The sequence below is a fragment of the Nocardia jiangsuensis genome (genome assembly GCF_042650385.1).
Classification (GTDB): Bacteria; Actinomycetota; Actinomycetes; order Mycobacteriales; family Mycobacteriaceae; genus Nocardia; species Nocardia jiangsuensis.
This window is the reverse complement of the sequence record NZ_JBHSAX010000019.1, coordinates 403,750-457,848: the sequence shown is the minus strand read 5'-3', so window position 1 is coordinate 457,848 and position 54,099 is coordinate 403,750. Positions and strand designations below refer to the sequence as shown.

Sequence of the window (54,099 nt, the reverse complement as noted above, 5' to 3'; positions counted from 1 at the left end):
GCGTCGAACGTCGCTCGCGCCGCGGTTGCCCCGACAACAATGTGCTGGGTCTACACGGTGGTGTCAATCATGCTCGTGCGGAACATTTTTGATCATCTGCGCTTCCCCTTCGCGCCGTCCGAGCGGGGTCGCGCGCAGGATGCCGCCCTGCGCGGGGACGAGCACGAGCGCCTTGCGCCGGATGCGCTCCCCGCCGCCGGCCGCGACCCCGGACAGATCCGCGATCCGCAGGATGGACTGCACCACCGAGCGGGTCTGGAAAACGCCCATGTGATCACCGAGGCAGCGGTGCGGACCGCCGCCGAAGGGGATGTGCCCGAACGGGGTCCGGCGACTCTCCAGGAATCGTTCCGGTCGGAACACTTCGGGGTCGGGGTAGAGCTCGGCGCTGCGGTGCACGGCGCGGATGACCGGCAGGATCAGCGTGTTCGGCGGGAACACGTGCTCGCCGAGGGCGAAGTTGCGGCGGGTGATGCGGCCGACGAAGGCCAGCGGGGGCCGCAGCCGCAGAGTCTCCTGCACGATCGCGTCCATGTACTCGTGCCCGGTGCCGTCGCGAGCCTCCGCGATCGCCCTGGCGTAGATATCGGGGTGGTACACCAGCCGCTCGAGCACCCAGCTGGCGAGCGTGGCCGAAGTCTCGTGCCCGCCGATGAGGATCGTGAACAGCTGATCCCGCAGTTCCCGATCGGTCAGCGGCTCCCCCTCGGCGCGCAGGAGCAGATCGAGCAGATCGCTGTGCTCGATCTCGGGGTGCGCGCGCCTGCGGGCGATCTCGCCGAACACCAGTTCGTCGCAGCGGGCGCGGACCCGCCGGAAGCCGCGCCACAGCCGCAGCCCGCCGAGCTGACGCAGCCCGTACCGGAACGTCGCCTGCGGCGAGGTGGCCGTGGCGAGCAGTTCCCGCATGGGTGGCATCCACCGCGACATCTCGGCATCGGGTATGGACAGCGACATCTTCAGGATCAGTTCCAGCGACAGGTCCAGCATGGACGGGTGCACGAGTACCCGGTCCCGGCCGAACCAGGTGCGCGTCTCCCGCTCGGCGCTGTCGGCGATGAACGTGGCCCACGTGGCCAGCGCATCACCACGCAGCCCGGGCAGCAGCACTCTGCGCAACCGGCGATGATCGGGACCGTTGAGCAGAAACAGCGACCGATCGCCGTAGAGCAGTTCCAGCGCGCGGTTGGCGCCGGCGGAATCCACCAGCTCGTCGGGGGCGGTGAAGAGCGGCTTGATGAGCGCCGGATCGCGCAGCAGCACCAGTTGCGCGCCGCCGGGGAGGAAGTGCGGGAATCGCGGCAGCGGGAGCCACACCACATCGCCGTAGCGGTCGAACTGTTCGTCGATGAGGTCGTCGCCGCGGCGCATCATGCCCCAGAGCAGCGCGGGCCACACCCATATTCGCGGCCCGCGCGGAGCGGTCGGGACGGGTTCGGCCCGCCTCGGGTCGATCGCGGTCATGTTTCCTCCTGGAGCGCGCCGCGGACGAGCGGTACGGAAAGCGGCAGGGTTTCGTGCCTGCGCAGCGAATCGTGCCGATTCGAGATGTGCCCGGGCACCGTCGGCTTCCTGGTGAAGAAGACGAGCATGTCCCGCGTGGCGACGCGCGCGGCGTCGGCCGCCCGGACCGGCGAGAGGCTGTGCTTGAACTCGTGGTCGACGACGAGCAACGTGTCCAGGAAGCTCCGGTGCTGGTACCGGCCGACGCGCAGCTTCGGGTCCACTTCGTCCCATGCGACGGCGTTGGTCTCGCCCATGTCGTGGATGAAGGTGCACGCGCTGCCATCGGTCATGTTCTCCGCGCCGAGCATGGTGGTCATGGTGTGGTCGACGCCGTCGCTGTGCACCCCCTCGAGCGCGGGCTCGCCGAGGAGTTCGGGAGTGGTCACGGTGCGCAGGTGGAACAGCGTGCAGATCCAGTTCGCGCTGTCGTAGTCGAGTTTCGGGCGCCGGGCGATGTCGAGGCCGTCGACCACGAATGCCTTGAAGCGCAGCAGGCCCCGCAGGGCGGGATTCGCCTGCAGGTCGCGGATCTCGGCGAATTTCCGGATCCGGCCGGAATCGTAGCGAACGAAATCCTCGTCGGCCGAGAGCACGAAGGGCTGGAACTCCAACCGGTCGATCCGGCCGGCGTCGTTGTCGAAGACGAACCGGCCGTTCCGAGATTTCCGGAAGGGCAGCGTCGGATCGTCGGGCAGGTCGGTACTGGCGCGTTGCAGCGCCTCCAGGTCGGCGTCGCAGGCTCCGAGCCCACGCAGCAGCCGCGCCATCCGCTCACCTTCGACGAAAATCGAGCGATTCCGGGCGTATTCGGCCCTGATCTCGGCCATCTCGGTGATCGCTCCCCGGACCGCGCGGGCCGCGGGTCCGTCCATCACATCGTGTCGACGCATTGTCATGTCGGAGTCTCCATGGCGGATTCCTGGTGATCGACGAACCACTCCACATAGCGGGACATCTCGTCCGCGCTCAGCGGACAGGACAGGGCGCCCACCCCGAGCACGGCCTCGGAGTTCGAGACGTCGAAGTGTTTCTCGTCGTTCAGATAGGGGCGGTAGAAGCCGAGCTGCTCGTCCAGCTTCTGGTCGACGAGGGTGAAATCACCGGTGTCGTCGACGAACACGGGGCGCACCATCCCGAGCGTGGTGGTCGCGCTGTCCCAGCAGTCGGCGAGCCGGGGCGGGGTGGTGTTGGCGAGATGGTAGATGCCACTGCCCGCGCCGTGGTTCGCGATCCGAACCGCGGCACTCGCCACCAGGTCGATCGGGATGAAGTTGACCGGCGTCTCCCCCGCGGCGAGCAGCCGCAGCGGCCGGAAGTTCAGGAGATCGCCGAGTGATCGCCGGACCGTGGCGCGCGTGCGCTGCAAGCCGTGGATGAAGCCGTACAGCCCGCTGAAGGTCGTTGCCACCCGGGTCCTGCTGTGCCCGATGACGATACTCGGGCGGAAGATGCGGGCGGTGTCGAATCCGGCGCCGGTGACGATGCGCTCGGCGGCGATCTTCGTCCGCTCGTAGTGGTTGTTCGGGGTGGTCGACTCCGGGACCGGAGTCTCCCCGACCCGGCCGCGTCGCTGCCCTGCCACGTAGGCGGTGCTGACGTAGTTGAAGACGGCACAGTCGATCTTGCGGGCCAGATCCACGATGTTCGCGGTGCCCTGCTCGTTGTGCAGCGTGATCTCCTCGGCGCGGACCTCCTCGAACGCGAGCGAGGCCGCGGCGTGCCAGATCTCGGTGACACCGCGCAGATCGCCCGGCTCCACGCCGCCGGTCGGCGCGGTGATGTCGCCGGTCACGGCGCGACAGCGGGACAGTTGCTCGCCGGTGAGCTCGATGTCGTACATGTCCGCACTCGCGCGCAGCGCCGCCCGCAGCCGCGCGGCGCTGGATTCGGCACCGCGTGGGCGGATCAGGCAGACCAGTTCGGCATCGCTGCGGCGCAGCAGTTCCACCGCCAGTGCGCCGCCGACGAAGCCGGTCACGCCGGTGAGCAGCACGGTGTCGCTGGATGTGAGCATGTCGGCTCCTCGGTTGCGGGGGTCGGACGCCGGTCAGATCGGTGCCGGGATGCCGACGTAGAGCGATCGGTAGGCAGTGCGCAGGGTCAGGTCGCCGAGTTCGGGGAACTCGAGCAATTCGTCGCCGCGCAGGGTCTCGATGAAACGCAGCAGCGCGACCAGCTGTAGCGATTCCAGACCGGAGTCCGTGACCAGGTTCTCGTCGGCGTTCACCGGGCCGTGTTCGGGTCCGCGCAGTGCGGCGAGGTACTCCGCCGTGGCGTCGATGAACTCGGCTTCGTCCAGGATGGTCATGACAGCTCTCGGTTCTCTCGGGTCAGCGCACGCCGACGGTGGTCTCGGTTGTCCAGCGCTGCTCACAGGCCCGCCGGTCCAATTTCTCGGGGCCGGTCCGCGGCAGCGGCTCGGTGACACGCACGACGCGGCTCGGCGCGCGCTGCACGCCGAGGCTCGCGCGCAGGGCGGCGTGCACATCGGTCGTGGTCGCCGCGGAGTCCGCGTGCAACCGCACCAGCAACCCGAGGTCCTCGAGATCGTGGGTGAGCAGCGGCACCGCGGCCGCCTCCAGCACGCCGGGCACCGCGAGCGCGGCCTCCTCCACCTCGTTCAGGTAGATGGAGAAGCCGCCCTTCATCACGACGTGCTTGCGCCTGCCCGCGATCCGGTAGACGCCGTCGGCGTTGCGCCGGACGATGTCGCCGGTGCGGAACCAGCGCCCGTCGTAGGCGGCCGCGGTGGCCGCCTCGTTGTTGTAGTAATGATCGAGCAGCGTCGGCCCCGACAGCTGCAGCTCGCCCTCCCCCGCGCCGCTGACGACCGCGCCGTCCTCGTCGACGAGCCGGGCCTGCAACAGCCACGGCACCCCGATGTCCGTGGTGGCACTACCGCTCGCATCGAGGTGGCCGAAGAAAATGGTGCACATGGCCTCGGAGATGCCGAAGCAGTTCACCAGCGGGAGACCGAAGCGTTCCTCGAACCGGGCCTGCAGCCGCGCCGAGACCGGCGCGCTTCCGGTCAGGCACAGCGGTGCCGTCCCCCCGGGCGAACGCGGCAGGGCCACCTGATTCACCATCTCGACCTGAGCGGGGAACAGGTACGCCTGTTCGACACCGAACTCCTCCACCGCCCGCCAGTAGCTCCTCGCCGTGCTCAGGGTCAGCTCGGGCAGTACGACGGTCGCCGCGTCACCGAAGGGCGCCCAGGTGTAGTTGAGATTCAGCACTCCGGAACCCGACAGCCGGGCGTTGCAGCCGATCCGCCGCGGCCGCGCGCCGTGGCGGTAGGTACACGCGGCGGCCGAATAGTGCATGGTGAGTGCGAGTTTGCTGTGGGTGAAGGGGATGCCCTTGGGATCGCCGGTGCTTCCCGAGGTGTAGCCGAGCATCGCCGTGCCCTCCGGCAGCGGCGCGGCGAACCGGCCCGATCCCCGCAGGCGCACCGCTTCCGCCGGGCCCGTCATGTCCAGCGCGAAATCCGCGCCGGAGTGCTCGACAACGTTGGTCCGCAACCGATCACCCCAAGCGGGGTCGATCAGCACGGCGGTCGCGTCGAGCCGCCACAGCGCCAGCAGTGCCGGGATCATGTCCAGGTGGTCGGCGAGGGTCAGTGCACAGCGCGACCCCGCCGCCATCCCGGTCGCGCGGTAGTCGCGCATCAGCCGCTCACTGCGCTCGGCGACATCGGCCCAGCTGAGGCTGCGACCCTCGAACGGGGAACGGGCGTAGACGATGGCATCGGCCTCGGGGGCCTCCTCGGCACGCAACAGATAGCGGGCGGCGAGTTCACGAACTGCGGGGGCCGATGGCATGGCATTCCCTTTCTCGGCACAGGTGCTCGATGGACGAATCGGCGAGATGTCGCTCAGACGGTGACACCGGCGAAAACAGCCTTGGCCTCGACGTGTCTGATCTTTCCCGACGGGGTCTTCGGGATCGCGCCACGCGGCCTGGTCAGCACTTTCGGGCTCACGCCGATCCGGTCGAAGACCCGTCGCGCCACCGCGCGCTGGATCTCCCTGTGGTCGAGATCCCCACCGCCGACCTCGACCACCACCCGGAGCTCCTCGGGCCGGCCGGCCGCGCTGGTGCCGAACGCGACGACGCCGCCGCGGCGCACCCCGTCCACCAGTTCGGCGACCCGCTCCACATCGGCCGGGTAGATATTGCGCCCGGAGACGATGATGACGTTCTTCGACCTGCCGCAGATCGCGACCTGACCGTCCTCGGTCAGGTATCCGACGTCGCCGGTGTGCAGCCACCCGTCGCCGTCGACGGCGTCGAGCCTGCCCTCGGTGGTGAGGTAGTGCGAGGTGACGGCGGCGCCGCGGATCAACAGCTCACCGACGACCCTTGGACCGGGATCGGCCTGTGCTCCGGTCGCGACGCGAACCTCCATTCCGGACAGCGGTCGGCCGAGCAGCACCACCTCGCGGCCGGCCGGTGCGTCGTCCGCCGCGGTGACGGGGACGGCACGGCCTCCGCCGGCCAACTGCTCGCTGTCGACCACCTCGACGGTCATTCCGCCGCCGAGTCCGGCGAAGGACACCGCGAGGGTCGCCTCGGCCATCCCGTAGGCGGCCACGACGGCGTTCGGCGAGAATCCGAAGCGGCCTGCGGCAGCGCAGAACCCGCGCATGGCGGCCGGGTCGATCGGCTCCGCGCCGCAGAGCGCGAAGCGCAGTGTCGAGAGATCGTAGTGCGCGTTCTGCTCGACCCGAGCGAGCCTGCGCTGAATGATCGAGTACGCGAAGTTCGGTGCCGCGGTGATGGTGCCGCGGTGATCGGTGATGATCCGCAGCCAGTTCAACGGCGAGCGCAGGAATTCGAGCGGCGACACGCACACGGCCTTGAAGCCGAACGCCATGGGGGTCACCAGGAAGCCGATCATGCCCATGTCGTGCGAGAGCGGCAACCAGCTCACCATCACGTCGACCTCCGGGGTGCCGAGCGAGCCCCCGCGCATGGCGATGCCGTTGGCGTGCAGGTTGCCGTGCGAGATCGCGACCGCCTTCGGCGACCCGGTCGAGCCCGAGGTCAGCTGGTAGACCGCGATGTCCTCCTCGGCGCAGTCGACGAGGTCGCCCGGCGTCGTACCCCAGTCGTCGTCGAGCCGCACGATCGTCGGCCCGTGCTCCGCGAAGCCGTCCGCCACCGCGAGGAACGGTTCCCCGAGCACCAGGTGCTCGATGCCGAGCATTGCGACGACGCTCCGGCACCCGGCCTGCCATTCGCCGAGGTCGGCCTGCGGTGTCGGCTGTTGCAGCATGGTCAGCGCCGCTCCGCGCATCCAGACGGCCTGGGCCAGCGGGGCGACGTCGGCGGGATCGAGCGCGAGCATCGCCACGCGGGACCCGTGGCCGACGCCGAGGCTCTGCAACCGGCCGGCCATGATCGCCGCGCGAGCGCTGATCTCCGTCCAGCTGGTCTCGGTCAGGTCGGTGCTCGGGCCGCTCCAGAGTCCACGGCCGGTCTCCAGCGCGGGGCCGAGCAGCTGGGACATGAACTCGCTCATCGTCGTTCTCCCTTCGTCGCGGCGGGCACCGCGGCGCCGCCGATGGCCGCACGCACCAGGCGAACCACGTCGCCGAAGGTGATACAGCGCATGAATTCCTCACGATCGAGGGTCACGCCGAACACGTCCTCGCACGCGACGATGCCCATGGCGAATCGCGTCGAATCGAGTCCGAGATCGGCGACCAGCTCGTCGCCGTCGTCGTACTCCCGATCGACCGCGAACAGGTCGTCGGTGAACAGGTCCCGGTTGAACAGCTCGGTCACTCCGGCCCGGATCGGATCGTTCACAGCACCACTCCCGCCTCGACGAGGTCCGTGATCCGCCGCGCCGCGAGCGCGCCGATCTCGGTGCCGCAGGCCTCCGGATCCCAGACGATGCCGATGTGAACGGTCCGGCCGATGACCAGGCAGGTGAACGACAGCGCGTTGCCGAGCAGCGGTGACAGGGTGTGGATGGCGGTGAACTCGTTCCCCAGGATCGATGTCAGGTTCACGTAGGCCGGGCTCACCCCGACGTGCAGATCCGGTGCCAGCGCCGACAGCGCGGCCCGGGCAGCGGCCCGCCGAGCGCGCCACGGCAGCCGTCGCCCGAGCCGGGCGAGCACCGGGAGCGCCACCTCGGCCCGCGCGTCGAGCACCGCGCCGAGCTGGACGCGGGTCATCGCGACTCGCTCGTCCAGCGCGACCTCACCCGCCGGGGCGTTGACCAGCACCATCGACACCGCGTTGCCCGAGTGACGCAGATCCTTGTCGAAGGTGGCGGGCAGAAAGGCGCGCAGTGTCTCCGGAAGCTCGGACGTGGGCAGTACCGCTCGGGCGCTCTCCGCCACGGCGGCACCGACGGCCGCGATCAGGAATTCGGCGGTGCCTGCGCCGTGCCGAACGGCCGCCCGGCGCACCAGCGCCGTCGGCAACTCCACCGCCGCCATCATGCGTCGCGAGCTCGCGGTCAACCGCGGCAGCCGCCGCGATCGCGCGGCACCGCGCCACGACCGCCCGAAGGCCCGCAGCGAAGCGAAGAATTCGCGCGGCGTCACGCTCGGTCCCTGGTAGCGCGGGGCATCGAGATAGCGGTCGAGCTGACGCAGCCGATCCTCGTCGCCGTCGGCGAACAGCGCCGCGAAGGCCGCGGCCGCGATGCCGTCGGAGACGGCGTGGCTGCCGAGGATCACCAACCGCTGCCGCGCGGGCCCGGCCTGGTCGACCAGCACCGCCCGCCACGCCGGACGGTTGCGCGGCAGCGGCCGTGCCAGCAGCGAGCTCATCAGTTCGCGCCAGCCCGCGTCGTCCTCGACCGCGGCCGAGTCGAGGCAGGTCGTCGCGGTCGGCACGTCGAATTCACGGAGCACGGCACCACCTCGACCGGTCTCGTCCGCGCCGAGCCGGAACAGCGGATAGCGCCGGATGCGCTCCTGCATGCGCGCCCGCAGCGGCTCGATGCCGATCGGCTCGACATCGGCAGCGCGCTCGGCAGCGGGTGTCAGCTCGATCACCACCGTCCAGTGGGTGGGGCGATGCTCGGTCTCGATCTGCAGGAAGAATTCGTCGAGGGCACTGAAGCGAAGGTTCACGACCGCACCCACCGCTCGTGGGCCTCGAGGTCGGGCCGCATTCCCGAGGCGACGGTCTCCCAGAGCACCTCGTCGCCACCGGCCGCCACTCGCGCCAATTTCATGTCCCGCCACCATTTCTCGATCGGCGCCGGACCGGTCAGATAGCCTTCGCCGCCGAATATGTGCAGACACTCCGACATCACCTCCTCGCCGAGTCGCGCGGCAGTCACCTTCATGCCCGCGGCGGCTCGGAAGGGCACCGGTCCCGCGACGGTGAGCCCCTTCAGGGCGTAACGCACGGTGTCGACGCGAGCCTGGAGGTCGGCGAAGCGCAGACGCAGCGCCTGGTGCTCGAACAGGGTCTGCCCGAACTGACTGCGCCGCATCATCTGGGCGACCGCAACCCCGATCGCGAGATCGCAGGCACCGACCACGAGCCCGGCCACCGACATCCGCTCCACGACGAGGCCGGCGCTCGCCGCGGCCAGGCCGGTGCCCGGTCGCGCGATCATCGCCTCCTCCGGCACTTCGACGTCGAATTCGACGGGCGCGGTGTCGAGGTAGCCGTTGCCGAGCTTGGCGTAGGGCCGTCCGACGTGGATCTGGTCGGAGCGCAGCGCGAACAGGGTGACGCCGCCGTCGCGGTGGCTGCCCGCGGCGCGCGCGACCACGACGATCGCGTCCGCCACTGTGCTCAGCGAGACGAACTTCTTGGACCCGCGAACCCGAAATCCGGCCGCTGTGGGCTCGGCGGTCGTGGCCAGCATGGCGAAATCCGATCCGCCACCTGCCTCCGTGGCCCCGAGGCCGACCACCGCGTCGCCGCGGGTGGCTCGGTCGGCGAGCTCGCGCAGGTAGTCGGAGCGGCCGAATCGCCGGAGGATCGCCAGCGCGGTGTTGTGCGCACTGACCCCCGCGGCCGCGCTCGCGGAGCCGAGTCCGCCCAGGCGCTCGGACAAGCGCACGACGCTTGCCATGTCGGCGTGTGCGCCCACCGGCCAGATGCCGGCGAAAACGCCCGCGCTACCGAGATTTTCGATCAGCTCACGCGGGAAGAGCCCGCTCGGCCCACCGTGCTCGGCCCGCTCGATGACCTCGAGCAGCGCCTCGTCGAACGCCGCATCGAGTACCCGGTCGAAGGTGCTCGGCTCGGCGGCCCTGATAGTTGTCATCGAATCTCCGCTTCTCGGTCGAGAACACTGCCTGGATCGGGCTTCTCAGCTCGCCGGCCGGTCGTCCGACACGGATGGCCCGCGGTGGCGGCACACCATCCGCTCGACGTCGCCCACCGTCTCGCACTCGATCAACTCGCGCTCCGAGACCCGCACGGCGAGCCGCTCCTCGATCGCGACCAGCGCGACCGCGAAAGCCACCGAATCGAGGCCGAGATCGGCGATCAGGCGTGCCGAGCGGTCGATCGCAGGAATATCCACCGCGAGATCGTTCCGGACGATATCGAGAAGAACTGTTTCGATATCGGTCGCGTGTGTAGACATATGAGGCAACCTTCCTGGCGCGCCCGGAATTCGGCAGTATTCAACCACTGCGAACTCGGGGTTGAATACACGGAAAACACGCACCGCACGGGCAATGTAGAACCGAAGTTCCGCTTTCGCGGATGGCTCGATCCGTTCTGTTCGAACCCTAACCCTCCCGGGGCCGCACCTCAATCGCCGTGAAATCGGTTTGCGCACTCTGCGTTTCCAATCGGCGTGCCAGATCGGTCCAGGTCTGGGCATTCGCTCGCGCCAGCTTCGCCAGCGATCCGTGGCAATGGCTCGACGAATCCAGAAATGCCTGCTTCCGGAGCGCGATCTCACTGATGGACGCGGCGACCGCGCGCAGTAGCGACCGCCCCTTCTCGTTGAATCGGAGCGCCGGGTCGTTCTGCAGGCTGCGCAGGATCGCCTGCTGGATCGGCGTCGCCGCCCGATGGCCCACCGGATCGCCGACGGGGGCCGGCGTGTCAGGAACGACCGCGTGCACGCTCGCGGACCGTCGCGCTGCCCGCTCGGCGGAACTCGACGACGGCGGCTCGCGTGGCGGCGGCACCGGATCCTCGCCACGCTCGATCCGCGCCCGCACATCCCGGACCGTGCCGGGGGAGACGTCGGTGAGTCTCGAGATCTGCCGCAGGGATGCGTTCGGATTCTCCCGGATGATCCGCGCAGCGGCCTCGCGCCCCTCGGCGGTACCCGCGGACCGCTGCCTGCCGTCGATCCCGATTCGTCTGTGCAACTGGGCACCTTGCCCGGTTGCACGCTTCCGCTGCTTGGCAACGGTGTGGTGGGACAGCCCGGTCGTCTTCGCGATGAGGCGGTCCGACCAATTCGGATGTGACACCATCAGGCGCGCGGACGCGGCCTTTCGCTCGGCCAGCGTCAGCGGCAGGCCATGGGCGACGTTCGCCTGCACGGCCAGCGCGAATGCGTCCGCCGCACTGCCGTCGAAGTATCGGACCGCCACCCGATCGCACCGACGCAACCGCGCGGCCTCGAGGCGATGCGCGCCATCGATCAGTCGCATCGTCGGCCGATGCACGATGATCGGAGGCAATTGCATCGAGCACTCCGCCAGCACGCGAACATGTTCGGCACTGCGACTGGCACCCTCCCGCACCGCGAGGCCGCCGTGAATGGAGTCGATCAGGACATTCTCCACCGGAATCGAATCCCACTCCGACAGCCAGCGGAGAACCGACGATCGGTCGCCGTCGTCCGAATTATGCGAGTTTCTCTCTCCATCGGAAATCATGCACACCCACATCTCACAGATAGACCGCTGCCGCGCTTCCCGAATTCGTTCGCAACAGCGCAGTTCACCCCCGGTGCAATCCGGAATACGCGCACGACGGGGCATTCATACTCGATCAGTTCTCACCGCGAAGCGACCGCGCATCGTTCTCCTCCCGGACCGATCCCACCGGACCACTCCGATCGCCGCCACAGCGCCGGGGCGAGGCAGATTCGTCGTGCTTTCCCTCGGCTCCGGCCGATTATGCCAAAGCATAATGGACGATGCTTCCGCATGCCCACGTCACCGCGATCTGTGATGTGCGTCCCATGTCGAAGCGACTCGACCTCATCGATGCGCGCCCAGCGCAGTCCGACTCCACTCGACCGCACTCGGCGAATCAGGTTGTCCGAATGGAACTTCCGAGGTTACGACAGGTCGGTTACGGGCATCGACCCTGCGTCTGACGCCGGGCGCCGAGGAGGCTACTCTCCGGCTACCGCCCGCTATGCTGTAGCATGATTGAAACATCTCAGAAAGTGGGCGCGCCGGCATGGCGAACGAAAAGGGTACTAACGCCTTCTCCGATCGGCTCGAGTACTTGTTCGGCACGGTGCCGAACACCCAGGGCCGCCGCTACACCGCGGAGGAGATCGCCCGCCGCTCCGCCGACGCCGGCTACCCGATCTCCGCGGTCTACGTCGCGCAGCTGCGCTCGGGGCTGAAGAAGAACCCGTCGCTCAAGCACGCCACCGGCCTCGCCGCCGCCTTCGGGGTCGACATCAGGTTCTTCACCGACGACGACGCCTGGCATCGCGGTCGCCAGGAGATCGAGTACCTGCGCCTGCGTACCGCGCCCGGCCTCGAGGCCGTGGCCTTCCGCGCCGTCGATCTGTCCCAGCAATCGATCGCCTCGCTCATCGACTATCTGAAATTCCTGCGCGTACAGGAAGGGCTGCCCCCCGATCCCCCGGATCTGCCCGAAGCGGGGTCGTAACGCCCCGCGCCGCCTCCGAGATCCAGCGCATGCCGCTGGAATGCCCTTACACTTGGACACACCATCACGCCGAATACTATCGATGAAACTCGTTATCGGACAGTGCAACTCATATCTGTGGCATCGGGGATCGCGTAGCCTGTTCCCTGGTGCGGGACCATCGTCGGTGACATCCTCTTGTTCAGCGCCCGCCGGCCATGTGGTCGATGCGGGTCAGGGCGAGGGCAAGGACGGGGAGGTACGCCGGTGCCCACAGCGGAGCGGACATCCAGGCTTCGCAGCCGTCGGTGGACGGTTCCACTCCGTGCGAGGTGGCGGGGACTCCCGCGACCGCCCAGGACCAGCGGCGTCCCGGGTCGACGTCGGTGATGACGAAGGGCAGCGGCACCCCGACCGACGTGGTCACGGTGCCGCGGGCGCCTTCGACCACCTGCCCGCCGTCGATGGCCGCGCCGCGCACGGTCGGGCCCCAGCGCGGCCAGGCGGTGAGATCGGTGAGCAGCGCCCACACCACCCCCGGTGCTGCGGGGATGTGGCGGTGCACGGTCCAGCGCCCGTTACGCAGTGTCGGTCTCATACGCTCATCCTGGCGCGAAAACCGGAGCGTGCTCACACGCCGCGCCTCGAAGGCCGCTCGTCACTCCCGGGGGCCGGTTCGACCTTCCGTAGTGGACCCGTTCGGCGTGGGCCCGGTAGACCATCGGGAGTGAGCGCCGTGGCGCTAGACGGCGGTGCGGCCGCCGTCCGCGGGCAGGATCGCGCCGTGTACGAACCCGGCCTGATCACCGACGAGGAACCCGATGGTCTCAGCGATCTCCCGCGCCTCGGCGACCCGCCGGGCCGGCGCCTGCGCGCCCAGCGCGGCCAACCGCTCCGCGCCGTACTGCCCGGTGGTGCCCTCGGTGCGCGTCGGGCCCGGCGCCACCGCGTTCACCCGAACCTTGTGCGGGCCGAACTCCGCCGCCCAGGATTTGGTGAGCAGCTCCAGCGCCGCCTTGCTGGAGGCGTAGACCGCCGATCCGGCGGTGCCGAAGGAGGCGACCATGGTCGAGACGTTCACGATCACCCCGCCCCCGCGGGCGGCCATTCCCGGCGCGACGGCGCCGACCAGGAAGAACGGCACCTTCACGTTGATGGCGTAGCAGGCGTCGAAGTCGTCCTCGGCGATCGAGGCCGTCGCGCCGAATACCGCGATCGCGGCATTGTTGACCAGGATGTCGACCGGGCCGAGGAGCTCCTCGGCGGCGCGAACCAGCGCTCGCGCGTCGGCGGCCCCCGAGAGCTCCGCACCCGCGAAGTCCGCCACGCCCCCGGCGTCGCGGATCTGCCGCACGGCCTCGGCGCCGCGCTCGGCGTCGCGCCCGGACACCACCACGTGCGCACCGCGCTCGGCGAGCAATTCCGCTGTCGCCCGTCCGATTCCGCTGGTCGCCCCGGTGACCAACGCGACTTTTCCGCTCAACGACACGGGCCCATCCTACGATGCCGGCATCCGGACAGAACGCTCAGGCCCGGACCGCGGCGGCTCCTGGAGCCGGCCGAGCCGCTGACGGCGCGACCCGCCTCCGGACCGGTTCACCCATAGGCGGTACAGGTCGGTGTCGAACCGGTGCCGGGATCGAGAGCCGCGAGGATGATCGAGAGCGTGCGCGGGGAGTACACCATCTCGAAATGGTCCGACCGGTCCTGCTCGCAGCCGTCCTGCAGGGTGATGTTGGCGACCGGCGCGCCGGGGCCCGCTTCGAGGAAGGTGGCCTCGTACGGGGTACTGACGGTGTCGTAGCGGGTCCCGATCACGGTGTACTCCACGCCCGGCACGGTGTCGCCCCCCGCGTTCAGCGCGGTGAGGAACTCCGAGCCGGCGATCTGCTGGCTGGTGGCGCGGCCGACGACCAGCCCGAGGGCGGGGCCGCCGAGGTCGGCCACCGCCCGCCCGAGGGCGCCGATCCCGGCCATGGTGGTGCCGTGATTCGTCGCGCCGATGGTGATCTCGCGGCGGACCACCGCGGCGCCGCCCTCGTACCGGAGGTACCAGCGCGACATCGGCCCGCCCTGGCTGTGCCCCACGATGTCCACCGCACTCGCCCCGGTCGCGGCGAGCACGCGCTCGACGAATCGCGCGAGCTGCCGCGCGGACTCCGCGATGTCGCCGGCGCCGTACACGGCGGGGCGCATCATGGGCATCACTCCCCCGCCCCCGGCCAGGTCGGCGGCACCGTAGTTGAACGTGAAGAGGCAGTATCCGGCCTCCGCCAGCGGCCGGCTCAGCCCGGCGAATCCGTAGGCGTTGGACCATGTTCCGTGGACGAGCAGCACCGGGCGCGGGTGCGCCGCGCTCGGCAGGCAGGACCAGTCGTTGGTACCTGGCGGTGCGACATCGGGCCTGGTGCGTGCGTAGCTCGTCGCCGCGGCCCAGGAGGTCTGGACCGGACCGAAGCCGACGGTGTCCACCGAACCGCCGGTCGATCCCGCCGCGGCGCTGCCGGAGGGCCGGCCGGCATCGGGGCCGGCGACCGCGGGGCCGATCCCCACCGCGGCGATCACGAGGAGCGTCGCTCCGGTGATGATCGCCGGCCCGAGGCAGTGGCGACGGTGTCCTCGGTGCACGTGCGACCCCTCCCGGAGCGGTATCGGCGATCTCGTCGGACGATCGGGAACAGTAGGTCGCGCAGCCGCACCCGGGTACCGATGGCTCACCGTTGCGGGGGGTTACCGTCCCGGCGCCGGGTTCGACATCGCGTAACGTCCGGACACCCGCGCGACCCCGCCCTCCGGTGCACCGCCGGGCGGCAGCAAACCCGATGCCGTTCGGCATCGAGGTGCCCGGCGAACCCGGCGCACGATGTCGAGAGCATGACCGGAAGCCGTGCGCGGGCTTCCGGGACCACGCACGGTCGAGGGCTCGTGACGAAACAGTGACGGCCGGACTGTCGCGGCTGTTCCGGACCCGCCACCGGACGACAATCGACCCATGACGCTCCGCATTCTGCTGACCGGCGCGGCCGGGTTCATCGGCGCGCGGGTGCACCGCGCGCTGACCGCGGCCGGGCACGAGGTGATCGCCACCGACCTCATGCTGCCCGCGGCGCACGGCCCGGACGCCCCCGCGCCGGACGGGGTCCACCGGGTCGACGTCCGTGACCGGGACGCCCTCGCCCCGCTGCTGCCCGGGGTCGATGTGGTGTGCCACCAGGCCGCCGTGGTCGGAGCCGGGGTGAGCGTGGCCGATGCGCCCGCCTACGCCGCGCACAACGACCTCGGCACCGCGGTGCTGCTCGCCGCCATGGCCGGGGCGGGCTGCTCGCGGCTGGTGCTGGCATCGTCGATGGTGGTCTACGGCGAGGGCCGCTACCGCACGCCGGGTGGCGACATCGTCGAGGTCGGGCAGCGGGACCGCGCCGACCTCGCGGCCGGGCACTTCGATCAGCGCAGCGCGGGCGCGGACCTGGACTGGGCGCTCGTCCCCGAGGAGGCGCCGCTGCGCCCGCGCAGCCTGTACGCGGCGAGCAAGGTCGCGCAGGAGCACTACGCGGCCGCGTGGGTCGCGGCCACCGGTGGCTCGGTGACCGCGCTGCGCTACCACAACGTCTACGGCCCGGACATGCCCCGCGACACCCCCTACTCCGGGGTCGCGGCCATCTTCCGCTCGGCGCTGGAGGCGGGGCAACCGCCCCTGGTGTTCGAAGACGGCGCGCAGGCACGGGATTTCGTGCACGTCACCGATGTCGCCGCGGCGAATCTGGCCGCCGTCGAGCGGCCGCTGCCGGGGTTCACCGCGCTCAATGTGTGCTCCGGGCATCCGATCACGATCGGCGCGGTGGCCGCGGTGCTGGCCGAGGCGCGCGGCGGCCCGACGCCGGTGGTCACCGGCGAGTTCCGGCCCGGCGATGTGCGGCACATCGTGGCGAGTCCGGAGGCGGCGCGGCGGCTGCTCGGTTTCACGGCACGGGTGCGGCCGGAGCAGGGGCTGGCCGAGTTCGCCTTCGCGCCGCTGCGGCTCGCCGCCGGGGCGGGGGCGCCGACGCTGTGATCAGTACCGGGGCAGCGGCAGCCGGACCTCGAAGCGGCAGCCGTGCGCGCGGTTCTCGGCGGTGATGTCGCCGTCGTGCGCGCGCACCAGCCCGGCGGCGATGGCCAGCCCCATGCCGCTGCCCGCGGGCAGCCCGTCGGCGGCGACCGGGGAGCGGGCGGCGGTGCCGCGGTAGGCGATGTCGAAGATGCGCGGCAGGTCGAGTTCGGCGATGCCGGGGCCGGTGTCGTCCACCCGCGCCCACGCGTGCCCGGCGCCCGCCCCCGCGGAGATCGCGACCCGGCCGCCGGGCGGGGTGTGCGCGATGGCATTGCACACCAGGTTGGTGAGCACCCGGACCAGCGCGCGGTCGTCGGCGGCGACGGTCAGCCGGGTGCCCGGATGCTCGGCGTGCAGCGCGACGGCGGCGCGTTCGGCGGTGGTGCGGTTGGCGGCGAGCACCTCGTCGACGAGTTCGCGCAGATCCACCGGTTCCAGCTCGAGCCGCAGCGCGCCCGCGCTGATCTTGGACATCTCGAACAGGTCGTCGACCATGCCGGAGAGCCGGTGCACCTCCCGGCCGATCTGGCCGGCGTAGCGGGTGACGTCGGCGTCGCCGGCGACCACCCCGTCGGCGAGCGCCTCGGACATGGCCCTGATCCCGGCCAGCGGGGTGCGCAGGTCGTGGCTGACCCAGGCAACCAGTTCCCGGCGCGACTGCTCGGCGGCCCGCTCCTGCTCGCGGATCTGTCTCTCCCACACGGTCTTCCTGGCCTGCTGCCGACCGAGCACGACGGCGGCGGGCACGGTGACCGCGGCCACCACCGCCAGCACCACCAGCGTGCGGTGCAGCTCCGCGGTGAACATCAGCCCGCTGACGGCGACCATCCCGGCCAGCGCCGAGAGGATGGGGATCAGCACCAGCGCCACCATGCTGGTGGTCAGGGAGCGATTCCCGGTGTAGCGCAGCACGACCGCCCCGGCCAGCACCACCGGCAGCGAGCCGGCGGCGGTGTAGCCGATCAGCTGGGCGGTCGACTCATCCATCGGCGGGTTCCCGGCGCCAGGCATACCCCTTGCCCCAGACGGTGTCGATGCGGTGCCGGTCGCCGAGCTTGGCGCGCAGCCGCTTCACGTGCACGGTCACCGTGGAGAGGTCGCCGAAGTCCCAGCCCCACACCCGAGCGAGCAGCTCCTCGCGGGCGAACACCGCCCCCGGATGGCGCAGCAGGAACTCCAGCAGGTCGAACTCGCGCGGGGTCAGCTCCACCGCGCTGCCGTGCACCGCGACGAACCGGGCCGCCGGGCGCAGCTCGATCGGGCCGTCGCGCAGCACCCCGCGATCGGGCGCGGGCGCGGGGCGGGCCCGGCGCAGCACCGAGGCGACCCGCAGCGCCAGCTCGCGCGGGCTGAACGGCTTGGTCACGTAGTCGTCGGCGCCCGCCTCCAGCCCGATCACCCGGTCCTCCTCCTCGCCGAGCGCGGTGAGGAGGATGACCGGTAGGTCGGGGCGCGGGCCCGCGCGCACGGCACGGCAGATGTCGATGCCGTCGGGGGCGGGCATCATGACGTCGAGCACGGCGAGTTCGACCGCCGCGTCGCGCAGCGCGGCGGTGGTCGCGGCGCCGTCGGCGGTCTCCAGCACGGTCAGCCCGTCGCGCTCGAGGTAGCGCCGCACCACCTCACGGACCACGGGGTCGTCATCGGCGACGAGAATGCACACGGTGTTTCACCAATTCGTCAGAACGAGGTGGACGAGCAGCAGGGTGCCCACCGCCTGCACGGTGAGCCAGATGCGGTCCGCGGCGCGCGGCAGGAACGCGGGAGCGGCCAGCAGCCACACGTCGAATGGTAGCCAGATCCGTTCGGTCTCGGCCTTGCTGAGCCCGCTGACGTCGGCGGCGAGCACCGCGCAGAGCCCGGCCACGACCAGGATCGCGGCCGGGTCGGCGGCCCGCAGCCGCGCCGCCACCCGGGGCAGTGCGGCCACGGTGGCCAATCCGACCGCGCATACCGTCGCGGCCAGATTGCCCCACCACCAGTAGCCGAACGGCCGCGTGGCGGCGATGCCCTGGTAGTAGCGCTCGACCACCAGGTGATAGCCGTCCAGCCACCAGAATCCGGCCAGCGCGAAGGCCGCGACCACGGCGAGCGCGCCGGCCAGTGCGGGCAGCAGCGGGCGGGCGGTGCGCCCCGCGATCAGCACCGCGACGGCCGGGATCGCCATCAGGATCAGCCCGTAGTTGAGGAAGATCGCCAGCCCGAACAGCAGCCCGGCGCCCAGCGCGACCGGAGCGCGGCCGGGCCGGGTGGCGATCGCCAGCAGCGCGACCGCCCACGCCGCGACGGCGGCGAACATCGCGTCGGCCGAGACCGCGATCCACAGCGCGGCCGGGGCGAGCACCAGGAACGGCAGTGCCGCGCGCGCCCGCTCCCCCGCCCCGAGCGCGGCCAGCGCCACCGCCACGGCGGGCACCGCGGTGCAGCCGATCAGCACGCACGCCCACGCCGCCCAGACGGGCCCGCCCAGCCCGGCCCGGTCGAGCAGCACGAAGAACAGCAGCGCGCCCGGCGGATGCCCGGAGACGTGCGTGGTCCAGGAGTCGGGCTGGAAGTCGAGGATGCGCCCGGAGAACCCGCGCAGCATGGCGCCGATATCGGTGACGCCGGGCACCTCGTGCGGATACTCGTGCACGTCGGCGAAGCGTCCGGCGAAGCCGCGCTCCCAGCCGTCGACCAGCGCGAGGGCCAGGGTCCAGCCCAGCGCGGTGAGGTAGCTCAGGGTCCACAGCCGGGGCGGGGAGAGCCGGGCGGCCAGCGCAGGCCCGGTGGTGATCACCGCGGCGGCGAGCGCGATCGCGGGGACCGTGCCCCACCCGATGTGCGGGACGAAACTGCCGAAGATCGGCGCCGCTGCGGCGTAGAGCGAGAGCCGCCACTGTTCGCTGGCTATTCGCGGGACCGCGAATGCCAGGGCGACCAGGGTCAGCCCCGCCCCGGCGGCGAGCAGGTCGGCACAGGCGAGGCGCGGCGCACGCGCGGTCTCGGTGAGGTCGGGCACGCCACTGACCCTAGGGCCGGGCTGCCCGGCGTCTCCGGTGTTCGGAGCGGACGTCAGACTTTCGTCACGGTTTCCGAGGACTATTTCGACGGTCCGGGGAATAGCGTCGGCATGGTGACCGAACGCATGGACGGCGTGACCGTCGTCATCCCGTGCCGCGACGAAGCTGACGCGTTGCCGAAAGTACTCGCCGCCGTTCCCGGCGGCTACCGCGTCCTCGTGGTCGACAACGGCTCGACCGACGGGACCGCCGCCGTCGCCCGCGCCGCCGGGGCGCGGGTGATCTCCGAACCGACCCCGGGCTACGGCGCCGCCGTGCAGGCCGGGATCGCCGCTGCGGCGACCCCGGTCGTCGCTGTGCTCGACGGCGACGGCTCCATGGACCCCGGCGCGCTCCCCGAACTGGTCGGCGCGGTGACCGGGGGCGCCGACCTCGCGGTCGGGCGGCGCAGGCCGGTGCAGCGCGGCTGCTGGCCCTGGCACGCCCGGCTCGGCAACCGGCTGATCGCCGCCCGGCTGCGCCGCCGCGGCGTGCCGGTGCACGATATCGGCGCCATGCGGGTGGCGCGCCGCGACGCGCTGCTGGCGCTCGGCCCGCTGCACCCGCGCTTCGGCTACCCGCTCGAGCTGCTGGTGCGGGCCGCCGCGGCGGGCTGGCGGATCGTCGAGTTCGACATCGGCTACCGCCCCCGCGCCGGTGGCGTCTCCAAGGTCTCCGGCTCCCTGCGCGGCTCGGCGCGCGCCACCCGTGACTTCCTGGCGGTGCTGTCATGAGCTGTCCGGCAACACTTCTCGTCATCGCCAAGGCGCCGGTCGCCGGGTTCGCCAAGACCAGGCTGACCCCGCCGCTCACTCCGCGCGAGGCCGCCGACCTGGCCGCCGCCGCGCTGCTCGACACCCTGGAGGCGGTGCTCGACGCCGAGGTCGAGCACCGCCTCGTCGCGTTCACCGGCGATCTCGCCGCCGCCGAGCGCGGCGCCGAGGTGCGCGCGCTGCTCAGCCGCTTCGAGGTACTGCCCCAGCGCGGCCGGACCTTCGGCGAACGGCTGGCCAACGCGCACGCCGACGCCGCCCGCGCCGGGCTTCCGGTGCTGCAGATCGGCATGGACACCCCGCAGCTCTCCCCCGCCGAGTTGACCGCGGCCGCGACCGAACTCGCCGATACCGGCGCGGCGGTGCTCGGCCCGGCCACCGACGGCGGCTGGTGGGCGCTCGGGCTGCCGACCCCGCAACCCGCCCGCGCCCTGGCCACGGTGCCGATGTCCACCGCGCGGACCGGGCTGCTCACCCGGGACGCGGTGCGCCGCTGCGGGATTCCCGTGCGCCCGCTGGCCACGCACTCCGACGTCGACCACTTCGACGACGCGCTGCGGGTCGCCGCCGTTGCCGGTGGCCGCTTCGCCGCGGCCGTGCACCGGCTCACCCCGGTGACCCGATGACCGAGACCTTCGACCGGGCTCTCGCCGGTCACGACTGCTGGGTCCGCGCCGCGGACGGGACCAGGCGCGACGTTCCGGCGCGGCGCTGGCTCGGCGCCGCCGAACCCGCCGACACCGCCTTCACCGCGGGCTGCGACGGACCGACCATCGACCTGGGCTGCGGGCCGGGGCGGCTGGTGGCCGCGCTGCTGCGCCGCGGCGTCGTCGCGCTCGGCGTCGACGTCTCCCCGCTGGCCGTCGCGCTGACCAGGGCCCGCGGCGCGCCCGCGCTGCGCCGCGACGTGTTCGGCCCGCTGCCCGGCGCCGGCCGCTGGTCCTACGCGCTGCTGGCCGACGGCAATATCGGTATCGGCGCCGACCCGCACCGGCTGCTCGTCCGCACCCGCGCCCTGCTCACCGGCGACGGGGTGGCCGTGGTCGAGTTCGACCCGCCGGGCACCGGGATGGTGCGGCTGCTGCAGCGGGTCGAGACCGACGCCGTCGCGGGGCCGTGGTTCCCGTGGAGCCGGGTCGGCATCGAGCACGCCGGGCGGCTCGCCGCCGCCACCGGCTTCCGGGTGCGCGCCACCGCCGAGGTGCACGGGCGCCACATCGCCTGGCTCGACCGCGCCCGCCGTGCGGTGCCGGCATGAGCGCGCAGGACCACGGCGAGCCCGCACACCGGCCCGACGGTCCCGGCGGACACGGCCCCGCGGGCGCACCGGCGACCCCTGCGCGGGGGCCGGAGATCGCCGCTCGCGTCGGCATGCCGCTCGGCGTCGCGATCCTGGTGTGCTTCGTGACCGGGCTGCTCAGCCACTGGATCCAGCATCCGCCGGACTGGTTCCACTGGCCCGCGCACCCCGTGTGGCTGTACCGGGTGACCCAGGGCCTGCACGTGATCGCCGGGGTCGCGGCGATCCCGCTGCTGCTGGTGAAGCTGTGGGCGGTCTACCCCCGGCTGTTCCAGCGGCCCCGGCTCTCGCCGCTGGTGCTCGCCGAGCGCGGCTCGATCGCGCTGCTCGTGGGGTCGGTGATCTTCCAGCTGGCCACGGGGCTGGTGAACATCGCCCAGTTCTACCCGTGGAAGTTCTTCTTCCCGCAGGCGCACTACGCCATGGCCTATGTCGCGCTCGGCGCGCTGGCCGTACACCTGGCGGTGAAGCTCCCGGTGATCCGCACCGCCCTCGACCGACCGGTGAACACCCCGCCCAGCTCCGGGATCTCCCGACGCGCGGTGCTGAACGCGGGCTGGATCGCCGCCGCCGTGGCCGGGCTGGCGGTGGCGGGCCAGTCGGTCCCGTTCCTCCGGTGGCTCGCGGTGCTGGCGCCGCGCAGCGGCGAAGGACCGCAGGGAGTTCCGGTCAACCGCACCGCCGTCGCCGCCGGGGTCGTCGACCGGGCCCGCGACCCCGGCTACCGCCTGATCGTGGCCGCGGGCGATCGCACGCGCGAATTCGGCCGTGCCGAGCTGGCCGCGCTGCCGCAGACCTCCGCGCGGCTGCCGATCGCCTGTGTGGAGGGCTGGTCGGCCTCGGCGCAGTGGTCCGGGGTCCGGCTGCGCGACCTGCTCGGCAGCGTCGGCTACCGCGGTGGCGCGGTGCGCTTCGAATCGCTGGAGGAGTCGGGGATCTACCGCACCTCGATCCTGCCCGCCGTCCACGTCGCCGCCGCCGACACCCTCGTCGCGCTCATGATCAACGGGCAGCCGCTCGATCTCGACCACGGCTACCCGTGCCGGCTCATCGCCCCGAACCGCCCCGGCGTGCTCCAGACCAAATGGCTGGCCCGGATCGAGGTGCTCGCATGATGCTCGCCCTCCGCGTCGCGCTGCTCGCCGCCGGGATCGCTCTCGGCTGGTACGGCATCGCCGCGCTGCTCGACCTGGCCCGGCCGGAGCTGATCTCGGTCGCCTGGTGGTTCGGCGCCGGAATCCTGCTGCACGACGCCGTTTTCGCGCCGCTCTGCGCCGCCGCCGGGCTCGGTGCGCGCCGGGTACTGCCCGCCCGCTGGTGGGCGCCTGCCGCGTGCGGCGCGCTGTGCACCGTCACCCTGGCCCTGCTCGCGCTGCCGGTGCTCGGGCGCGGCGGCGCCATGCCGGACAACCCCTCGGTGCTCGACCGGGCCTACCCGCTCGGGCTCGGGGTCGCACTGGCGGTGGTGTGGGCGCTGGTCGCCGCGGTGCTGGTCCTGCGCCGAAGCAGGTAGTGCCTCTGTACGAAGAAGTAGAAGGGCCTGGAACGCACGAAACCCGCGCCGTTGGCGCGGGTTTCGAGTCAGCCGATTGTCAGACGGCGCGGACGCTCGCGGCCTGCGGGCCCTTCTGGCCCTGCTCGACATCGAACTCGACACGCTGGCCCTCATCGAGGGACTTGAATCCGGATCCGGAGATCGCGGAGTAGTGGACGAACACGTCAGGGCCGCCACCATCTTGCGCGATGAAGCCGAAGCCCTTTTCGCCGTTGAACCACTTCACACTGCCTTGCGTCATTACTTTGTATTGCTTTCTGTAGCAAGCCGAATCGTCACTGCGATAACTCGTACTCGCTGTCCAGCATGGCACACTCGCGCCACTGTTTCCGAGAACGTGATCCACCCCACTTCTCCGGCGGCAATCCCCCGACAACATCGGGCAAGACGTGAACCGCAGGACGACCTGATCGGCAACCCTGCGCTCAGCGGCCGGCTCCGCCCCCGACTCCCGTGGCCCGCCGGCGGTCGGCGCCGACGCGCTGATGCAGGGTCAGCAGCAGCTCGTCGACCCGCGACCGGGTCGCCGCCGGCGCCGCGGCGCCCTCCCCCGCGACCGCGGCGCACAAGCGCGCGGCGAACTCCCCCACCGGCAGACCCGTCACCTCCGCGCGCCAGGCCAGAAGCTCCCTGCCCTTCTCCGCGGTGACACCGTAGACGAGCTGCAGCATCCCGACGGCCTGCTCCACCTGCGCGCCCGTCTCCACCATGCGCGGCAGCGCGTCGTCGAGCAGTGCCTTGCGCTGGACGGCGAGTTCGTCGGTGAGATCGACGTAGAACCCCTCGATCTCCGAGCCCGGCTCGCCTTCGTCGCGGTCCGCGAGCAGGATCAGGGTGCGCTCGGCCCCGGCCCCGTCGGGCAGCCGCACCCGCAGGCAGAATCGCTGTGCACCGGCCAGCGCCTGGGCCAGTGCTGCCCGGTCCTGCGGGTGGACCTGCGCCAGCAGCAGCTGCACGTTCATCTGCCCGTCGCCGGCATCGGCCGCCGCTCCGGAGCGTGCCGCGGTCTGCCTGGCCCACCGGATCGTCCGCTCGTCCGGGCGGTAGCCGAACCGGCCGACACACACCGGTGCCACCGCGCCCACGGTCCCGATTCCGTCCCGCGACTGCGTCTGCCGCCTGCCGCCCATGTCCTCTCGCTCTCGGTTCGCACGAGCAGGACCCGCCGCCCGCGGCAGCTGCCGCCACTGCGGACCGGACCCTGGCAGCGACCCTCGCCGCCGCATATGAGCCATACCCGTTTCGGCCCGCCGATCGACCGCGCTGGACTCAGGAGTTCAGGGGCTGGGCCGGGGTGCGGCCGTAGCGCCGCCGCTAGTAGCCGGAGAAACGTCCGGAGCCGGGGAAGCCCCGGCGGGCGGCGATCGCGGTGACGGTGTCGCCCGCGGCGGGTCGGCGGTGAGCAGGTCGCGGTGGGCGGCGTCGAGCCGGACCTGGCGGTGGTAGCCGAGCGGGGTGGTGCCGTGGTGGGTGCGGAAGGCGTACCGCAGGGCCCGCGGGGTGACGCCGGCGACCTGGGCCAGTTCGGTCACGGCGACCGGGGTCTGCGGGTGGGCATGCAGGTGCTCGACCGCGCGGGCGAGCGCGGCGGGCGAGGTGGCGCCCGGGCCGGGCCGGTAGGGCTGGGTCATGCCGGTGTGCGGGAAGACCGCGAACACCGCGGTGGCGGGCGACGTGATCGTGCATCGGAGGGGCCGAGAACGGGCCGGCGCAGCAGTTCGCTTCCGCACGGGGGTTCGCTCGGCGTATACCACCGGATGGTGCCCGCCGAACACCGTCCTCGTCGACCATCGGCCGCGCGGTGGCCGGTCAGCCGCCGGATTCCGCCTCCGGTGCGCGGTCGGACAGCTCGGCATTGCGCTCGTGGGCGCGGGCGAGCTGGTCCTCGAGGGAGATGATCCGACTGGCCGCCTCGAGCGCGGTGCCCCGGTCGACGAGTTCACGGGCACGGGCGGCGATCTGCAACTGGGCGCGGGAGTAGCGGCGGTGCCCGCCGTCGGAGCGCTGTGGCTCGACGAGGCCGGTGGCGCCGAGGGCGCGCAGGAAGGCGGGCGTGACGCCGAGGATCTCCGCGGCGCGGCCCATGCTGTAGGCGGGGTAGTTGTCGTCGTCGAGACGCCCGGCAGCGGTGTCGGAGCCGGATTCTTCGAAGAGGGGTTCGGGCACAGTGCCTTTCGGGTCGGTGGTCACGCCAGGGGGCCCCGGCGCCATTGGCGCCGGGGCCCGGAAGAGTTACGAGGGGAATTCCGACATCATCACGCGGCCGGTACGGCCGGTGCCCGGAATCTGGCGGGCATGTGAAGTCGGGTCGAGTTGTTCAGTAGGCCACCTCCCGAGATCGGTTGACGTTCCTTCGGTACTGCGTCCCCGCCCCCGGCGGTCCGGCCGACTGCACCGGATTCTCTTCTCCGCCGGAGGGGGCGAGGGCCCTGCTCTCCGGGCAGTTCACCTGCCCGGCTACCAGTCCTTCTGTTCTCGACGAGAGAGACATTAGTAGCTTCTCGGCAGAATGTCTACACCCGAGGAAGTAGGTTTTGGACGAGACATCGGTGGCATACCGAGTGGGTCTCATTACCCTGGGTTTCGGGGGCCGTATCGGCGTCGGAGCTGCAGCAGAACGGGGGTGGTCGTGGAGAGCGACGATCTGGAAGCCGAACTCGCCGACGCGATCACGCGACTGGGCGGGCTCGGGCCCGATCCCACCCGCGCCGAGGTACAGGTGCTGCGCGAGCGGGTCGGGGTGCTCTACAGCACGCTGTCGCGCACCGTGCCCGACGGGCCCCGCCACGACCGGCTGCGCGCCGCGCTGCGCGAAGCCGAACAGCTGCTGGTCCACGCGGGTGAGCGGGCCGACCGCGCGGTCACCGTCGCTCACATCACCGCCGCCCGCCGCCGGGCCGCGCCGCGCTGAACCTCCCGGCCGCCGCGCTCGACCGCCGTCCACTCCCGCACCGGATCACGGAGTGTCGTTTTCCGCGGAAAGAGAGGAGAGTGAACCGTGCTGATCACAACGCCCGTTGCTGCCCCCGCAGGGCAGCGAGGTCACGGGAATCGACTGCGGCTCGGAGGGAGCCCGCACGTATGCCGTTCACCAGCACCGATCTCGGCGTGATCGCCGATTTCATGACAAGGGCCTACGCGACCGCGCGGTTCGGCACCGCCGCGGGCGCGCGGGAGAGCCCGACCTCGGTCGGGCGGATCCAGCTCGGCCCAGCGGTGCGCCTGGACCGGCTCGGCTTCGGCACGACCATGTCGTGGACGGTCGACCCGCTCGGCACCTGGTGGGTGTGCGCGGTCCGGCGCGGCGCGGTCGAGCGCACCGATGCCGCCGGGCGCACGACGGCGGTCGCCCCCGGGCAGCTCGCCGGGCTCGGCGAAGTCGGAAACGGTGGCCTGCGCGCCACCGGCTACGACATCCTCTCGGTCGATCCGCGGTTTCTGCCTCGCGACACCGGCCCACACGGTGACGACGCGCCGTGGCGGATCGGCACCCGCCATCTCGACCCGGCCGGCGGGGTCCGCCTGGCCGCGGTGCTCGACCACGTGCGCGCCGCGGCCGAAGCCGGCGTCCTCGAGTCCCCCGGGGTGACCGCCAGCCTCGCCCAGTACGTGGCGGCCTCGGTCACCGAGGCCTTTCCCGCCGACGACAACCACGAATGGGACGGCGACGGCGGTGCCACGGACTCGGAGACCGTGCAGCGCGCCATCGCCTTCCTGGAGACCCACGCGCACGAGAACATCACCATCGGCCGGGTCGCCGCGGCGGCGTTCGTGACCCCGCGCGCGGTGCAGCTGGCCTTCCGCGCGCACCTCGACACCACCCCGCTGGGCTATCTGAAGCGGATCCGCCTCGCCGGCGCCCACGATCAGCTGCAGCGCGCCGGCTCCGGCGACCGCCAGACCGTCACCTCGATCTCCCAGCACTGGGGCTTCACCCACTCCGGGCGCTTCGCCATCGACTACCGGCACGAGTACGGCCACAGCCCCGCCGAGACCCTGCAGAACTGACCACCACCGTGCATTCGCTAGGTGACGGGCAGTTCGCCGGTGCGGGTGAGGTGTTCGGCGATCTCGGTGAGCTTGGTGTTCGTGTGCTGGCTGGCGCGGGCCAGGATGGCGAAGGCCTGGTCCGCGGTGAGGCGGTGGCGTTCCATCAGGATGCCCTTGGCCTGCCCGATCAGGTCGCGGGAATCGCGAGCGTGGGTGAGCTGAGCGGCCTGCTCGGCGTCGGCCATGGCCACCGCGGCGTGGGCGGCGAAGAGCAGCCCGACGTGCTCGGAGTCCTCGGTGAACGCTTCGGCTTCGTGGGCGTACAGGTTGAGCGCGCCGAGGCTGCTGTCGCTGACCCAGAGCTGGAAGGAGAGCATGCTGGCGATCCCGAGTTCGACCGCGCGCGCGGCGAAGCGGGGCCAGCGCTGCTCGTTGGCCATGTCGGGGACCGAGACGGTGCGCTTGTCGTAGAGCGCGTCCAGGCACGGGCCCTGCTCGAGGTCGATCTGGGCGCGGTCGACCTCGAGCACCAGCGGCGCGGAGGAGTACGGGGTGCGCATCGCGGCGCGGCGGGAGACCACCGAGAGTCCGGCGTAGCCCGCGCCTGGCACGGTGGCCACCGCGGCCTCGACGATGCCCTGCAGGGTGTCGTCGACATCGTGCTGCTGCTGCAGGTCGCGGGCGAGCTCGCTCAGCCGGGCCGCCAGATCCGGCGATACCGAACTCAGGGCCGCGGGCGGCCCGGGATCGAGCTGATGATCGTCGCTCATTCGGGCACGCCTTCTCCCGGTGTGTCGGCCGTGCGTCGGAAACCCGCTCGTGCGTCCCCACGCTACACCGGCGGTGCCACCGGATCAGGCAGCCGCGACCGCTCCGGCCATCGCCTGGGCGCGTAGCTGGGCGAGCACGCGGGTCAGGATCCGGGAGACCTGCATCTGGGAAACCCCGATCCTGGCCGCGATCTCGGTCTGGGTCAGATTCTCCGAGTAGCGCCACACCAGCACCTGCCGGTCCCGCTCCGGGAGCGCGGCCAGCAGCGGGCCGACGGTGATCGCGTCCTCGAGCAGGGTGTAGCCGGGATCGGGGGCGACGAGGTCGTCGAGCACCGAGCCACCGCCGTCCTCGCCCCGACCTCCCGCGTCGACCGATTCACTCTGATAGGCATTGCGCGCGATCAGCGCCTGGGTGACCTCGACCAGCTCCACCCCGAGCTCGGCGGCGATCTCGCGCGCGGTCGGCATCCGGTTGAGCTGCTGCGACAGCGACTCGATCGTCGGGGCGAGGCGCTGCTGGAGCTCCTTCACCGCGCGGGGGACCCGCACCGCCCACATCTTGTCGCGGAAATGGCGGCGCACCTCCCCCATCACCGTCGGGATCGCGAATCCGAGAAACGGGCTGCCGTGGGCGGGGTCGAACCGGTCGACGGCCTGCACCAGCCCGACCATCGCGACCTGGACCAGGTCATCGATGTTCTCCCCGCGCCCGCCGAATCGCATCGCGATGTGCTCGGCCAGCGGCAGCGCGGTGATGATGATGGCGTCCCGCAGCCGCGCCCGCGCCGGGTCGGCGGGATCGAGGGCGGCCAGTTCGGCGAAACGGGGTTCGAGGTTCTCGTAGTCGTCTCTCCCCGCTCCGGCGCGGCGGGCAAATTCGGCGTAGGTGGTCGAGGTTCTCGAACTCGTCACAGGGTGGGGCACCTTCCGGCAGGCAATACGAACAAGTGTTCTAAAGCACTACCCGGACAGTCGACCCCCAAACCCCACCGGCGCGGTGCGGGCCGGTCCGTTCGCTCTCAGGCCCGGTGGCCGGGCTCGAGGTGCTCGACATCGGCCATGCGCAGCACCGCGACCCCGGACGCAGGCGCCGACCCCGCGTCCGGGGCGAGCAGCATGCCGACATGGTCCCCGTAGTCGTGGCGTTCGAGAATCGGGCCGCTGAACCACCCGGCCGCGGGTGTCAGGATCGGCAGCCCGCCCGGACCGGGCCGCCACGCACAGCGCTCGAACTTGTCGATCTCGTCGCCGGTTTCCGCGCCGAACAGCTCGGCGAGGGCAGGCCGGTCGCGCGGGAGCAGATGTACCGCCAGCCGCCCGGCTCGCTCCGCCACCCCGAAGGTGTGGTTCGACTTCGATATTCCCACCAGGAAGCGCAGGGGATCGATGCTGACCTGGGCGGTGAAGCCGACCAGGCAGCCGCTGCGCTCGGCACCGGCGCGGGTGGTGACGACGAAGACCGGGTAGTCCGCGGCGGCGAGCACCGCCGCGCAGTCCGACTCGGCGTCATTGGTGTTCTCCGACATGGGACCCGGATTCCCCCGCGGCCGCCCCCCACACTGCCCCGGCGGGTGCCGGACATGTCGAACGAGAGCGCGTCAAGGCGGGTTGCGGCGTCGCCGGGCCCTGCCGGGGAGTTCAGCACCCCGCTCGTGGCGAGCGCTCCCCGGGGAACCGTGACACCACCCCGGGGGCACCCGTAGCCCGTTGTCACAGAGCACATTCACCCCGGAACGAAGATCATTTCTCGCACGATTCGGGCACTATGCATTCGAGGCGGCTGTACGCTGCGCCGAAAGTGAACCATCCGTAGTTCACATCTGGATTCGAGAGGCCCATGACGATTCGCACCTCGGGTAAGCACCTTCTCCGCGCGGCAGGCGCGCTGATCGCCGGACTCCTCCTGCTGAGCGCGACAGCCTGCGGCGACGACTCGACCGAGCCGCCGAAAACACCCGCCACCAGCACCGTCGCCCCGGCCCCCGCAACTCCGGCGCCCGCCGCCGACCCGGCGCCGAGCAGCGCCGCTCCCGCACCGGCCGAAGCCCCGCCCGCGCCGCAACCGCCGGTCGCCGAGCCGGAGGAGCCGGTCATCCAGGCGCCTGCCCCGCCGCCGGTCGCGCCGAAGCCGGCGCCGCGGACGGCCGCCCCGGAGCCGGCTCCGCAGCCCGCGCCCGCACCGCCCACCCTGGACGCGCCCGGCTTCGAGCCGCGCGCCGGCTACTGAGGTCACGATGAGATCCGTCGTCAGCGCCCTGTGCGCGGCGGCCGCGCTGGCCGCCGCGTCGGCGATGGGAACGGCCGCCGCGCGGGCGGAGCCGGAGCCGGCGCCGCAGGGCAAGCAGGTCATCGTCCTCGGCGATTCCTACACCGCCAACGGGTGGGATCCGCTCACCCTCGGCGACGTCTGCGTGCGCGGCGCGACCGCGTGGCCCGCCCAGCTCGGCGCGCTGCTCGGCCCGGACGGGCACGGTCAGGTGGCGAACCCGTCCTGCTCGGGCGCGACCATCGACAGCGGGCCCGGATTCACCCTGGCCCACGAGGTGCTGCAGGCCGATCGCGAAGGCGCGCTCGGCCCCGCGACGAAGCTGGTGACCCTGCAACTCGGCCTCGACGACCGCTGGGGCGAGAGCACGCAGACCCTCTGGTACGGGCTGCAGCAGTGCGTGTTCGACCTCGTCCGCGGCTGCGACCTGGACGCGGTGGAGCAGGGCCGCTACCCGGACCTGCGCGGCGTCACCGGCCCCGTCTACGCCGAGCGGATCCACGCCGCGGTCACCTACATCCGCTACTACGCCCCCGCCGCCCGGGTCGTGCTCATGGGGTACCCGGAGGTGCTGGCAGCGGGCACGGAGACGGCCTGCGTCAGCATCCTCGGCATCGCGCCGTTCATCCAGCCGCGCGCCAAGGCCGTGGTCGACTACTTCGACCGGATGGACCGCGCCCAGCGCGAGGCCGCCCAGCTGCTCGGGCTGGAGTTCTTCGATACCCGCGCGCTGACCGCCGGGCACGGGCTGTGCTCGGCCGAGCCGTGGATCAACGGGTTCTTCGACTGGCGCACCGACATCGCCGGGCTGCCGATGCATCCGTCGGCGCGCGGGGACGGCGTCGTCGCGACCGCCCTGCACGAGAGGTATCTGCGGTGACCACCGAGGTCACCGAGCGGCGGCCCGCGCTGCCATCGCTGACCGGGGCGCGCTGGTGGGCGGCGTTCGCGGTGTTCACGCTGCATGCGCTGGTGTTCCTGCCGGTGTACCCGTTCCAGAAGTCCGAACTGTTCCGGCAGCTGCACCAGTGGATGCCGATGCAGCTGGGGGCCGCGGGGGTCACGTTCTTCTTCGTGCTGTCCGGCTTCATCATCTACTGGGCGTTCCGGCCCGGCATGTCGGTGCGGCTGTTCTACCGGCGCCGGGTGCTGAAGATCTACCCGACGCACCTGGTGGCGGCGGCGGCGTTCGTGCTGGTCGCGGCGGTTCCGCTGCAGCGGCTGGTGGTGTGGCTGCCGAACCTGCTGCTCGTGCACGCCTGGGTGCCGAAGTGGAGCACGGTCGGCGGGCTGAACGTGCCCGCCTGGTCACTGGCCGCCGAGATGCTGTTCTACCTGAGCTTCCCGTTGCTGGTGCCGCTGGTGCTGCGCATCCCGACCCGGCGGTTGCTGCTCGCGGCCACGATCCTGGTGCTCGGAGTGCTCGCCCTGCACGCCGCCTTCTACCTGTGGGTGCCAGGTCCGAAGGGGATCGCCAACGCGTTCGCGCCCCGGCTGGTGCCCGGCGACACCTCGCCCTTCTACGAGCTGCACGCTTCGCCCGCCTGGTTCGCCCAGCCCGATATCCCGGTGTCGCCGTCGTACTGGCTCGGCTACACCTTCCCGCCCGCCCGGCTCCCGGAGTTCTACCTCGGCGTGCTGGCCGCCCGGATGGTGATCGAGGGGCGCTGGCGCAACACCCGGCTCGCGCCGCCGATGCTGGCGCTGGTGCTCGCCTACGCCGCGACCTGGGTGGTCCCGGTCGACTTCAAGATGTCGGCGCTGCTGATCGCGCCCACCGCGGCGGTGGTGGCGACGCTCGCGGTCCGGGACCTGCGCGGGATCCGAGGGCTCAACTCGCACCCGCGCATGGTGTGGCTCGGCAATATCTCCTACGCGTTCTATCTGATCCAGTTCCCGGTCATGGTGCTGGTCACCCGATTCCTGATCGGGGGGAGGCAGTTCGGGTTCCTCGGGTGGGCGGGGTTCAGCGTGCTGGTGCTCGTGCTGTCGACGGCGGCCGCGGCTGCCCTCTACCACTGGGTCGACCTGCCGATCATGAACCGGTTCGCGGGACGTTCCTCGCCTCCCCCTGATCAGCGCACGGAATCGGAACCCGATACATCAGCGCGTATTTCGGCACACAGCGGCGTCGAACTCGAGAAAGAAGCATCGACGCGGCGTACCTGACCGCTACCCGGCCGAACCTTCCAGCGAGATCGGGTGTCGTATTGACCGCCCGGATACCGGGTATCCCCCACGGATGGGCAGCATGATCAAGAAAGCAGCGCATCTGCAGTACACCGACCTGGGCGCCGCGGTCCGGCTGCGCCGGGACGAATCCGAGGTGGTCGGCGAGCTGGTCGGCTTCACCCTGGCCAGGGAGACCGACGTGGAACTGGAACTGCACGTCGCCGTACTCGACCCGGCCGACGTCACCGCCTGCATCGAACCGGACAGCTCGGTGGAGCTGCGCGGCGACCGCTACGAGGGCGACGACGCCGACCCGGAGGGCTGGAGCAACGCCGTCTGAACCAATGGTGGTGCGGCCGGCCGGCCGCACCACCGGGCTTCATGCCGCGGCGGGCTCCTCGGCCCGCTTCGCCGCTCCGACCGCCGACACCTGCGGAATCGTGAAGGTGGCGAGCACACCGGCGATCGCGATCACGAAGCACGCGACGGTGTACCAGAGACTCCCGATGGGATCACCGTTGCCGGTCACCCCGTCCACCGCCCCGACGTAGTCCGGCAGCGCGGTACCCCACAGCACGGCCATGAGGGCCAGGTAGACGATCGCGTACCCCTGCACGAAGCGATTGCGATCACCGCGCACGTCGGAGGTGCCTGCGCGCAGCGCCGACCACCGCTTCCACAGCAGCACCACCGCCACCACCGACAGCACCGCCAGCTCCGCCGCGTACACGACACCGCGCACGGTGTCGCTGCCGATGCCGATCACCGTGGCGGGCAACGGAAGCACGAACGTGCCGATCGAGGCGAGCAACCCGATCACCACCGTCCGCCACACCAGCTGCAACCCGGTGAACGTCGTCCCGGCGTCCACCTGGCGCCCGACGAAGTACTGCACGCACAGCGCCAGCGACATGGGCCAGAGCGCGGCGAAGACGACGACGCTCGGCAGCGGGACCGCGGCGAAGAACGGCTGGTTGATCGGGTTGTCCAGCGACCACTCCCACCAGCGCAGCTGCGGGCCGATGTGGTCGAAGATCTCGTAGAAGGCGTGGTGCACGAAGCCGACGCAGACCGCGCCGAGCAGCACCCCGTACCGGCGGAACACCCCGAGCATCCGGACGATCTCGAAGGCCAGCGTCGCCATCAGCGGATAGATCGCGACGATGTAGAGCGGCAGCCGCCCCCACAGGAAGTCGACGGTGAACACGTTGTGCGCGAACATGGTGTCGACGTGTTCTTCGATGCCGAACGCCGCCGGGAAGTACAGCGGCGGCTCGATCACGAACAGGTAGGCCGTCGCGCCGAACCAGAGCACGAGGTTGGTCGGGTCACCGTGTCTGCGCAGCCGCAGGATCGCGTAGACCAGGGCGAGGACCGAGCCGAGCACGATGGTCAGCTCGAGCACCGGCAGCGTCCAGTTCTCCAGCGCGGCCGGGTTGCGGAACTCGACGAGCCCGCCCGCCTCGGCGCACGAGAAGCCGAGTCGCGTGGCGAGTTCGGCGAAGGTGGGGGCACAGGGGGAGCTCATCCGTTCACCGCCAGCTGCTCGGTGTCCGCGGTGTACCAGCGGGTGCAGTCGTAGCCGGCGTCGTAGCGGGCGAACCACTCCCCCGCCAGCACGGGCAGTTTCTCAGCACCCGGGTCGTGGCCGGGCATCTGGCTGCGGAACACCCCCGCCAGCGCGGTGAGCTGCGCCTTGCGCGGGAGCCCGTCGAAGGCGCGCGGCATGGGCCCCTTGCTCAGGTAGGGCGCGACCGAGCCGAGCACCCGCTGCTTGACCCGGTGGGTGGCGAACATCGACAGCGAGTCCACCTTCCGCCGCGCCGGCGGGACGTGCTGGTTGAATCCCGCGCAGGCGATCCGGATCACCTTCATGACGTGCGCGAAGATCGACGGCGCCATCCGCATCCGGTATAGCCCGTTCCCGACCAGGGCATTGAACAGGATCAGCGCGGAGCTGCGGTGCTCGACCTCCTCGACGAAGTGCCAGAGGAACAGCGAGGCGACGCGGTCGTCGCCGGGGCGGAACAGCGTCGCCTCGTGGTCGAGCATGAGCTTGAAGACCGGGGTGAAGGTGGCCTCGAGGTCGGCGGTGTAGGCGAGCCGGTAGTCGGTGGAGGTCGCCTCGGTGAGCAGGTCGAACTCGCCGATCACCGCGTCGAGGGTGTTCTGCAGCCCCGGGTACTGCTTGATCAGCGCCTTGACGTGCTGGCGGTGCGCGGTCGAGTGGTGCCCCTCCTGCCGCATGAACGCCACCGCCTCGGCCGCGACCTCCGGGTCGGTGAGCACCGGCTTGAGCTGCATGATCAGCTTCACGATCATCTTCTCGAAGCCGACCGCCAGGAACGAGACGGCATTGGACATGCTCGACCAGGCCGGGTTCTGCGGATTCCAGCAGAAGGGGACGTCGGCGGATTCGAAGCCGAAGTCCATCTTTCGCGGCTGTAACTGGGTCATACCTCGCCTCACGGGTCAGGGCTGTTTGCGTCACCATACACAAAAGCACACGACTGTATGATTGCTTTGCCGCTGGTAGTGTCCGACCGGTGGCGCGCAGACGCGGATGGGGCGGCAGTCCGCCGGTCGACGACGAGGAAGCGCAGAGCCGGATCGTCGCCGCCGCCGTCGAGCTGATCGGCGCGACCGGAGCGGCGATCAGCATCGCCCAGGTGGCCGAGGCGCTCGGCGTGATCCGGCAGACCGTGTACCGCTACTTCCCCACCGCCGAGACGCTGATGACCGCCGCCGCGATCGCCTCCGTCGACGGCTTCCTCGACCGGCTGACCGCGCACGTCGCCGGGCTCGACGACCCGGCCGAGGCGATGACCGAAGGCGTGCTGTTCACCCTCGTCGAGGTGCGCCGCACCCCGCACCTCGGGCTGCTGCTCTCGAGCTCCTACTCCGGGCGCGACCCCGACAGCCTCACCTCCGAGCAGGCGCGGACCTTCGGCATGACCATGATCCGGCGGTTCGACGTGGACTGGGAGCGGCACGGGTACGACGAGGAGGCGCTGCACGAACTCGTGGAGTACGCGCTGCGGACCATGCAGTCGTTCTTCGTCTCGCCGGGAAATCCGCCGCGCGATACCGAGCAGTTGCGCGGCTACCTGCGGCGCTGGCTGGGATCCGCCATCGCCGCGCAGTCCGCGATCGTTCCGGGATCGGCCGGCCGGAGCCGACGGCGACTCCGGACCACGTGATCGAGCTCGCTCACCGCTCTGACCAGCCCACTCCGGATCACTTGCTCCAGTTCGCCGGGACGCCGGGGAGAGTTTGCCGGTCCGCACCGCGGGTAGGCGGCTGCCGTCTCCAGTGATCACGGCGAAAGGGCGAATCGGCATGGTGCGAATTCCTGGCGGGCAGCGGTGACCGAGGCCGTGCTGGCGCCGCCGCGGCGGCCCGGTGTCCCCGCGACGATCCGGGTGGCATCGGTGCCGGCGTCGCACGTGTACGTGCGGCACCTGGGCGACCCCGACGAACCCGACGGCGTGCTCCGCCTGCCCGACCCGCCGCCGGCGGACGGGCGGACGGTGCCGGGCGGCTGGTGGCCGCCGCTCATGCTCGACCCGGTCTGGATCGACGAGCACCACACCGAATTCGACCTGATGCACATCCATTTCGGCTTCGACGCCGTCGAGCCCGCGGTGCTGCGCGCGATCGCGCACCGGCTGCGCGCGCACGGCAAGCCGCTGGTCTACACCGTGCACGACCTGCGCAACCCGCACCACGTCGACCCCGGCGAGCACCACGCCCAGCTCGACGTGCTGATCGAGGCCGCCGACGTGCTCATCACCCTGACGCCGGGCGCCGGGCGCGAGATCGAGCGGCGCTGGGGGCGGCGCGCGCACGTGCTGCCGCACCCGCACGTGGTCGAGGCCGAGCTGGTGCGCGCCGAGCGCCCGCCCGCGCCGCAGTTCAGCGTCGGGGTGCACGTGAAGAGCCTGCGCGCGAACATGGACCCGCTGCCGGTGCTGGAGACGCTGGCCGGGGTGATCACCGAGATCCCCGAGGCGGTGCTGCGGATCAACCTGCACGACGAGATGTTCGACCCGGACAACCACTGGTACAACCCGCGCACGGGTGCGGCGATCCTCGACTTCCAGCGCCGCCCGCAGGTGCAGGTGGAGGTGCACGAGTACTTCTCCGACGCCCAGCTGTGGCGGTACCTGTCGTCGCTGTCGGCGTCGGTGCTGCCCTACCGCTTCGGCACGCACTCGGGGTGGCTGGAGGCCTGCTACGACCTCGGCACCGCGGTGATCGCCCCGGACTGCGGCCACTACCGCGACCAACGTCCCTGCTACACGTACGGCTTCGGCGAGCGCGGGCTGGACGCGGCCTCGCTGCGGCGCGCGGTGCTCGAGGCGAACGCCCGGCCGCTGCCGCGCGCCACCTGGCCGCGCAGGCACAGCGAGCGCCGCGCGCTGGCCACCGCGCACCGCCGCCTCTACGAGCAGGCGCTGTCGTGAGCGCGGGGCTGCGGGTCGCGCTCATCGCCTCCAGCAGGCACCCGATCGCCCAGCCCTTCGCGGGCGGGCTGGAGGCGCACGTGTGGCACCTGGCCCGCGCGCTGCGCACCCGCGGCCACGCGGTGACCCTGTTCGCCGCCGCGGGCAGCGACCCCGCCCTGGAGGCGGCGACGGTCACCGAGCCGGCCTTCACCCCGAGCCCGCTCGCCGCCGCCGATCCCTCGTCCGCGCCGACGGAGTTCCTGGTCGACCACCACGCCTACCTGAGCCTCATGCTCCGGCTGCAGCGCACGGGCGCGGCGGATTTCGACGTGGTGCACAACCACAGCCTGCACTACCTGCCGGTGGCGATGGCCTCCGGCGTGACGGTCCCGATGCTGACCACCCTGCACACCCCGCCGACGCCGTGGCTGGAGTCCGCGGTCGGGGTCGCCGGGGCGGGCGGGTCGACGTTCACCGCGGTCAGCGCGCACACCGCGCGGTCGTGGCGGCCCCTGCTCGGGGAGATCGCGGTGATCGGCAACGGGGTCGACGGCGGGCGCTGGCCGGTCGGGCCCGGCGGCGCCGATCTGGTGTGGACCGGGCGGATCACCCCGGAGAAGGGGACGCACCTGGCGATCGAGGCGGCCGCGATGGCCGGGCGCAGACTGCACCTGGCCGGGCCGGTCAGCGACGGCGGCTACTTCGCGCGGGCGGTCGCGCCGCGGCTGGGGCCGGAGGTCGTCTACCACGGGCACCTGCACCAGGCGGAGCTGGCCGAGCTGGTCGGCTCGAGCGCGGCCGCGCTGGTCACCCCCTGCTGGGACGAGCCGTACGGGCTGGTGGTGGCCGAGGCGCTGGCCTGCGGGACGCCCGTGGTCGCCTTCGCGCGCGGCGGCGTTCCGGAGATCCTCGATCCCGGCTCCGGGGTGCTGGTCGCGCCCGGTGACACCGGGGCCATGGCGGCCGCCGTGCACCGAGCCGCCGCACTGCCGCGGGCAGGCGCCAGGCAGCGTGCCGAGACACACTGCGCCCAGTCCGGGATGGTCGAGGCCTACCTCCGCAGCTACCGGCAGTTGATCGGCAGGCACGACGTGGTCGCGGCATGATCGGCTACTACGTGCACCACCACGGCTCCGGGCACCTGCATCGGGCGCGCGCCATCGCCGCCGAACTCGGCGAGCCGGTGACCGTGCTGACCTCACTGCCCGACCCGGGAACCGGATTCGCCGACACTGTGCTCCTGCCCCGCGACGACAGCGCCGCCGACCCGGTCGGCACCGACGCGGGCGGCGCGCTGCACTGGGTGCCGCGGGGCGACCGGGGGCTCGCCGACCGGATGGCGGCCGTCGCGGCGTGGATCGCGGCGGCGCGGCCGTCGGCGATGGTCGTGGACGTCTCGGTGGAGGTCGCGCTGCTGGCGCGGCTGCACGGGGTCCCGGTGGCGACCATGGTGCTGCCGGGCGAGCGGGTCGACGACCCGCACCGGCTGGTGCACCGCATCGCCGACCGGATCATCGCGGCCTGGCCGCGGGACCTGAACGACCCGCCCTACCTGCGCTCCCACGACGTCCGCTTCGTCGGCGGCATCAGCCGTTTCGCCGGACGCCCGCGAGTACCGGAGCCGCAGGCGCCCGATGTCCTGGTGCTGGCCGGAGCGGGCGGCGCGGACTTCGCCGCCGAGACGGTGTCGGATCTGGCCGTGCGGCACGGGAATCGGCGCTGGCGCCACCTCGGCCCCGGCTCCTGGGTGGACGATCCGTGGCCGCTGCTGTGCGGGGCCGGGGTCGTGGTCGCGCACTGCGGGCAGGGCGCGGTGGCCGATATCGCGGCGGCCGGAGCGCGGGCGGTGCTGATTCCCGCCGCGCGCCCCTTCGGCGAGCAGCACGCCACCGCCGCGGCCATCGACGCCGCCGGACTTGCGGTCGTGGCCGATCGGTGGCCCGCACCCGGCGAGTGGCCCGGGCTGCTCGATCGCGCCGCGAACCTCGATCCCGGCCGCTGGGCCGGGTGGCGCACGACCGGCGCCGCCGCCAGGGCCGCGGCCGCGATCGAGGAGCTCGCCGGCCGGCGCGAACGGCGGGCATCGTGAGGACCGCGGTCATCACCCTGTGCGGTGGACGGCTGCCGCACCTGCGCAATCAACTGCGCGGCATCGAACTCGGCACCCTGCGCCCCGATGTCCACGTCGTGGTGGCGCTCGGTGATCCCGCCGTCACGACCGCACTCGCCGACCACCCGGCACACGTGGTCGAATTCGACTGCACCGCTCCGCTCCCCCTGGCCACCGCCCGCAATCTCGGTGCCGAGGCCGCGCTGGCGGCGGGCGCGGAGGTCCTGATCTTCCTGGATGTCGACTGCGTCCCCGGCCCGGAGCTGGTCGCCCGCTACCGCGAACTGGCCGCCTCCGGCGAGCGGGCGCTGTGGTGCGGCCCGGTCACCTACCTGCCCGCAGCACCGCCCGGCGGCTACGACCTCGAGCGGCTCGCCGCCGAGCGCGCCCCGCACCCGGTCCGCCCCGACCCCGGCCCCGGCGCGGTCCTGCGCGACGGCGACCACGACCTCTTCTGGTCCCTGTCCTTCGCCCTCACCGCCGGCACCTGGCGCACCATCGGCGGCTTCCACCCCGGCTACCGCGGCTACGGCGGGGAGGACACCGACTTCGGCGCCGCGGCCGCCGCGGCCGGGGTACCGCTGCACTGGGCAGGCGGCGCGGACGCCTACCACCAGCACCACCCGGTCTCCGACCCGCCGGTCGAGCACCTCGCCGACATCCTCGCCAACGCCACCCGCTTCCACCGCCGCTGGGGCCGCTGGCCCATGACCGGCTGGCTGCGCGCCTTCGCCGACGCCGGGCTGGCCGAGTACGACCCCGCCCGCGACACCTGGACCCGCGTGCACCGGGAACTCGCGGGTACCCCGTGAGCACACCCGTTCAGGAGGATGCGATGGATCAGCAGCAGGCCGCCTTCGGCAGCGCGGACATGGACCGCAAGACCGCCGAGCCCGCCGAGCCGACCGAACCCGACGTGCCGAGCGACCCGAAGCACCCGGACGAGGCCGCCGACGAATTCCCCGCCGAGGACTGATCACACCCGGACGAGCTCGCCCGAGCGCACCCCCGCCAGATCGTCGGCCAGCGCCGCCACGGTCTCCGCCGCGCACACCCGGTTGTCCCCCACCCCGCCGACCGGACCGCGCTTGGCCCAGCCGGTGACGTAGAGCCGGTCGACCACCGCACCGCTCACGGGTTCGACGACCCGCCCCTCCCGGTGCGCGACCGTCCCCCGCTCGCTGAGCGGAACCCCGCGGATCGGGGTCACCTGGAAACCGGCCGCGCTGACGACCGAGTTCGCGCCGAAGGTGCGCCCGGCGCTGGTCGAGACCCGCAGGCTGCGCCCGTCGGCGATCTCCAGCCCGGTGGCCTCGCTGCCGAAGGAGAAGACCACCCGGGTGCGGCCGCGTACGGGCGGCTCGGCGAGGTCGATCGCGGGCAGCCCGCCGATGTCGCGGACCACCGGGTTCGGGGCCGCACGCGGCGCCAGCCCGGCGCCGTCGCGGACGAGATCGACGTTCTGCAGCTGCGCCAGCTCGAGGAAGACCGACGGCGTGAAGGCGACCCGGTCGGTGCGGGAGAGCACCAGGATCTGCTCGACCGGGCGGCCGCCCGGGTTCACCTCGTCGCGGGTGACGATGTGCCGGACCAGGTCCATCGCGACATTGCCGCCCCCCACCACCAGGCAGACCGGCCCGAGGTCACCGGCCCCGGCGGGGGCGGGCAGCCCGGCGTTGTCGGCGGCGATGATGTCGATGGCGTGGTGGAAGCCGGGAATGCGGCGGTGGTTCTCGTGGCCGAGCGTGCGCGGGCGGGTCGCGCCGCAAGCGAGCACGACGGCGTCGAACTCCCGGCGCAGCTCGTCCACGGCGATGTCGACGCCGATCTCGGTGCCGAGCAGCACGGTCACCCGGTCGTCGCCGAAGGGCTTGCCGAACAGCGCGATCATGTCGCGCACCCGGGTGTCGGCGTGCGAGACGCCGCGGCGCAGCAGCCCGCCGATCTCCTCGTGCTTCTCGAACACCGTGATCCGCGCCGAGCCGGAGCGCTGCAGGATCTCCCGCACGGTGTAGAGCGCGGCGGGACCCGCCCCGACCACGGCGATGCGCAGCGGCACGGCGAGCGCCCGGTGCCCGGTGTCGCGCGGGGCCGGCACCCGCGGCGCGCGCGCCCTGCCCCGGAAGAACTCCTCGTTGATCCGCGCGAACGGCAGCTCGGTGCTGGTCAGGTCGAACTCGGACTTGATCGCCGAGGCCGGGCAGGCCTCCACGCAGGCCGTGCAGTCGATGCAGGTGCGCGGGTCGATGTGCAGGGTCGCGGCCGTCCCGAAGCCGGGCTCGCCCGGCGCGGGGTGGATACAGTTCTGCGGGCACACCTTGACGCACGAGGCGTCCTTGCAGCAGTGGCCGAGGATCACATGGGTCACGCCTTGTCCCTCACAGCAGGTTCGACTTCCGGTAGATCCAGCGGGAGCCGCGGTCGAGCAGTTCCTCGCGGCTCAGGAAATCCATCAGCGGCTCGGCCGCGCGGCGGAACATCATCCGATGGTGCTCGTTGCCGTCGATGGCGCGCCGGACCGACCGCCAGTCCAGCCCGAGGTCCTCGTAGACCCGCCGGTTGATCAGGCTCTTGCCGATCACGTGGGTGCCGATCGCGATGATCAGCGCGCAGACCCGGCGGCGCAGCCGCGAGCGCCCGGCCAGCTGGTCACGGATATTGCGCCGCGCGAACTGCATGTGCCTCGACTCCTCCACCACGTGGATGTAGGAGGTCTGGCGCACCGCCGCGGCCACCTCGGGATCGGCCATCCAGTCCCGCTGCATGACGTCGAAGATCTCCTCGCCCGCCAGCACCAGCCCGTAGACCGCCTCGCGCCAGGCGACGTAGCGGAACAGCCAGCCGAAGACGGTGAAGGAGAAGTCCCTGCGGTGGAAGCGCGCCCCGATCCCGGCCACCGCGTTCACGAACATCAGCGAGTGCATGTTCTCGTCGGCGCACTCGTGGAGCAGGAAGCGGGTATCCGGGCGCGCCGGGTCGGCGTCGACGTGCCTGCGCAGCAGTGCCGACTGCAGCAGCAGCTCCAGCCAGATCGCGATCCCGAGGAACTGGGCCACCTCCGCCCTGGTCAGCAGCACCTGCTGCGCCGGCGGGAGCGCCCGCCAGGCCGCCGTGTCGTACAGCGGCGACCAGCGCGGCGACATGCCGTGTGAGCGGTCGTCGTGCTCGGCACCGGCGAAGATCGCCGGGTCGCGGGCGTCGAAGGACAGCCGCGCTGCCGAGGACAGCAGATCTTCGAACAGGGCATCGCTGTCCGCAGACGTCATCGTCACTCCTTCGGTCGGGCGGGATCGATCCGAGGTCCCACAACATTCGGAGCGCGGACCGCCGGGGACGGCTGTCGGCGCAGCGCTGTGTCCCCCGGTGCACGACCGGTCGGGTTTCCGCCCTCGAACAGACCTCCGGCCGCCGTCGGCCCCGGCTCACTCGTGGACCGGTCGGTTGCGATCCCGTTGCGATCATCACGTTTCGCCATCCGAGGGTGCGCGAGGGGAGTAGATATGGCAGGCTGTTCATCGAGCACAGGGTTGTCGCAGCGATTTCCCGGCTCTCAACAGAAAGCAACACAAAGTAAATGACGCAAGGCAGTGTGAAGTGGTTCAACGGCGAAAAGGGCTTCGGTTTCATCGCGCAAGACGGTGGCGGCCCTGACGTGTTCGTCCACTACTCCGCGATTTCCGGCTCCGGGTTCAAGTCCCTGGACGAGGGGCAGCGTGTCGAGTTCGAGATCGAGCAGGGCCAGAAGGGCCCGCAGGCTCAGAGCGTCCGCGCCATCTGAGACCAGCTAGAACCCGAAACCCGCGCCTTGGCGCGGGTTTCGTGCTTTCCGGGGGAAGTTCGCCCGGCCGGACACCGCGCGAATGGCGCCGGCTGATCCAGCCCTCGTGCCACGGTCCGATTCGGTCTCGGCGAGACATCGCGTCGTTGCGGCCTTCGCCGCGCTGCACGTCCGGTCGTCGACAGTGACGCCGGGCGCCTGCGCGACTTCGGCGCTATTCGGCCGGCGCCGGGGTACGCGCCGTCCGCCTGGTGATCAGGAAGCCGAAGGCGGTGGCCAGGATGTACATGAGCACCGAGTAGACGGCGCTGGGGATCGCGACCTCGGTGCTGTCCAGCACGCTGAGCGCGATGGTCAGGGCGACGGTCGTGTTGTGGATCCCGATCTCCATCGAGCACGCGATCGCCTGGGGCTGCCCGAGCCGGAGCAGCCGGGCGCCCGCGTAGCCGAGGGTGAGGCCGGCCAGGCAGAACAGCCCGGTGACCACACCGACCTGCTGGGCGTAGTCGACCAGGTTGTCGCGCTCGCTCAGCAGGGCCCCGGCCGACACCAGCGCCAGCACCAGGATCGAGAAGAGGCGAACCGGGCGATCGGCCCGGACGGCGAACTGCTCCCGGCGGCTGCGGACCAGCATGCCGATCGCCACCGGAATCACCACGATCGCGATGACCTGCACGACCTTCGCGAACTGCAATCCGAGCTCGCCCTCGGCGTCGAAGTGGGTGATGGCGAGATTGGTGACGACCGGAATGGTCACCGCGGCCAGCACCGAATTGATCGCTGTCAGGGTGATGTTGAGCGCGACGTCGCCGCGGAAGAGGTGGCTGAAGAGGGTTGCCGTCGTCCCGCCCGGCGAGGCGGCCAGCAGCATCACACCGACCGCGAGCAGGGGGTCGAGGTCGAACGCGGTGACGAGACCGAAGGCGATCAGGGGCAGTACCAGAATCTGCAGGACGAGTGCGACGGCGACCGCCTTCGGGCTTCGTGCCACCCGCTCGAAATCGGCCACGGTCAGGGTCAGCCCGAGGCCGAACATGATGATGGCGAGGGCGACCGGCAGGCCGACCGTGATCAGTGCCGAATTGTTCATCCGTCGGTGCCGATCGGTTTGCCGAAGAAGGAGGCGAAGGTCTCGCCGAAGTTCTCGGCGAGTGCCCTGGTCCCTTCGGGATCGAGGGCGAGCCAGCCGACGTCGGCGGTGGTGCAGCCCTGCTGGGCCGGAACGCCGTCGAGCCGGTCGCGCAGCCAGAGCATGGCCGGGCCGACGCCGGAGACCTCGGTGGCGATGTGCTCGGCGAAGTGTTCGCGCGTGTATCGCACGCTGGCGGCGGGGTCCTGGCAGTAGGTGTCGACGAGGGTGTCGACCGGGCCGACGGGGATCAGCTCGTCGGGGTTGCCCTGCCAGATGTACATCGGCAGGTCCGGCACGGCCTTGCCCATCCGGGTCTGCTCGAGCACCCTGCGCACCGCGGGGTCGTCGAAGGGGTCGCCGCCGGCGCGCAGGAAGCCGGTGATGTCGAGGAAGGGGGCGAGCGCGGTGTTCCACTGCACGCACAGCCCGCCCTTGACGGTGGCCAGGGCCTTCCCGAGCGGGTCGAGGCGGCGGTCGAGCAGCGCGGCGAAGTCGGGGTATTCCCGGGCCAGGCCGATGACCGCGGACAGGATCATGCCCGACCACAGGCCCCTGTTGCCGTTGACCAGCACCGGTCCGAGATCGGCGGGGACGCCGCCCGCGGCGGCGCCCACGATGTTCAGCTCGGGCGCGTAACTCCGCTTCAGCTCGGCGGCGTGGCCGGTGGCGATCGCACCGCCGGAGTAGCCGTACAGGCCGATGCGGGCGTCGGGCGCGACCCGCAGGGGTTCGAAGGCGCGGGCGGCGCGGATGCCGTCGAGGGTGATCCGCCCGGCCAGTGGCCCGGCGGCGTACGCCTCCTTCGGGCCCTGGTGGTCGGGGATGACCACGGCCCAGCCCTGCTGCAGCGCGCCCTGGGCGAGGATGAACTCGAGCGGGGCCACGATCTGGCCGAGCGCGGCACCGGCGGACCACTGCTGCACGGCGTAGGAGGGCGAGCAGTAGGCGGCAAGGGAATCCACGGCGATCTGGACCGAGAGCATCTTGTCCGGGGCGGAGCCGCGCGGTTTCAGGACGGTCGCCACGGCCGGGATCGCTTCGTCACGACTGTCATTGGAGCGGAAGGAGACCTGCCACGCATCGACATTGAGCGGAATCAGACCGAAATTGGCCGCGTTGACGAGCCTGGCTGCCAGGATCTGTCCCGGCGCCGCCGCGGCTACGAGATCGGCGGGCGGGCGGTAGAAGCCGGGGTCCAGTTCCGGTGGGACCGGTACGGCCGCGGCAGCTCGCACCGGGACCTGCACGGCCGTGGGAGCGGCTGGTTCGGCGTGCGCGAGCGTCGCCGACGCGGTCAGCACCCCCACCGCCAGCGCCCCGCACAGCGAGACGATCCGACGACCACGGTGTCCTCGGCTCTGCATCGTTCACTCCTCCAGGTCTTGTGATACCGGGTGGGATCACATTTACCGGGAGACACGATCGCATAGATGTGACCCGGATCGCAATGCCGGGGATTTTCTCCGCTGCCCGCGGCCCCGCCCTGACCCGGGCATTCCGGCGTCGGAGACGCGCTGTCCGAGTGGTGCGCGACGGTCGGGCCGTCCGAGCCGCCGTCCCCCGTCTACAGGCCGGTTGAGGGATCTCAGCCGCGGGTCTGGAACCCCCGTGCACCCGAACGCGGCGGCAGCGGCCTCACGGCGTGACGATGGCGAAGTCCGGGTCGGGGGTGTCGAGCAGGCCGAAGAGACGCTGCAGGACCGCGGGGTCGCCGGAGTGTGAGATCCCGTCGAGCCCCTTGCCCGCGAGGATGCCGAGCAGTTGCGGCTTGGTGAGTTCGAGCGTGAGATCGACCTCGGCCTCGGAGCGCGGCGCCGGCGTCTGGATCAGCACCCCGTTGGAGAGGGTGAGCCGGACGACGGAGTCCAGGTCGGTGAAGTGCCATTCGATCCGGAAGGAGTCGGCGGCGGCGCGCGGCCCGTTCAGCCGGGTGGCGACGGTGTCGAAGAGCTGCTCCACGGAGAGCGCCGCGACCATCCCGCCGCTGATGTCGACGGCGGTCGGCTGGACTCCGTGCCGCAGTTCGTGGTCGCCGGTGAGGTAGAAGCAGCGCCAGGTGGCGTTCTCCGCGCCGAATCCGAGCCTGCGGTAGGTGTCGGCGAGGGCGGTCTTCGCCGCCTCGCTGCCCGGTTCGGCGAAGACCGCGTGGGTGAGCAGTTCGGCGGCGAAGCGCAGGTCACCCGCGGCGGCGTAGGCGCGGCCCTTCTCGATGACCGCGTCGACGCCGCCGATCGTCTCGACGTAGCGGGCGGCCCTCGCCGCGCGCGGATGCTCCCAGAGCGAGGTCGGGTTGCCGTCGAACCAGCCGAGGTAGCGCTGGTAGATCGCCTTGACGTTGTGGCTCACCGAGCCGTAGTAGCCGCGCGCGCTCCAGCTGTCGGCGAGCGCGGGCGACAGCTCGATCGCCTCGGCGATCTCGGGGCCGTTCAGGCCGGCGTTCATCAGCCGCAGCGTCTGGTCGTGCAGGTACATGTACAGATCGCGCTGCAGCGACAGGAACGACACGATGGCGTCCGTGCCCCAGGTGGGCCAGTGGTGCGAGGCGAACGCGACGTCGGAGTCGATGGCGAACATCTCGATCGCCTCGTCGATGTAGCGCGACCAGACGCGCGGGTCGCGGACCTGCGCGCCGCGCAGTGTCAGCAGATTGTGCAGGTTGTGGGTGACGTTCTCGGCCAGGCAGAGCGCACGGTGGTCGGGGAAGTGGAAGTTCATCTCGGCGGGCGCCTCGGTGCCCGGGGTCAGCTGGAAGACGATCGGGACGCCGTCGACGGTCTCCCGCTGTCCGGTGTGGGTGATGTCGAGGCTGGGGGCGATCAGGCCGACGGTGCCGCGCGAGGTCTGGATGCCGAGCCCGGTGCTGCACTGCCCCTCCGGCCCCGGCGTCATCCCGCGGCCGTACATGTAGGTGCTGCGCCGCGTCATCGCCACTCCGGCGTAGACGTTCTCCGACACCACCTCCGCCATGAAGCCATCGGGCGCGAGGATCGGCACGTCGCCGCGCCCGTCCGGCAGGACGCCGTCGACGCCGCCGAAGTGGTCGACGTGGGAGTGGGTGTAGACGACGCCGGTGACGGGGCGTTCGCCGCGGTGCTCGCGGTAGACCCGCAATCCCGCCGCGGCGCACTCGGCCGAGATCAACGGGTCGATCACGATGATGCCGGTGTCGCCCTCCACGATCGTCATGTTCGACAGGTCGAAGCCGCGGATCTGGTAGATCCCGTCGGTCACCTCGTACAGGCCGTGCTTCACACAGAGCTGTGCCTGCCGGAACAGGCTCGGGTCCACGGTCTCCGGGCAGTCCCCGTCGAGGAAGTCGTACCCGGAGGTGTCGAAGACGACCGCGCCCGCGGCATCGGTGATCCGCATCGGCGTCAGGGTCGCGACGAACCCGCGATCGGCGTTGTCGAAGTCGGTGCGGTCGGCGTGGTCCGGTGCCATGGTCGATCAGCTCCCTCAGCTCGGTTCGGTCCGTGCCACGATGCTCGGCGCGGACGGTGCCCCGTGCCTCACCCACCGGGGGTGATATCCGAGCTCGCACGCGGGGCACGGTCGCGGCGATGCGAGGCGGGATCCGCCGGCCTTCCGGCCGGGCGGCGCAGCACGACGCGAGCCGACACCTACAGCGCCTCCAGGCCCCTTCCGATGACCGAGGCCCCCATCAGCGCCAGCACGATCGCCATGACCAGGTGGTTGTTGCCGGACAGCCACTGCTGCGTGGCAGCCAGCGGCGCCCGCAGCCGGTCGGCGGCCAGGCGGTAGCCGAGAACCGGAACCAGCACCGTCGTGGCGGCGAGCAGGACGAAGATCGCGCCCGCGGCCACCGCGGCGCCGCCGGAGAGCTCGGCGGTGCCGAGCTGCAGCCCCGCCGAGACGCACAGCAGCAGGTTCTTCGGGTTCACCGCCGCCAGCGCGAAACCGAGCCCGGCCGCCTTGCCCAGGGTGAAGGAGTCGATGGCCTGCATCCACTTCGGGGTCGAGTGGTCGCCGCGGGCCCGGAGCTGCTTGACGGCCAGCCCCACCAGCAGCACCCCGAGTGCGATCTTGACCCAGCCAACGGTCGGCGACGGCCCGGAGCCGTCGCCGGTGTGGATGGCCCCGGCCGCGGCCGTCACCACCGCGAGCACCGCCGTGATGCCCGCGACCCAGCCCGCCGCGAACCCGGCGCTGGTCGCCGCGGCATCGCGCGACATCGACATCAGCACCACCGCGACGATCGGGATCGGCGAGATCGCGACCCCGACCGCCAGCGGCAGCAGCTGCCCCACCGCGCTCAGCACGGCAGGGACCGGTCCGCGCTCATCGACGTGTGCAGCCGGCCCCACTCGGTGCGGTCCCAGCCGTACACGTGATCCGGGCCGGGGACGAAGATCTCGTCGCGCCCCACCGCGGAGACGCCTTCGAGGAGCGACAGCGCTCCCACGGTGAGCAGCAGGAGCGAGGCCGCGATCGAGGTGCCCGCCGCCACCTCCCGCTCCAGCCGGCGATCGGTCCCGACACCCGTGTCCGTCATGTGCTGAAGACCTCTCAGGCGGCGAAGACCTCGCGCAGCTTGGCTTCCTGCTCGTGCGACAGGTTGGTGGAGAGCAGCTCGGCCTGCTGGCCGGCGAAACGCTCGTGCACCCGGTCGAGGGTGGCGTCGGAGGTCAACACGAACAGCGCCGAGGTGCCGGGGGTGATCTTCTCCTTCGCCCTGGCGATGAAGCCGTCGTCGATCCCGACATCGGCCAGCGACCCGGTCAGCGCGCCGATCCCGGCGCCCACCGCCGCCCCGAGCAGCGGAACGAAGAACAGCAACCCGAACAGCAGCCCCCAGAACGCGCCGCCGAGCGCCCCCGCACCGGTCAGCGAATGCAGCTGCTGGGTCTTGGGCTTCTTCGCCCCCTCCGGCCACTTCACGATCGCCCCGTCGTGCACCGCGATCAGCTTCTCGCGCTGCAACTCCTCCAGCGTCCCGATCGCCTGATCGGCGCCGTCGGCCGAGGGGAACTTCCACACCGTCAAACTCGCAGCCACACCGGGCTCCTTCCGCGCTGAACCGTTCCGCCCCGTCGGCGGACCGTGGACTCCGACGCTAGGGAGCACCCGGATCGGTGGCCTCACCCGAAACGGGTGAACCCTGGTCGAGGGCTATCGGGTCCGGATGAAGTCGCCCGGCCGCCACGTCTCGCCGAAAGCGGCCTGCTCGGGGCCGTAGATGCGGAGGTAGGCGAACCAGCCGCGGCCGGGAACCGTCTGCAGCCAGCGGTTCTCGGCATCCGGCGGCGGGGTCGGGCCGAAGTGCAGCCGCACCGGGCCGTCGTCGGGCAGGTCGCGGAGCTCGAAGAGCGAGCGCAGTGCGGCGACATCGCTCGGAGCCTGGACCCGGGACCGGGTGGCGGCGTCGTAGACGGTGACCGACCACAACAGCTTTCCCGGTACCGGGCGAGGCAGGTCGAGGGTGTAGGAGGCGGTGCGGTCCAGCCAGTACTCCAGGTTGCCCTCCCAGCGCAGGCACGTGCTGTCCATCGCCTCGGCGGTGGTGTCGACGTAGCGCAGCACCCGGTCCGGTACGTTCAGCGGATACACCCGGATGGCCCGCAGCATCTCCAGCGCCGCGGCGAGATCTCCGCGCAGCGGCAGCGCGCGGAGCGCCAGCAGCAGGGTGTTCGACTCGGCGTGCGCCGGGTGGGCGCCGTCGGGGACCGGGCCGGTGTAGCCGGTGGCCGGGGATGACTGGGAACAGCCATGGATCGCCGGATACGAGTCGAATACGCGGGCGGCGCGAACCTCGACTACCGGATCAGCGACACGGCCGCCGTCGAACTCGAGCGGAAACTTCGCGACTGGCTGCCGGACGCAGAGGTAACCGTGGACGATCAGGTCACCGACGAGTTGCCCGTGATCCCCTGCGCCGGCCTGTGGGAACCGTAGTCAGCCGGGATCAGGGCTGATAGGGCGGCGCCACGCCCCAACCCCAGTGCGGCACCGGCGCCTGCTCCATCACCTCGGCCCCCGGCTGCGAATTGTGCAGCGCCAAGCGGGTTCCCCACTCCAGGTAGCCGACGAGCGCGGCCCGGAACTCCGGATCGTCGGGCAGCTCGGCATCGTCGGCGGCCAGGCTCATCAGCGAGGCGAAGCGGAACCGCTGCTCGGGGGTGATGCCGAGATTCCGGTGGTGGGCGAGCATGGTGGCGTAACCGCCGCGCTGCTCGGTGTAGGCGGCCGGGCCGCCGAAGACCTCACTCCACCAGGTGGTGACGTGCTCGCGGTGCGCGGCCGTGACCCCGCCGGGGAACAGCGGGCCGAGGAGCTCGTCGCGCTCCACCCGGTCGTAGAAGTGGCCGATCATGCGCTCGATGGCGGGCCTGCCGCCCGCCCACGCGTACAGCGTCGGAATGTCGCTCACCTGTAACAGTGTAATCACGGCAAAGGTGCTTCGGATGCCAGGATTTCGGGGCCGTAGCGGCGGGCGAGGAAGGTCCACGGGTCGGCGTAGGGGCCGCGGCGCTCCAGGCGGCGCTGCACCCGGAGGAAGAGCAGGATGGCCGGGCGCAGGGCGGGGCCGATGATGCGCGGGAGCTGGCCGCTCGCTCCGGCGACCCAGGCGACGGTGTCGGGCCAGTCGTGTCGCTGGAAATCGAGCAGCGCCTGGGATTCACTGGTGTCGAACCAGCCCGTGAAGCTCCAGCCGCGGTCGTCGGCGGGGTCGCCGGGGAGTCCGGCGCGCGGGCCGAGGCGGCCGAGGCCGGTCGCGGCGGCGATGTCGTCGCTCAGGTCCTGCTGCTGGTGCCGGTAGCTGTCGTTGCCTGCGATGAGCAGGACCCGGCCGGTGACAGCGGGGCCGCGTTCGACGGCGTTGGCGAAGGCGAGGGCGGCGTCGCGGGCGTCGACGGCGTGGACGCGGTTGTCGGTGGGGGTGGCGCGCATGAGCGAGAGGTAGTCGCCGTCGAGGCGTCCGGCGCCGACCGGGGAGATGACCCCGCCGAGGCGAAGGACGGCGTGCGGCAGGCCGCTGCCGGTGATCAGGGCTTCGCCGAGCACCTTGTCCGTTCCGTACTGATCGATCGGGGCGACCGGGGTGTCGGCGGTGATCGGCTCCGGATGGCGGTGCGGGTTGCGGGAGCCGTAGACGGCGGCGCTCGAGGCGAAGAGCAGCAGTGGCGGCGAATCGAGCAGACGGGCCGCATCGATGAGGTGCGTGGTGCCGTCCACGTTGACCTTGCGGGCGAGGGCGGGCGCTCGATAGGAGATCGGGGAGTAGACGGCGGCCAGGTGCACGATCGCGGACGGCCGGTGTTCGGCGACGACGGCGTGCACGGCCTCGCGGTCGAGCAGGTCGGTCCAGGACGGGATCAGGGCGCCGGTGAGCCGGCAGGCAACGGTTTCGGTGGCGTCGGTGCGGAGATCCATGCCGACCACGGTGTGCCCGCGGGCTAGCAGCAGTTCGGTGCAGAGCGCGCCGATCTGGCCGAAGGCGCCGGTGACCAGGACGGTGCTCATCGGCCGCGCCTGCGGGCGAGGGCGGCGCCCGCGTCGCGCAGCCGCGGGGTCATCCGCACCGAGACCAGCGGGGTGCGGATGTCCTCCCGGACCCGGGTGAGCGTCGAGGTGGCGATGCGCCAGGCGTCGCCGTGCTTCTCGTAGGTCTCGTGGTAGTGGCCGTAGCCGTGCAGGTCCAGGCCGGGGCCGAGGTGGACCACGTCGTGCAGCGCCCACACCCCGGCGGCGGTGGTGGCGGAGGTGAGGTCGATCTCCGGGTTGTGCACCTGGTGCACGGTGGCCTTGCCGTCGCCGAGGGTGGCGCGGATGTAGGCGACGAAATCGTCGGCGCCGGTGATGATCTGCCCGCCCGCCGCGGAGGTGTCGCTGACGAAGCCGTCGGTGAAGAGTGCGCGCCACTCGTCCCAGCGCTTGGTGTCGAGGTAGCGGCAGTACCGTGCCTTGAGTGCGCTGAGCGCGAGCACCTCGCGCCACCCCGTCGACCCGTCCATTGCCGCTCCCGTTCCGCCGGACCGAATCCTGCCGCATATGCCTAACACGGCCCTCTGAAGCAGGTCAAGGATTGTTCCCCATCGGGATTTACTCCATTGGTTGATATATTCAGCCAGTTATTTTCCGGCCGGGAAAAACCGGAGCGCGAACGAGTAAGCAGGACGCGAGAATCTGATTAGTCGAGAATGAGAACGAGGTACCGATGTCGGCCGAGAGCTACCGGGTCGTGCAGTGGACGACCGGCAATGTGGGCAAGAGTTCGGTCAAGGCGCTGCTCGCGCACCCCGGGTTGGAGCTGGTCGGCTGCTACGCGTGGTCGCCGGACAAGGCGGGGAAGGACGTCGGCGAGCTGGCCGGGCTCGATCCGGTCGGCGTCACGGCCACCGACGACGTGAAAGCGCTGCTGGCGCTGGAGCCGGACTGCGTCGTCTACAACCCGATGTGGATCGATGTCGCCGAGCTCGAGCAGATCCTGGCCTCCGGCGCCAATGTCGTGACGACCGCGTCCTTCATCACCGGTCACAACCTGGACGCGGGCCGGGCCCGGCTCGAAGAAGCCGCTCGCCGCGGTGGCTCCACCCTCTTCGGCTCCGGGGTGAGCCCGGGGTTCGCGCAGCTGCTGGCGATCGTGGCGGCCAATGCCTGCGACCGGGTGGACAAGGTGACCATCGCCGAGCAGGCCGACACCACGTTCTACGACTCCCCCGCCACCGAGCGCCCGGTCGGCTTCGGCACCGCCATCGACGATCCCGCGCTCGAGGGCATGGCCGAGAAGGGCACCGCGGTCTTCGCCGAGGCGGTCCGGCTGCTCGCCGACTCGCTCGGCACCGAGCTGGACGAGATCCGCTGCGTCGCCGAGTACGCGCAGACCACCGAGGATCTCGACCTCGGCTCCTGGACCATCGAGAAGGGCTGCGTCGCGGGTGTTTTCGTGAGCTGGCAGGGCATCGTCGCCGGCCGGACGGTGGTCGACGTGAATGTGCGGTGGCGCAAGGGGCAGACCCTGGATCCGGACTGGAAGCTCGACGGCGACGGCTGGAAGATCACCGTTGACGGCCGCCCGACCGTGAACATGAACGTCGGCTTCCTGCCGCCGCCGGACTTCGTCGGCGAGACCATCGCCGACTTCATGGTGCTCGGCCACATCATGACCGCCATGCCACCCATCCACGCCATTCCCGCGGTGGTGCAGGCGCGGGCCGGGCTCGTCACCTACACCGACCTGCCGCTGACCCTGCCGCGCGGCATCCTGAGCGCCCGATGACCGCCCGGCTGCGCGCGGCCGCCGTGCTCGGCGCGGCCGCGCTGCTGGTGCTCACCGGGTGCGGGCGCTCCGGCGCGCCGGAGCGGGAAGCGGCCGGAACTCCCGCGGTGGCGGCGGAATTCGGTGATCTCGGCGCGGTCTGCAGCGAGGGGACGCCGACGAAGGCGACCGGGCGCGGAGTCACCGCGGACAGCATCACGGTCGGGGTGGTCAGCGATCTGGGGTTCACCAAGAACCCGGAGTTCAACGATGCCGCGAAGGTCTTCGTCGACTGGTGCAACGATCACGGCGGCATCGCCGGGCGCCGGCTCGAGCTGAAGGTGCGCGACACCAGGCTCACCGAGGTCAAGCAGCGCATGCTGGAGTCGTGCCGCGACGACTTCGCGCTGGTCGGAGGTGGCGCCGGGCTGGACTCGCTGGGCGTGAAGGACCGGCTCTCCTGCCTGCTGCCCAGCTTCCCGGCCCAGGTGGCGCAGCCCGGCAGTGTCGGCGCCGATCTCGAGGTGAGCGCCTCCCCCACGACGCTGCCCCGGCACGACATCTACACCGGCTTCCGGCAGTGGCTGCTCGACGCCTACCCGGCCGCCAAGGACAAGATCGGCTACGTCAGCGCCGACTCCCCGGTCTCCAAGATCCTCGGCGACAAGGGGAAGGAGAGCTTCGAGGCGCTCGGTGGGCGGATCGTCTACGACGACCGCTACCCCATCGCCGGCGTGCCGGACTGGACCCCGTTCGCGCAGGCGATCAAGGACCGGGACGTGCGCGGGCTGGTCTTCAACGGCGAGCCGCGGCAGCTGGTGAAGCTGGAGGAGGCGCTCACCGGGATCGGCTACCGGCCGGACTGGATCGACGCCACCAACAACAACTACAGCGCCGGGTTCCTGGAGGGGCTGGGCAAATCGGTGGAGTTCCAGAACAATGTCGCCGATCTCGGCGGGGTCAGCCCGATCGAGGACGGGGCCGCCGTTCCGGCCATGGCGCAGGTCCGCGAGCTGTTCGCCGGGTACGCGCCGGACACCGAGCTGAGCTTCCCGCAGCTGCGCTCGCTCTCGGCCTGGCTGCTGTTCGCCCGCTCGGCCGCGAGCTGCGGCGACGACCTCACGCCGCGCTGCGTGTACGAGGCCGCCACAGCCGAAAAG

At 71.5% G+C, this 54,099-nt stretch carries 61 protein-coding genes (1 of these 61 only partly in view); 23 read left to right on the top strand and 38 right to left on the bottom strand.

The window, feature by feature from the left end; genetic code table 11:
* Window positions 1–63: 63 nt before the first annotated feature.
* From ACFO0B_RS25250 to ACFO0B_RS25200, 11 genes are all read right to left on the bottom strand, one after another.
* The gene (locus tag ACFO0B_RS25250) at window positions 64–1,464 is read right to left on the bottom strand and encodes a cytochrome P450 (RefSeq protein WP_378615056.1); all 1,401 of its coding nucleotides are present in this window, start codon (window positions 1,462–1,464) and stop codon (window positions 64–66) included.
* Window positions 1,461–2,402 carry a 2OG-Fe dioxygenase family protein gene (locus ACFO0B_RS25245; RefSeq protein WP_378615055.1) on the bottom strand — a complete coding sequence of 314 codons (942 nt, stop codon included), beginning with the start codon at window positions 2,400–2,402 and terminating at the stop codon, window positions 1,461–1,463. The genes ACFO0B_RS25250 and ACFO0B_RS25245 overlap by 4 nt, the downstream gene beginning before the upstream one ends.
* Window positions 2,399–3,520, bottom strand: a complete 1,122-nt coding sequence (locus ACFO0B_RS25240) for an SDR family oxidoreductase (protein WP_378615054.1) — start codon at window positions 3,518–3,520, stop codon at window positions 2,399–2,401. Before ACFO0B_RS25240 ends, ACFO0B_RS25245 begins: the two co-directional genes overlap by 4 nt.
* A 33-nt stretch (window positions 3,521–3,553) precedes the next feature.
* Window positions 3,554–3,814, bottom strand: a complete 261-nt coding sequence (locus ACFO0B_RS25235; protein WP_378615053.1) for a hypothetical protein — start codon at window positions 3,812–3,814, stop codon at window positions 3,554–3,556.
* Between the two features lie 22 nt (window positions 3,815–3,836).
* Window positions 3,837–5,327 carry a class I adenylate-forming enzyme family protein gene (locus tag ACFO0B_RS25230; protein ID WP_378615052.1) on the bottom strand — a complete coding sequence of 497 codons (1,491 nt, stop codon included), beginning with the start codon at window positions 5,325–5,327 and terminating at the stop codon, window positions 3,837–3,839.
* A 53-nt stretch (window positions 5,328–5,380) separates the two neighbouring features.
* Window positions 5,381–7,030, bottom strand: a complete 1,650-nt coding sequence (locus tag ACFO0B_RS25225; RefSeq protein WP_378615051.1) for a long-chain-fatty-acid--CoA ligase — start codon at window positions 7,028–7,030, stop codon at window positions 5,381–5,383.
* On the bottom strand, window positions 7,027–7,296 hold the full coding sequence (locus tag ACFO0B_RS25220; RefSeq protein WP_378615050.1) for a phosphopantetheine-binding protein: 270 nt from the start codon (window positions 7,294–7,296) through the stop codon (window positions 7,027–7,029). The genes ACFO0B_RS25225 and ACFO0B_RS25220 overlap by 4 nt, the downstream gene beginning before the upstream one ends.
* 20 nt (window positions 7,297–7,316) lie before the next feature.
* Entirely contained in the window at window positions 7,317–8,603 is a 1,287-nt protein-coding gene (locus ACFO0B_RS25215) for a wax ester/triacylglycerol synthase domain-containing protein (RefSeq protein WP_378615049.1), read from the bottom strand.
* Window positions 8,600–9,757 (bottom strand): acyl-CoA dehydrogenase family protein, encoded by a 1,158-nt coding sequence (locus tag ACFO0B_RS25210; protein ID WP_378615048.1) that lies wholly within the window; start codon window positions 9,755–9,757, stop codon window positions 8,600–8,602. The genes ACFO0B_RS25215 and ACFO0B_RS25210 overlap by 4 nt, the downstream gene beginning before the upstream one ends.
* 45 nt (window positions 9,758–9,802) lie before the next feature.
* The gene (locus ACFO0B_RS25205; protein ID WP_378615047.1) at window positions 9,803–10,165 is read right to left on the bottom strand and encodes an acyl carrier protein; all 363 of its coding nucleotides are present in this window, start codon (window positions 10,163–10,165) and stop codon (window positions 9,803–9,805) included.
* Window positions 10,166–10,229: 64 nt separating this feature from the next.
* Window positions 10,230–11,339, bottom strand: coding sequence for a ParB/RepB/Spo0J family partition protein (locus ACFO0B_RS25200; protein WP_378615046.1), 1,110 nt, complete (start codon window positions 11,337–11,339; stop codon window positions 10,230–10,232).
* 532 nt (window positions 11,340–11,871) lie between these two features.
* Between ACFO0B_RS25200 and ACFO0B_RS25195 the strand changes: the two genes are divergently transcribed.
* Window positions 11,872–12,315 carry an XRE family transcriptional regulator gene (locus tag ACFO0B_RS25195; RefSeq protein WP_378615045.1) on the top strand — a complete coding sequence of 148 codons (444 nt, stop codon included), beginning with the start codon at window positions 11,872–11,874 and terminating at the stop codon, window positions 12,313–12,315.
* Window positions 12,316–12,496: 181 nt separating this feature from the next.
* Here the strand turns inward: ACFO0B_RS25195 and ACFO0B_RS25190 are convergent, their stop codons facing one another.
* From ACFO0B_RS25190 to ACFO0B_RS25180, 3 genes are all read right to left on the bottom strand, one after another.
* Window positions 12,497–12,892 carry an SRPBCC family protein gene (locus ACFO0B_RS25190; protein ID WP_378615044.1) on the bottom strand — a complete coding sequence of 132 codons (396 nt, stop codon included), beginning with the start codon at window positions 12,890–12,892 and terminating at the stop codon, window positions 12,497–12,499.
* 144 nt (window positions 12,893–13,036) lie between these two features.
* The gene (locus tag ACFO0B_RS25185) at window positions 13,037–13,783 is read right to left on the bottom strand and encodes an SDR family NAD(P)-dependent oxidoreductase (RefSeq protein ID WP_378615043.1); all 747 of its coding nucleotides are present in this window, start codon (window positions 13,781–13,783) and stop codon (window positions 13,037–13,039) included.
* Between the two features lie 107 nt (window positions 13,784–13,890).
* Window positions 13,891–14,922, bottom strand: a complete 1,032-nt coding sequence (locus ACFO0B_RS25180) for an esterase/lipase family protein (protein WP_378615042.1) — start codon at window positions 14,920–14,922, stop codon at window positions 13,891–13,893.
* Window positions 14,923–15,286: 364 nt separating this feature from the next.
* Between ACFO0B_RS25180 and ACFO0B_RS25175 the strand changes: the two genes are divergently transcribed.
* Entirely contained in the window at window positions 15,287–16,345 is a 1,059-nt protein-coding gene (locus tag ACFO0B_RS25175) for an NAD-dependent epimerase/dehydratase family protein (protein WP_378615041.1), read from the top strand.
* On the opposite strand, the gene ACFO0B_RS25170 is transcribed toward ACFO0B_RS25175, so the two are convergent.
* From ACFO0B_RS25170 to ACFO0B_RS25160, 3 genes are read right to left on the bottom strand one after another with little or no spacing between them, the layout of a single operon-like run.
* Window positions 16,346–17,371 carry a sensor histidine kinase gene (locus tag ACFO0B_RS25170; RefSeq protein ID WP_378615040.1) on the bottom strand — a complete coding sequence of 342 codons (1,026 nt, stop codon included), beginning with the start codon at window positions 17,369–17,371 and terminating at the stop codon, window positions 16,346–16,348.
* Entirely contained in the window at window positions 17,364–18,047 is a 684-nt protein-coding gene (locus ACFO0B_RS25165) for a response regulator transcription factor (protein WP_378615039.1), read from the bottom strand. The genes ACFO0B_RS25170 and ACFO0B_RS25165 overlap by 8 nt, the downstream gene beginning before the upstream one ends.
* 6 nt (window positions 18,048–18,053) lie before the next feature.
* Window positions 18,054–19,385, bottom strand: coding sequence for a hypothetical protein (locus ACFO0B_RS25160; RefSeq protein ID WP_378615038.1), 1,332 nt, complete (start codon window positions 19,383–19,385; stop codon window positions 18,054–18,056).
* Between the two features lie 126 nt (window positions 19,386–19,511).
* Here ACFO0B_RS25160 and ACFO0B_RS25155 point away from each other — a divergent pair, with 126 nt between their 5' ends.
* Genes ACFO0B_RS25155 through ACFO0B_RS25135 form a run of 5 tightly spaced genes read left to right on the top strand, consistent with a single transcriptional unit; the run spans window position 19,512 to window position 23,011 of the window.
* The gene (locus ACFO0B_RS25155; protein WP_378615310.1) at window positions 19,512–20,159 is read left to right on the top strand and encodes a glycosyltransferase family 2 protein; all 648 of its coding nucleotides are present in this window, start codon (window positions 19,512–19,514) and stop codon (window positions 20,157–20,159) included.
* A complete protein-coding gene (locus ACFO0B_RS25150) occupies window positions 20,156–20,824 on the top strand; it encodes a TIGR04282 family arsenosugar biosynthesis glycosyltransferase (RefSeq protein WP_378615037.1) in 669 nt (222 codons plus the stop codon). The genes ACFO0B_RS25155 and ACFO0B_RS25150 overlap by 4 nt, the downstream gene beginning before the upstream one ends.
* Window positions 20,821–21,456 (top strand): SAM-dependent methyltransferase, encoded by a 636-nt coding sequence (locus ACFO0B_RS25145; RefSeq protein ID WP_378615036.1) that lies wholly within the window; start codon window positions 20,821–20,823, stop codon window positions 21,454–21,456. Before ACFO0B_RS25150 ends, ACFO0B_RS25145 begins: the two co-directional genes overlap by 4 nt.
* Complete coding sequence (locus ACFO0B_RS25140; RefSeq protein WP_378615035.1) at window positions 21,453–22,613, top strand: molybdopterin-dependent oxidoreductase; 1,161 nt, start codon at window positions 21,453–21,455, stop codon at window positions 22,611–22,613. The genes ACFO0B_RS25145 and ACFO0B_RS25140 overlap by 4 nt, the downstream gene beginning before the upstream one ends.
* Entirely contained in the window at window positions 22,610–23,011 is a 402-nt protein-coding gene (locus ACFO0B_RS25135) for a hypothetical protein (RefSeq protein WP_378615034.1), read from the top strand. Before ACFO0B_RS25140 ends, ACFO0B_RS25135 begins: the two co-directional genes overlap by 4 nt.
* 79 nt (window positions 23,012–23,090) lie before the next feature.
* Here the strand turns inward: ACFO0B_RS25135 and ACFO0B_RS25130 are convergent, their stop codons facing one another.
* The 4 genes from ACFO0B_RS25130 to ACFO0B_RS25115 all read right to left on the bottom strand — a co-directional run bounded on the left by ACFO0B_RS25130 (window position 23,091) and on the right by ACFO0B_RS25115 (window position 25,219).
* Window positions 23,091–23,294 carry a cold-shock protein gene (locus tag ACFO0B_RS25130; protein WP_233017996.1) on the bottom strand — a complete coding sequence of 68 codons (204 nt, stop codon included), beginning with the start codon at window positions 23,292–23,294 and terminating at the stop codon, window positions 23,091–23,093.
* 184 nt (window positions 23,295–23,478) lie between these two features.
* Complete coding sequence (locus tag ACFO0B_RS25125) at window positions 23,479–24,129, bottom strand: ANTAR domain-containing protein (protein ID WP_378615033.1); 651 nt, start codon at window positions 24,127–24,129, stop codon at window positions 23,479–23,481.
* A 201-nt stretch (window positions 24,130–24,330) separates the two neighbouring features.
* Window positions 24,331–24,684, bottom strand: coding sequence for a helix-turn-helix domain-containing protein (locus tag ACFO0B_RS25120; protein ID WP_378615032.1), 354 nt, complete (start codon window positions 24,682–24,684; stop codon window positions 24,331–24,333).
* A gap of 178 nt (window positions 24,685–24,862) precedes the next feature.
* Window positions 24,863–25,219, bottom strand: a complete 357-nt coding sequence (locus ACFO0B_RS25115; protein WP_378615031.1) for a helix-turn-helix domain-containing protein — start codon at window positions 25,217–25,219, stop codon at window positions 24,863–24,865.
* A 463-nt stretch (window positions 25,220–25,682) separates the two neighbouring features.
* On the opposite strand from ACFO0B_RS25115, the gene ACFO0B_RS25110 reads away from it, so the two are divergent.
* Window positions 25,683–25,964: a hypothetical protein gene (locus ACFO0B_RS25110; RefSeq protein ID WP_378615030.1), complete on the top strand. Its 282-nt coding sequence runs from the start codon at window positions 25,683–25,685 to the stop codon at window positions 25,962–25,964.
* A 170-nt stretch (window positions 25,965–26,134) separates the two neighbouring features.
* Complete coding sequence (locus ACFO0B_RS25105) at window positions 26,135–27,061, top strand: helix-turn-helix transcriptional regulator (RefSeq protein WP_378615029.1); 927 nt, start codon at window positions 26,135–26,137, stop codon at window positions 27,059–27,061.
* Window positions 27,062–27,078: 17 nt separating this feature from the next.
* Here ACFO0B_RS25105 and ACFO0B_RS25100 read toward each other — a convergent pair whose 3' ends face one another.
* From ACFO0B_RS25100 to ACFO0B_RS25090, 3 genes are all read right to left on the bottom strand, one after another.
* Entirely contained in the window at window positions 27,079–27,813 is a 735-nt protein-coding gene (locus ACFO0B_RS25100; RefSeq protein WP_378615028.1) for a GAF and ANTAR domain-containing protein, read from the bottom strand.
* 84 nt (window positions 27,814–27,897) lie between these two features.
* The gene (locus tag ACFO0B_RS25095; protein ID WP_378615027.1) at window positions 27,898–28,728 is read right to left on the bottom strand and encodes a SigB/SigF/SigG family RNA polymerase sigma factor; all 831 of its coding nucleotides are present in this window, start codon (window positions 28,726–28,728) and stop codon (window positions 27,898–27,900) included.
* Between the two features lie 107 nt (window positions 28,729–28,835).
* A complete protein-coding gene (locus tag ACFO0B_RS25090; protein ID WP_378615026.1) occupies window positions 28,836–29,342 on the bottom strand; it encodes a flavin reductase family protein in 507 nt (168 codons plus the stop codon).
* A 311-nt stretch (window positions 29,343–29,653) separates the two neighbouring features.
* Between ACFO0B_RS25090 and ACFO0B_RS25085 the strand changes: the two genes are divergently transcribed.
* The 4 genes from ACFO0B_RS25085 (at window position 29,654) to ACFO0B_RS25070 (ending at window position 32,594) form a co-directional block, all read left to right on the top strand.
* Window positions 29,654–30,043 carry a hypothetical protein gene (locus tag ACFO0B_RS25085; RefSeq protein WP_378615025.1) on the top strand — a complete coding sequence of 130 codons (390 nt, stop codon included), beginning with the start codon at window positions 29,654–29,656 and terminating at the stop codon, window positions 30,041–30,043.
* Window positions 30,044–30,050: 7 nt separating this feature from the next.
* Entirely contained in the window at window positions 30,051–30,962 is a 912-nt protein-coding gene (locus ACFO0B_RS25080) for an SGNH/GDSL hydrolase family protein (RefSeq protein WP_378615024.1), read from the top strand.
* Window positions 30,959–32,251: an acyltransferase family protein gene (locus tag ACFO0B_RS25075; RefSeq protein ID WP_378615023.1), complete on the top strand. Its 1,293-nt coding sequence runs from the start codon at window positions 30,959–30,961 to the stop codon at window positions 32,249–32,251. Before ACFO0B_RS25080 ends, ACFO0B_RS25075 begins: the two co-directional genes overlap by 4 nt.
* An 82-nt stretch (window positions 32,252–32,333) precedes the next feature.
* Window positions 32,334–32,594 carry a hypothetical protein gene (locus ACFO0B_RS25070; RefSeq protein WP_378615022.1) on the top strand — a complete coding sequence of 87 codons (261 nt, stop codon included), beginning with the start codon at window positions 32,334–32,336 and terminating at the stop codon, window positions 32,592–32,594.
* Window positions 32,595–32,633: 39 nt separating this feature from the next.
* On the opposite strand, the gene ACFO0B_RS25065 is transcribed toward ACFO0B_RS25070, so the two are convergent.
* Entirely contained in the window at window positions 32,634–33,782 is a 1,149-nt protein-coding gene (locus tag ACFO0B_RS25065) for a hypothetical protein (RefSeq protein WP_378615021.1), read from the bottom strand.
* Window positions 33,779–34,711, bottom strand: a complete 933-nt coding sequence (locus ACFO0B_RS25060) for a metal-dependent hydrolase (RefSeq protein WP_378615020.1) — start codon at window positions 34,709–34,711, stop codon at window positions 33,779–33,781. Before ACFO0B_RS25060 ends, ACFO0B_RS25065 begins: the two co-directional genes overlap by 4 nt.
* A gap of 89 nt (window positions 34,712–34,800) precedes the next feature.
* Between ACFO0B_RS25060 and ACFO0B_RS25055 the strand changes: the two genes are divergently transcribed.
* From ACFO0B_RS25055 to ACFO0B_RS25030, 6 genes are all read left to right on the top strand, one after another.
* Window positions 34,801–35,454 (top strand): TetR/AcrR family transcriptional regulator, encoded by a 654-nt coding sequence (locus ACFO0B_RS25055; RefSeq protein WP_378615019.1) that lies wholly within the window; start codon window positions 34,801–34,803, stop codon window positions 35,452–35,454.
* 231 nt (window positions 35,455–35,685) lie between these two features.
* Window positions 35,686–36,720 (top strand): glycosyltransferase, encoded by a 1,035-nt coding sequence (locus ACFO0B_RS25050; protein ID WP_378615308.1) that lies wholly within the window; start codon window positions 35,686–35,688, stop codon window positions 36,718–36,720.
* The gene (locus ACFO0B_RS25045) at window positions 36,717–37,808 is read left to right on the top strand and encodes a glycosyltransferase (protein ID WP_378615018.1); all 1,092 of its coding nucleotides are present in this window, start codon (window positions 36,717–36,719) and stop codon (window positions 37,806–37,808) included. The genes ACFO0B_RS25050 and ACFO0B_RS25045 overlap by 4 nt, the downstream gene beginning before the upstream one ends.
* Window positions 37,805–38,791 carry a hypothetical protein gene (locus ACFO0B_RS25040; protein WP_378615017.1) on the top strand — a complete coding sequence of 329 codons (987 nt, stop codon included), beginning with the start codon at window positions 37,805–37,807 and terminating at the stop codon, window positions 38,789–38,791. The genes ACFO0B_RS25045 and ACFO0B_RS25040 overlap by 4 nt, the downstream gene beginning before the upstream one ends.
* The gene (locus tag ACFO0B_RS25035) at window positions 38,788–39,624 is read left to right on the top strand and encodes a glycosyltransferase family 2 protein (RefSeq protein ID WP_378615016.1); all 837 of its coding nucleotides are present in this window, start codon (window positions 38,788–38,790) and stop codon (window positions 39,622–39,624) included. Before ACFO0B_RS25040 ends, ACFO0B_RS25035 begins: the two co-directional genes overlap by 4 nt.
* A 23-nt stretch (window positions 39,625–39,647) precedes the next feature.
* Window positions 39,648–39,788, top strand: coding sequence for a hypothetical protein (locus ACFO0B_RS25030; RefSeq protein ID WP_378615015.1), 141 nt, complete (start codon window positions 39,648–39,650; stop codon window positions 39,786–39,788).
* Here ACFO0B_RS25030 and ACFO0B_RS25025 read toward each other — a convergent pair whose 3' ends face one another.
* Both ACFO0B_RS25025 and ACFO0B_RS25020 read right to left on the bottom strand, forming a co-directional pair.
* Window positions 39,789–41,180, bottom strand: a complete 1,392-nt coding sequence (locus ACFO0B_RS25025) for an FAD-dependent oxidoreductase (RefSeq protein WP_378615014.1) — start codon at window positions 41,178–41,180, stop codon at window positions 39,789–39,791.
* 10 nt (window positions 41,181–41,190) lie between these two features.
* A complete protein-coding gene (locus ACFO0B_RS25020; RefSeq protein WP_378615013.1) occupies window positions 41,191–42,078 on the bottom strand; it encodes an AurF N-oxygenase family protein in 888 nt (295 codons plus the stop codon).
* A gap of 308 nt (window positions 42,079–42,386) precedes the next feature.
* Here ACFO0B_RS25020 and ACFO0B_RS25015 point away from each other — a divergent pair, with 308 nt between their 5' ends.
* Window positions 42,387–42,590 (top strand): cold-shock protein, encoded by a 204-nt coding sequence (locus ACFO0B_RS25015; RefSeq protein WP_067650927.1) that lies wholly within the window; start codon window positions 42,387–42,389, stop codon window positions 42,588–42,590.
* A gap of 214 nt (window positions 42,591–42,804) precedes the next feature.
* Here the strand turns inward: ACFO0B_RS25015 and ACFO0B_RS25010 are convergent, their stop codons facing one another.
* The 7 genes from ACFO0B_RS25010 to ACFO0B_RS24980 all read right to left on the bottom strand — a co-directional run bounded on the left by ACFO0B_RS25010 (window position 42,805) and on the right by ACFO0B_RS24980 (window position 49,308).
* Window positions 42,805–43,680: a bile acid:sodium symporter family protein gene (locus tag ACFO0B_RS25010; protein WP_378615012.1), complete on the bottom strand. Its 876-nt coding sequence runs from the start codon at window positions 43,678–43,680 to the stop codon at window positions 42,805–42,807.
* Complete coding sequence (locus ACFO0B_RS25005; RefSeq protein WP_378615011.1) at window positions 43,677–45,086, bottom strand: lipase family protein; 1,410 nt, start codon at window positions 45,084–45,086, stop codon at window positions 43,677–43,679. The genes ACFO0B_RS25010 and ACFO0B_RS25005 overlap by 4 nt, the downstream gene beginning before the upstream one ends.
* A gap of 271 nt (window positions 45,087–45,357) precedes the next feature.
* A complete protein-coding gene (locus ACFO0B_RS25000) occupies window positions 45,358–47,163 on the bottom strand; it encodes an alkyl/aryl-sulfatase (RefSeq protein ID WP_378615010.1) in 1,806 nt (601 codons plus the stop codon).
* A 179-nt stretch (window positions 47,164–47,342) separates the two neighbouring features.
* Window positions 47,343–48,002: a GAP family protein gene (locus ACFO0B_RS24995; RefSeq protein ID WP_378615009.1), complete on the bottom strand. Its 660-nt coding sequence runs from the start codon at window positions 48,000–48,002 to the stop codon at window positions 47,343–47,345.
* Window positions 47,996–48,235, bottom strand: coding sequence for a DUF7144 family membrane protein (locus ACFO0B_RS24990; protein WP_378615008.1), 240 nt, complete (start codon window positions 48,233–48,235; stop codon window positions 47,996–47,998). Before ACFO0B_RS24990 ends, ACFO0B_RS24995 begins: the two co-directional genes overlap by 7 nt.
* 14 nt (window positions 48,236–48,249) lie before the next feature.
* Window positions 48,250–48,738 carry a DUF1269 domain-containing protein gene (locus tag ACFO0B_RS24985; RefSeq protein ID WP_378615007.1) on the bottom strand — a complete coding sequence of 163 codons (489 nt, stop codon included), beginning with the start codon at window positions 48,736–48,738 and terminating at the stop codon, window positions 48,250–48,252.
* Window positions 48,739–48,852: 114 nt separating this feature from the next.
* Entirely contained in the window at window positions 48,853–49,308 is a 456-nt protein-coding gene (locus ACFO0B_RS24980) for a DUF1214 domain-containing protein (protein ID WP_378615006.1), read from the bottom strand.
* A gap of 141 nt (window positions 49,309–49,449) precedes the next feature.
* On the opposite strand from ACFO0B_RS24980, the gene ACFO0B_RS24975 reads away from it, so the two are divergent.
* Window positions 49,450–49,635 (top strand): hypothetical protein, encoded by a 186-nt coding sequence (locus tag ACFO0B_RS24975; protein ID WP_378615005.1) that lies wholly within the window; start codon window positions 49,450–49,452, stop codon window positions 49,633–49,635.
* A gap of 10 nt (window positions 49,636–49,645) precedes the next feature.
* Here the strand turns inward: ACFO0B_RS24975 and ACFO0B_RS24970 are convergent, their stop codons facing one another.
* The 3 genes from ACFO0B_RS24970 to ACFO0B_RS24960 are packed head-to-tail and all read right to left on the bottom strand — an operon-like array spanning window position 49,646 to window position 51,695.
* Window positions 49,646–50,110 (bottom strand): group II truncated hemoglobin, encoded by a 465-nt coding sequence (locus ACFO0B_RS24970; protein ID WP_378615004.1) that lies wholly within the window; start codon window positions 50,108–50,110, stop codon window positions 49,646–49,648.
* A 14-nt stretch (window positions 50,111–50,124) separates the two neighbouring features.
* A complete protein-coding gene (locus tag ACFO0B_RS24965) occupies window positions 50,125–51,204 on the bottom strand; it encodes an NAD-dependent epimerase/dehydratase family protein (protein WP_378615003.1) in 1,080 nt (359 codons plus the stop codon).
* Window positions 51,201–51,695, bottom strand: coding sequence for a nuclear transport factor 2 family protein (locus ACFO0B_RS24960; RefSeq protein ID WP_378615002.1), 495 nt, complete (start codon window positions 51,693–51,695; stop codon window positions 51,201–51,203). The genes ACFO0B_RS24965 and ACFO0B_RS24960 overlap by 4 nt, the downstream gene beginning before the upstream one ends.
* 203 nt (window positions 51,696–51,898) lie before the next feature.
* Here ACFO0B_RS24960 and ACFO0B_RS24955 point away from each other — a divergent pair, with 203 nt between their 5' ends.
* The gene (locus tag ACFO0B_RS24955) at window positions 51,899–52,960 is read left to right on the top strand and encodes an NAD(P)H-dependent amine dehydrogenase family protein (protein WP_378615001.1); all 1,062 of its coding nucleotides are present in this window, start codon (window positions 51,899–51,901) and stop codon (window positions 52,958–52,960) included.
* A protein-coding gene (locus ACFO0B_RS24950) for an ABC transporter substrate-binding protein (RefSeq protein WP_378615000.1) crosses the window boundary here: on the top strand, window positions 52,957–54,099 show its 5' portion. The gene runs 228 nt beyond the window's last position; 1,143 of the gene's 1,371 nt are visible here — the first part of the coding sequence; the start codon lies at window positions 52,957–52,959; its stop codon lies off the right edge, out of view. The genes ACFO0B_RS24955 and ACFO0B_RS24950 overlap by 4 nt, the downstream gene beginning before the upstream one ends.

Bases quoted from the DNA above. Each gene is read 5' to 3' on its own strand.
- ACFO0B_RS25005 (WP_378615011.1), bottom strand. From the start codon at position 45,086: ATGCAGAGCCGAGGACACCGTGGTCGTCGGATCGTCTCGCTGTGCGGG.
- ACFO0B_RS25150 (WP_378615037.1), top strand. From the start codon at position 20,156: ATGAGCTGTCCGGCAACACTTCTCGTCATCGCCAAGGCGCCGGTCGCC.
- ACFO0B_RS25175 (WP_378615041.1), top strand. From the start codon at position 15,287: ATGACGCTCCGCATTCTGCTGACCGGCGCGGCCGGGTTCATCGGCGCG.
- ACFO0B_RS25000 (WP_378615010.1), bottom strand. From the start codon at position 47,163: ATGGCACCGGACCACGCCGACCGCACCGACTTCGACAACGCCGATCGC.
- ACFO0B_RS25190 (WP_378615044.1), bottom strand. From the start codon at position 12,892: ATGAGACCGACACTGCGTAACGGGCGCTGGACCGTGCACCGCCACATC.
- ACFO0B_RS25145 (WP_378615036.1), top strand. From the start codon at position 20,821: ATGACCGAGACCTTCGACCGGGCTCTCGCCGGTCACGACTGCTGGGTC.
- ACFO0B_RS25170 (WP_378615040.1), bottom strand. From the start codon at position 17,371: ATGGATGAGTCGACCGCCCAGCTGATCGGCTACACCGCCGCCGGCTCG.
- ACFO0B_RS25040 (WP_378615017.1), top strand. From the start codon at position 37,805: ATGATCGGCTACTACGTGCACCACCACGGCTCCGGGCACCTGCATCGG.
- ACFO0B_RS25060 (WP_378615020.1), bottom strand. From the start codon at position 34,711: ATGACCCAGTTACAGCCGCGAAAGATGGACTTCGGCTTCGAATCCGCC.
- ACFO0B_RS25135 (WP_378615034.1), top strand. From the start codon at position 22,610: ATGATGCTCGCCCTCCGCGTCGCGCTGCTCGCCGCCGGGATCGCTCTC.
- ACFO0B_RS25015 (WP_067650927.1), top strand. From the start codon at position 42,387: ATGACGCAAGGCAGTGTGAAGTGGTTCAACGGCGAAAAGGGCTTCGGT.
- ACFO0B_RS24965 (WP_378615003.1), bottom strand. From the start codon at position 51,204: ATGAGCACCGTCCTGGTCACCGGCGCCTTCGGCCAGATCGGCGCGCTC.
- ACFO0B_RS25065 (WP_378615021.1), bottom strand. From the start codon at position 33,782: ATGAGCTCCCCCTGTGCCCCCACCTTCGCCGAACTCGCCACGCGACTC.
- ACFO0B_RS25070 (WP_378615022.1), top strand. From the start codon at position 32,334: ATGATCAAGAAAGCAGCGCATCTGCAGTACACCGACCTGGGCGCCGCG.
- ACFO0B_RS25140 (WP_378615035.1), top strand. From the start codon at position 21,453: ATGAGCGCGCAGGACCACGGCGAGCCCGCACACCGGCCCGACGGTCCC.
- ACFO0B_RS25245 (WP_378615055.1), bottom strand. From the start codon at position 2,402: ATGACAATGCGTCGACACGATGTGATGGACGGACCCGCGGCCCGCGCG.
- ACFO0B_RS25250 (WP_378615056.1), bottom strand. From the start codon at position 1,464: ATGACCGCGATCGACCCGAGGCGGGCCGAACCCGTCCCGACCGCTCCG.
- ACFO0B_RS24990 (WP_378615008.1), bottom strand. From the start codon at position 48,235: ATGACGGACACGGGTGTCGGGACCGATCGCCGGCTGGAGCGGGAGGTG.
- ACFO0B_RS25030 (WP_378615015.1), top strand. From the start codon at position 39,648: ATGGATCAGCAGCAGGCCGCCTTCGGCAGCGCGGACATGGACCGCAAG.
- ACFO0B_RS24975 (WP_378615005.1), top strand. From the start codon at position 49,450: ATGGATCGCCGGATACGAGTCGAATACGCGGGCGGCGCGAACCTCGAC.
- ACFO0B_RS25100 (WP_378615028.1), bottom strand. From the start codon at position 27,813: ATGAGCGACGATCATCAGCTCGATCCCGGGCCGCCCGCGGCCCTGAGT.
- ACFO0B_RS25240 (WP_378615054.1), bottom strand. From the start codon at position 3,520: ATGCTCACATCCAGCGACACCGTGCTGCTCACCGGCGTGACCGGCTTC.
- ACFO0B_RS25210 (WP_378615048.1), bottom strand. From the start codon at position 9,757: ATGACAACTATCAGGGCCGCCGAGCCGAGCACCTTCGACCGGGTACTC.
- ACFO0B_RS25200 (WP_378615046.1), bottom strand. From the start codon at position 11,339: ATGATTTCCGATGGAGAGAGAAACTCGCATAATTCGGACGACGGCGAC.
- ACFO0B_RS25195 (WP_378615045.1), top strand. From the start codon at position 11,872: ATGGCGAACGAAAAGGGTACTAACGCCTTCTCCGATCGGCTCGAGTAC.
- ACFO0B_RS25230 (WP_378615052.1), bottom strand. From the start codon at position 5,327: ATGCCATCGGCCCCCGCAGTTCGTGAACTCGCCGCCCGCTATCTGTTG.
- ACFO0B_RS25155 (WP_378615310.1), top strand. From the start codon at position 19,512: ATGGACGGCGTGACCGTCGTCATCCCGTGCCGCGACGAAGCTGACGCG.
- ACFO0B_RS25130 (WP_233017996.1), bottom strand. From the start codon at position 23,294: ATGACGCAAGGCAGTGTGAAGTGGTTCAACGGCGAAAAGGGCTTCGGC.
- ACFO0B_RS25090 (WP_378615026.1), bottom strand. From the start codon at position 29,342: ATGTCGGAGAACACCAATGACGCCGAGTCGGACTGCGCGGCGGTGCTC.
- ACFO0B_RS25080 (WP_378615024.1), top strand. From the start codon at position 30,051: ATGAGATCCGTCGTCAGCGCCCTGTGCGCGGCGGCCGCGCTGGCCGCC.
- ACFO0B_RS24955 (WP_378615001.1), top strand. From the start codon at position 51,899: ATGTCGGCCGAGAGCTACCGGGTCGTGCAGTGGACGACCGGCAATGTG.
- ACFO0B_RS24960 (WP_378615002.1), bottom strand. From the start codon at position 51,695: ATGGACGGGTCGACGGGGTGGCGCGAGGTGCTCGCGCTCAGCGCACTC.
- ACFO0B_RS25120 (WP_378615032.1), bottom strand. From the start codon at position 24,684: ATGACCCAGCCCTACCGGCCCGGCCCGGGCGCCACCTCGCCCGCCGCG.
- ACFO0B_RS25010 (WP_378615012.1), bottom strand. From the start codon at position 43,680: ATGAACAATTCGGCACTGATCACGGTCGGCCTGCCGGTCGCCCTCGCC.
- ACFO0B_RS24980 (WP_378615006.1), bottom strand. From the start codon at position 49,308: ATGCTGCGGGCCATCCGGGTGTATCCGCTGAACGTACCGGACCGGGTG.
- ACFO0B_RS25085 (WP_378615025.1), top strand. From the start codon at position 29,654: ATGACGATTCGCACCTCGGGTAAGCACCTTCTCCGCGCGGCAGGCGCG.
- ACFO0B_RS25020 (WP_378615013.1), bottom strand. From the start codon at position 42,078: ATGACGTCTGCGGACAGCGATGCCCTGTTCGAAGATCTGCTGTCCTCG.
- ACFO0B_RS25235 (WP_378615053.1), bottom strand. From the start codon at position 3,814: ATGACCATCCTGGACGAAGCCGAGTTCATCGACGCCACGGCGGAGTAC.
- ACFO0B_RS25105 (WP_378615029.1), top strand. From the start codon at position 26,135: ATGCCGTTCACCAGCACCGATCTCGGCGTGATCGCCGATTTCATGACA.
- ACFO0B_RS25225 (WP_378615051.1), bottom strand. From the start codon at position 7,030: ATGAGCGAGTTCATGTCCCAGCTGCTCGGCCCCGCGCTGGAGACCGGC.